Origin of the sequence: Streptomyces sp. NPDC002574, assembly GCF_042889545.1 — a bacterium.
Classification (GTDB): Bacteria; Actinomycetota; Actinomycetes; order Streptomycetales; family Streptomycetaceae; genus Actinacidiphila.
Map to the genome: position 1 here is coordinate 238,429 of NZ_JBIARB010000002.1, position 56,944 is coordinate 295,372.

A 56,944-nucleotide genomic window follows, 5' to 3' on the forward strand; every position below is an offset into this window, starting at 1 on the left:
GGGGGCCGGCGCCCTCCCCCCCCCCCCCCCCGGGCGGGCCCCCCCCCCCGGGGGGGGGGCCCCCCCCGGCCGCTCCGAGCCTCGCGGTCAGCGCCGGACGGCGGCGACCGCTTCCGCTGCGGAAGCCGTCAGCGTCGCGCCGTCGCCGGTCCACGCGGCCCAGGCGACGTGGCCGTCCGGGCGGATCAGCGCCGCGCGGAGCCGGTCCCAGTCCGTCCGCGCGCCGCCGGGGTCGTCCGCGACCACGGTCAGCACGTGCGGCGGGGGCGCGATCCCCGTGCGGGAGGACGCGGCTTCCGCGTCCGCCTTCGAGGCCATGAGCAGGACGTACCGGTCGGGGGCGAGGACCGAGAAGAGTCCCCCACCGTCGGAGAGCCGGATGTCCGGCGCCCGGTGGCCGACCAGTGGATGGGCGTCACCGCCCGGCGAATAGGCGACGGCGAGCCCGGACAGTTCCTTCGCGAGCAGGGAGGAGAAGGCGGGCACGTCGGTCACGGCCCGGTTCAGCACCGCGCGCAGCGACAGCAGATCCGGTCGGAAGTCGGTCATGAGCGACGTCTGCGCGCGGACGAGTTCCATCAGGGCGACACCGGCGCCGTGGCGTTCGTCGTGGTAGCTCTCCAGCAGGCCGTCGGGGGCCCAGCCCCGCAGAGTGGCGGCGAGCTTCCACCCCAGGTTCCAGGCGTCCTGGAGACCGACGTTCAAGCCCAGGCCGCCGACGGGGAAGATGCGGTGGGCGGCGTCCCCGGCGAGAAGGACGCGTCCGTGCTGGTAGCGCTCGGCGAGCCGGTTGGCGGATCCCGTCCTGGAGATCCAGAGCGGATCGCGCAGGCCGAAGTCCGAGCCGGCGATGGCCGCCAGCCGGATGCGAAGCTCCTCCGCCCCGGCACGCTCCGTCCAGTCGTCGTCGCCGTCCTCGTCGGCGTTGACCCCGCCGACCCGGTGGACGCCGTTGCCCATGGGCACGATGAGCGCCTGGCCCGCGGCGCTGTTCCGCTGGAAGTACGGGACAGAGGGCGGGTCGTCGAGGGTGACGTCGGCGATCCACGTGTACGCGGTGGACTCCGTCCCCGGAAAGGCGATTCCGGCGGCCTTGCGGACCTCGCTCGCGGCGCCGTCGCACCCGACCAGGTAGTCGGCCTCCAGTGGGTACGTCCCGGTCGCGGACTCCACGCGGGCCACCACGGAACCTGCGTCCTGCGTCAGGCCGGCGAAGCCGTGCCCACGCCTGATGTCCACGCCCAGGTCCAGGGCGTACCGCTCCAGCAGTTCCTCCACCCTCGGCTGCCCCAGGACGAGGATGTGGGGGAAGGGCGTGTCCAGCGCGCTGAAGTCGACGCGCTGGTCGAGCAGGCCGAAATGCGAGTTCGGGATCTTCCTGCCCTCGTCGAGGAAAAGGTGGTCGATTCCGCGCGACGCCCAGATCTCCATCGTCCGCGGATGGATCGTGAAGCCCTTCGAATGGGGAAAGCGGTCCTCGCGCCTCTCGACGACCGTCACATCGACGCCCGCCAGACGCAGTTCCGCCGCCAGCCACAGGCCCGTCGGCCCGGCACCGACGACAACGGCCTCTCCCATGCGTTCCTCCGCCGATGAGTGGATCCACGGGCGCGGTCGGTCGATCCGCGCCCCCGCAGTGGCCTGTCGGCGGGGACAGTAACAGAGAACCGCTGCCGGGCCGACCGTCCGGACCTGGCCAACGCAGCGACAGTGCAAGGGAGTTGGGTGACCCGCGCGGGACGGCCCCTCACGGATCGGGAGCCGTGCCGGCGGCCAGGGCCGCGCTGCGCAGCGCTTCCGCGAGGCGGACGCCCGCTTCGGTCGGCGGCTGGGGGAGCCGCGCCACCAGCACACGTCGCCGCTCCTGGGGCCCGCCGCGCACCGGCAGGACCCGCACCCCGTCAGGCGCGGCCTGCGCCAGAGCGGACGGTACGGTCGTCAGTCCGCAGCCGTTGGCCACCAGGTGCAGTTTCGCCAGCCAGTCGCGGACCGTGTGGACGACCCGAGGACGTTCGTCCAGGCCCGGCCAGACGCCCAGGAGCCGGTCCGGGCCGGACGACGAACCGGCGATCCACTGCTGGCCCCGCAGGTCCTCCGCGTCGACGAACTCCCGGCGGGCCGGCGGGTGGGTTGCGCGCACCGCGACGCACAGGGCGCGCTCCGTGAGCGTCTGGAGCGACAGCGGGGGCGACTCGTCGTCCGGTACCCGGAACGGCGGGGCCGACGACAGCAGGGCGAGATCGATGCGCGTCCACGTCATCAGCCGCGAAGGGGGCACCGCAACACTGACCCGCGCCCTGCGGGCGGGCTCCGCACGCGAGTCCACCGTCTCCGTCAACCACCCTGCCGGCACCTGCCGTGCCGGGGACGACGAGTACGCGGTGGTCGGGCCCGATCTGCACGTGCACGGCATCACAGGGCTGCGTGTCGCGGACACGTCCGTCATGCCGACCATCACGCGCGGCGACACCTACGCCCCGTCCGTGATGATCGGCGAACGCGCGGCCGAACTGATCGCCCGTACGCGGGGGGAGTGATCCGCGCGCCGACCGGCACCCTGGCCGCGGCGTCCGGGGGAGCCGGTGCGGTCGTGCGCGCTCTGGCGGGGGTCAGCGGGACGCGGGGACGTCCGGCTCCGGCCACAGGCTCGTGATGACCTTGCCCTGTGTGTAGAAGTGCACGGCCTCGCTGCCGTACATGCGGTGGTCGCCGAAGGCCGAGTCCTTCCAGCCGCCGAAGGAGTGGTAGCCCACGGGCACCGGCATCGGCACGTTCACGCCGACCATGCCGGCCTCGACCTCCAGCTGGAACCGGCGGGCCGCGCCGCCGTCGCGGGTGAAGATCGCGGCGGCGTTGCCGAAGCGGGAGCCGTTGACGATCGCGATGGCCTCTTCGTAGGTCTCCGCGCGGACCACGCACAGGACGGGACCGAAGATCTCCTTGCGGTAGGCGTCCGCGTCCGTACTGACCCTGTCGAGGAGCGAGACGCCCATCCAGAACCCGTTCTCCAGGCCCTCGACGGTGAAGCCCCGGCCGTCGAGCACCACGTCGGCGCCCTGGGCGGCCGCGCCCGCGACGTACTCGGCGACCTCGTCGCGGTGCGCCCTGGTGACGAGCGGGCCCATCTCGGACTTCGGGTCGTTGCCCGGCCCGATGGTGAGCCTCGTGGCCCGCTCGGCGATCCGGGGGACCAGCGCGTCGCCCGCCGAGCCGACCGCGACCACCACGGAGACGGCCATGCAGCGCTGGCCCGCGGAGCCGTAGGCGGCGGACACGGCCGCGTCGGCCGCCGCGTCGAGGTCGGCGTCGGGCAGCACCAGCATGTGGTTCTTCGCCCCGCCGAGGGCCTGGACGCGCTTGCCGCTCGCGGACGCCCTGCCGTAGACGTGGCGGGCGACCGGCGTGGAGCCCACGAACGACACCGCCGCCACGTCCGGGTGGTCGAGCAGCGCGTCCACCGCGACCTTGTCGCCGTGCAGGATGTTCAGCACACCGTCGGGCACCCCGGCCTCGGCCGCGAGTTCCGCCAGGAGCATGGAGGCCGAAGGGGCCTTCCCGCTCGGCTTGTGGACGAAGGTGTTCCCGCACGCGATCGCCATGGGGAACATCCACATGCTGATCATGGCGGGGAAGTTGAACGGCGAGATGCCGACGACCACACCGAGCGGCTGCCGGATCGACGCCACGTCGACGCCGTTCGACACCTCCGTGGACGTGTCGCCCTTGAGCGCCGTGCCGATCCCGCAGGCCAGCTCGACGATCTCCAGGCCCCGGGCCACCTCCGCCAGCGCGTCCGCGTGGACCTTGCCCTGTTCCGCGGTGATCAGCGCGGCGATGTCGTCGCGGTGCCCGTCCAGCAGGGCGCGGTAGCGGAAGAGGATCGCGATCCGCCGCGCGAGCGGGGTCGTACGCCAGGTCGCATAGGCCCCCTTCGCCGCGGCGACCGCCGCGTCGGCCTCCTCCGCGCCGGCCATCGCCACCTGAGCGGTGACCTCGCCGGTCGCGGGGTCGGTCACGGCGCCCCAGGTGCCGGAGGCACCCGAAGCGTCGACGAAGGGCTTGCCACCGATCCAGTGGGTGACGGTCTTCATCGGCAGAACTCCTCCAAGAATGACGGCGGCGGGCTGCGAGGGTCTGTTCGCCGCACCTCACACGCCTCGATCGCGGCCGGACGGGGCCGCGATCGACGGCCGGGAGCAGGTGCCACCACGCCTTCGGGGCCGGCACCGCTGAGTTGGAATCTACTGCTCAGATCCCCGCGAAGAGGCGCACGGAAGGCCCGGGGCCCGATGTGCCTGCGACCGGTCCCGCAGTGTGGTGGCACGGGTCACTGTCCTCCCGCACGCCGCCGGGTCGACCGTCCCGGACGGTTGCCGTCCGGCTCGGGTGTGTCCTGAGGGCGGTCAGAGGCCGGCCGCGGCAAGGATGCGGTACATCCGGGCCCGTGTCAGCACGGGGTTGGCCGCCGCGTTGTCGGTGACCCGCGGTTCCGGGTCCGCCAGCAGCCCCTCCAGCAGTTCTGGGCCGACGTTGGGGTGTCCGGCCGTGCCGGCGCGCAGGGACGGCTCCTGGTCGGTCGCGAGGCGCCGCAGTGCCGCAACGGGCAGATCCGGGTCCTCCAGGGCGAGCACGCGCACTCGCGGATCGGGCTCGCCGGCAAAACCGCCCAGGGCCTGGCGTGGAAAGTTGGGGTGGTCCACCAGCGATGGCCGGATGTGGAAGGAGTCGCCGTGCTCGCGGAGCAGCCGCAGCAGGACCTGCGGTGGTGTGCCGGGTCGGCGGGCCGCAGCACGGCGAACGGACACGGCCGGGTCGTCGTCCAGCCTCTGCCAGGCCTGCTCCGGCAGGTCCCGGCCGTCCGCCAGTACTTTTCGGAACACCGCGTGCGGGCAGTCCAGGTACGTGAGCCGCTCGGCCAGCGGTGCGTCCCGCAGCCAGCGCGGCTCGTAGGACGACCAGCGAAGAGCGAGACCGGCGTCGGCGCTGCCGGCGGCGTCCTCGGCCTCCACCAGTGCGAGGAGCCGGCCGCGGGTCTCAGGGGTGGTGTGGCGACTGTAGGCCACCGCGACGCGTACGGCGGGATCCTCGCTGTCCTGCAGACGCCTCACCATGCCGGCCGTCAGGTGCGGGTTGCCGGCCACGGCGTGCAGCACCGTCTTGTCCGCGGCCGCCAGCAGTCGGGCGAACTGGCCAGGGCTCAAAGGGAGATAGCGTGCGACGTTGGCCCGGCTGGCCGGGTCGGCGAGGCAGCGCTCGGCATAGTGCGGAGGCACGCCCGGGTGCTCTGCGGTGGTTGCTGCGGCACGCACCCTGGGGTCCGGATCGGTGAGGAGTGCCAGGTGCACCCTGGTCGGCCGGTCCCGCCAGGTCTTTGCCACCATCGCGCGCAGTTTGGGGTCGGAGTCGGCGGAGAGCTCGTCAGGCGGCCTGCCGTAGGCTTCGACCAGAGCCTCGATGCCCATCGGCACACCGCACTCCACCATGGCCCGGACGAAGTCCGCGTGGGCGTCCCGGATGGCCGGGTCGGGGTGCTCGGCGATCCGGCGCCGCATCGACGGCGAGCCGCGGCGCCCGTGCAGGAGCACTGCCGCATCACTGCCGCCGTGTGTCAGCAGGGCCTCGGCGGCCGCGTCCGGCAGTTGCCCCTCGCGCATGGTCAGCCCGTGCCGACCGGCCGGGTGCACGGCCAGGCGCACCATGACGCCCGTCGGCGCGGCCGGGTTCCGCCCCAGTCCGGACAACTGCGGCTGCTCGAGATGGACCATACGCTCACGCTGTCGGGGCTGCGGTTGCGGCTGTCGGCCCCGCTGACCCCTGACGTTCTGTCAGGGGTCAGCGATGCGCATGGCTCACGGGTGCTCAAGCCTCGCCGCCTGTCCGGTCCTCCGGGTGCGGGGCGATGTCGCGAAGGGCCTGGGCGACGGCCGGGTAGTCCTTCTTCAGGATGGCCCCGTGGTTGCTGGCGACCTTCGCGGCGATCTCGATGTGGGGGTTGTGGGCGGTTACGGTGTCGAGGCCGGCGCGGATGCGTTCCTGTTCGTCGCCGCGGCTGCCGAAGGACGTGCCGGAGGCGACGACGTAGCGGACGGGGACGGTGACGTCGTCGAGCACGGGGCGCAGTTCGCGTTCACGGGACAGCTTGCCGAGTTCGATGTTGCTCTCGGCCTGCTGTGCGGCGGTCATCCGCGGGGCCAGGCCGGTGGGCCGCAGCAGGGGCAGGAACCAGCTCATGCGCCGGAAGAGCTTGCGGATCCGCTGCTCCATCGCGTCGTCGAGCCAGTCGTGGGGGAACGCGCCGTCGACCAGGACCGCGCCCAGGGCGCGCTGCGGGTTGCGTCGCGCCCAGTGCGCCGCGACGACGGCGCCGTAGGACCAGCCCACCACCAGTGCCCGGTCGACGTTCCGGGCGGCGAGGACGGCGTCGACGTCCCGGACGGCGGCCTCGAAGGAGTAGTCCGCCGATCGCCTCGACTTGCCGCGGGCACGCTCGTCGTAGGTGATGTGCCGCCACTGCGGGCCGAGTTCGGCGATGACGCGCCGCCAGTACCCCTGGGTGGCGAACTGGCCGTTGAGGTACAGCACCGGGATGCCGGGGCCGCCGGTGTCGGTGACGGCCAGGGCCGTGTCGTCGACCGGCACCAAGCCGGTCCACCGCGGACTCGTCGTGGAAGAGCTGTTCTTCGTCATGGGTTCCCCCTGCTCGCGTCGGGTGTGCTGTGGGGCGGGTCGTGGTGGGCTCTGCCGGACCGTTGCCGGTGGGGTTCGGTCAGAGGCTGCGGGCGGTGATGTCGCCGCGGGCGGTGGTGGCGCGGATGTCGAGGCCGGCGGCGCCGTCGTTCTTCAGGGCGTTGTCGATGCGGCCGTAGGCGGTGCCGGCGTCGAGGACGGCGGAGACGCCGGCGGCGGCGGTGACCGTGATGTCGCCTGTCTCGGTGCGGAGCACGACCGCGCCGTGGACGGCCTCGGCGATGGTGATGTCGCCGCGTGCGGTGGTGATCTGCGCGGGGCCGCCGAGCCGGCCGATCTCGACGTCGCCGTCGACGGCGGTGAGGTGGACGCTCGCGGCCTCGTCGATCGTGATCCGGCGGTACGCGCCGTCGAAGGCGATGTCGCCGAGGCGTCCGGTGCTGTGGAGCTCGGCGGCGGCGGTCGTGGCCCGGACGCGGGAGCCGGCGGGCAGGTGGACGGTGATCTCCAGGGCCCCGCGGCGGTCGACGAGCCGGTTGTCGGCAGCCGGGGCGGTGACCCGCAGGACGCCGTCGGCGTAGGAGACGGAGGTCTGCTGGGCGGTCGCGGCGTCACGGCTCTTGGCGGGGTCGGCGGGCAGGACCTCGACGGTGGCGTCGGCGCGGTCGGCGGCGACGAACCGGACGCGTCCGGCGGGGATGTCCAGGACGGCGGAGATCGGGGCGGAGGTGTCGAACGTGTGCATCGTGGTCTCCCGTGCTCGTCTCAACGTTTCTGACATCGGAAACGCTACGTTGCTTTCCGTATCTCGACAACACCCTTGTTGCATGGAATCGGTAACCTTGCAGGCCAGCGCTACAAAACCATTGCAACGGCCTTGAAGGGAACGCAACGACCGTGGTTGCGATCAGTGCAATGGACGGGAAGTGAACGCTATAGTGGCCGGATCGGGGACCGATCCGAGGAACAACCCAGGGAGATGGCGATGCCGGGAGGCAGGCTCACTCAGTCCGAACGCCAGCAGATCGCGCTGGGGCTGGCCGACAGCCTGCCCTACGCCGAGATCGCCCGGCGTCTGGAACGCCCGACCTCGACGGTCACGCGCGAGGTGATGCGCAACGGCGGCCCCACCGCCTATCGCGCCGACCTGGCCCACCGCGCCACCGAACACCGCGCCCACCGGCGCAGGCCCGCCGCCGCGCGGGGGGCGGAGTCGGCCCCGCAGCCGCACGGACGTGATGCCGCGGCGGTGGCCGAGTACGAGGAGACGTTCACGACCGTGCTGATGGCATCGGGCCTGAGCAAGATGACGGCCCGGGTGCTGACCTGCCTGTTCACCACCGACGCGGGCAGTCTCTCCGCGTCCGAACTCGCCCAGCGCCTCCAGGTCAGCCCGGCGTCCATCTCCAAGGCGATCACGTTCCTGGAGAGCCAGAGCCTGGTCCGCCGGGAACGCGACGAACGCCGCCGCGACCGCTACGTCGTCGACAACGAGCTCTTCTACCAGGCGACGATCGCCAGCGCCCGGGCCAACGACCAACTCGTCGCCACCGCCCGCCAGGGAGTGGCGGTCCTCGGCCCGCAGACCCCGGCGGCCGCGCGCCTGGAGAACATCGCCCGCTTCCTCGACTTCATCAGCGAGAGCATCACCCGCGCCGCCGAACAGGCCCGCGACGTCCTCCACGCCAAGCCCGAGACCACCGCGGACGACGCGGCCCGGCCGACTCCGGACCACGGATAGCCGGACGGCTGCCCGGACGGCCGAGTTGCTCGCGCCGGCGTCGGCGACTCGGCCGCGACAGGGCCCCTCAGGCGGTCGCCGCCTCGGCGCGTGCGTAGAACGCGGCGAGTTCGTGCGGGTTCTTGGTGTAGACGTCGATCTTGCGCACCGCGCCGTTCTCGACCTGGTGGATCTCCACCATGGTCAGCGGGAACCGTTCACCGGTGGTGTGGGCCGTGAGCGTTCCTGTGAGTGTTCCGACCACGCCGGCCGGGCCCTGGAACACCTCGGCCGCGGTGATGGTGACGTCGGCGTGGCCCATCATCGCGCCCAGGACCGATCCGACGAACGCCTCGCGGCCCTGGTGCACGCCCCCGTAGGGGAGTTGGGTCGGTTCGTCGACGATCACCTCGGGGGCGAGGACCGCCAGCACGCCGGGCACGTCGCCCTTGGCGAGGGCGTCGTACAGCGCTCGTACGACGTCCGCGGGGTTCTGCGGCGCGGTCTCGATCCGGTCGTTCATCGTGTGTGTCCCTTCCGTCGTGCCGAGGTGCCTCGAGGTCCGGTCGGACCCCGCAGGACCGGGGCAGGCACCATGCAACGGCAGGCGGCGCCGGCGGGGGAGTCCTCGCTGTGAGGGGTACCGGCAGGGACCCCCACCGGGGGCGCGGCCTGCCTACCCTGTCGTCATGGACAACCGGGACGCAGTCAGCGCATTCCTCCGCTCCCGACGCGAGATGATCACCCCCGAGCAGGCGGGTCTGCCCGTGTACGGCCGGCGGCGGGTGCCCGGACTGCGCCGGGGCGAGATCGCGGCGCTCGCCGGGGTGAGCGTGGAGTACTACACGCGCCTGGAGCGCGGCAACCTCAAGGGCGTCTCCGACAGTGTGCTGGACGCTCTTGCCCAAGCCCTGCGGCTGGACGACACCGAGCGCATGTACCTGTACGACCTGGCCCGGGCCGCGGGCCCGGCGGCCCGGGTGCGGCCCCCGCGGCGGGAGGCCAGGCCGGCGGTGCGGGCGAGCGTGGCGCGGATCGTGGAGGGGATGCCGGGGCTGCCCGCGTACGTGATGAACAACCGCCTCGACACGCTGGCCGCCAACCCGCTGGGCCGGGCCCTGTACTGCGAGATGTTCGCCGACCCGGCGTGCGAAGGGAACGTCGCCCGTTTCGCGTTCTTCCACGCCGCGGCACGGCGGTTCTACACCGACTGGGAGCGGATGGCCCGCTTCGCCGTCGGCGCGTTGCGCGTCGAGGCCGGAAAGCACCCCTACGACCGGGAGTTGTCGAACCTGATCGGTGAACTGTCCACCCGCAGTGATGCGTTCCGCGTGATGTGGGGCTCCCAGAGCGTCCACGTCTTCCGCGAGAGCACGAAACGCCTGAACCATCCGCTCGTCGGCGATCTGGAACTCGACCAGGAGACCATGAGCCTGCCGGACGAGAGCGGCCTGAGCGTGGTCGCCTACAGCGCGCCTCCCGGATCCGCCGCCGAGGACGGCCTGAAGCTGCTCGCGAGCTGGTCCGCCACCCCCGGGGGCGACCCGTCGCCCGCACAACCGTGACGGCGCCACCGGGCGACGACGGACGGCCGGCCCCCGAGGGGACCGGCCGTCCGTCGTACCGTGGTTCGACGCCGGGGGCGTGCCGGCGGCCCGTTCCCGGTGCCGCCGGCGCCCTTCCCGGCCGCTTCCCCGGAGTTACTTGCGCTTGAGGGTGAAGTTGCCGGTGACCGTCGCTCCCTTCTTCAGCTTCAGCGTGGCGACGGTCGGCTGGTAGCCGTCCTTGGCGACGATGACGGTCAGCGGGTTGTTGCGGGTGTCGAGCCACAGCCCGTAGGTGCCGTCGGAGGCGGTGGTGAGGGTGTAGGTCGACGCCCAGCTGTCGATCTGCACGGTCGCCCCGGCCAGCGGCGCGGTGCCGCCGTTGGCCGTGTTGCCCAGGACGAGACCGGCGATCTTCCCCCAGGTCTTGGGCGGGTCGACGTGCAGGGCGACCGGGATCCGCGGCACGGAGTACGGCGTGTCGGTGCCCACGCTCAGACCGGCGGTCAGGTCACCGGGCTGCGTCACCGAGGCCGCCGAGGCGTCCAGGGAGACCGTGACGGTGGCGCTGGTCCCGGGCTGCAGGGTGAGCTGCTGGACGCTGGTGCTCAGCCAGTCCACGTCACCCGATCCGGTCTGGTCGTAGCCGGGGAGCACCTCGACCTTGGCGGCCGGCGTGCCGGGAGCGCTGCCGCCGCCGACCTTGTAGAAGCCGGGCGCGCCGCCGCCGCGGTAGGTGGCGAGGTTGGCGTTGGGGAGGGCGCCCCAGGTGCCGGAGGCCGGGTCGAAGGCCTGGCTGCGGTTGGTCAGGGCGTTGTTGCCGACGCCGCCGACGAGGATCAGCCGGCCGTTGGCCGCGGCGTAGGCGGTACCCCACTGGGGGGCCGACACGTCCGCCAGCTGGGACCAGCTGTCGGTGCCCGGGTCGTAGGCGTAGGTGTGGGTGATGTCGTTGTTGCTCGCGCCCAGACCGCCGGCGCAGTAGATCCGGCCGTCGATGGCGCCGCAGGCCTCCCACGAGACGGCCTCGGGGTAGGCGGCGATCTGGGACCAGCTGTTGGTGGCGGCGTCGTAGACACTCGCGTCGGTGGTGCCGCACGAGTCGGTGGCGCATCCGCCGATCATGTAGAGCTTGCCGTCCAGGACGGCGGTGCCGGAGCCCGCGTACGGCTTCGGCGCGGACGCGCCGGTGGTCCAGCTGTCCGACTGCGGGTCGTAGATCTCCAGCTTCCCGTCCGGGGCGCCCGTCGGGCCCCAGCCGCCGGCGACGTAGAGCTTGCCGTCGATGAAGCCGTGCGCGGGGTCCTCACGGGTGTCGGAGGCGCTCGCCAGCTTCGTCCAGCTGCCGGCGACCGGGTCGAGGACGTACAGGTCCTTGACGTCGGTGGCTCCGTTGTAGCCGAAGGCGGAGTAGACCTTGCCGTCGAGAGAGGCGACGGCGTTGTCCATCAGGGCGCCCGGCAGGTCCGGGGCGCTCTGCCAGGTGTCGTCCGCCGGGGCCGCCGCGGACGGCTTGGCCGAACCGGCCGCCGCGTGGGCCTTGCTGGACAGCGCGTTGAAGTCACCCTTGACGGTCTGCAGGGCCGCGCCCTTGGCCTGCTGGGTGAAGCCGCCGGACTGCTCACCGAGCTTGACCGTGGCGGCCGTGCCGCCGGTGTTCTTGACGGTCAGCTTCTGCGTCTTGGAACCGCCCCAGGCGACGGAGGCGGAGACGGAGGCCGGGGTGATGGTGACCTTGCCGGCCTTGAGCTTGAAGTCGGCCTGGACGGCGCTGTCGGCCCCGGTCTTCACCGACTTGGTCACCGAGGTGTACTTGGCCTTGGCCGCGGTGAAGGGGTGGCTGCCGAAGGCGGTCGAGACGAAGGAGTAGAAGCCGTCGGGCAGGTTCGGGTCGTCGGGAGTGGCCACCGTGGTGGTCGACTCGGCGGGCTTGTCCTGGCTGGTGACAGCGGCTCCGACGATGCCGTCACCGGTGTTGGCGTCGGTGACGGTGCCCACGACCAGGCCGGCGGGGACGGGGGTGAGGTGCCGGTCGCCGACGAAGACGTTGTCGACGGACCACCACCAGCCGAAGCTGCCGGCGAAGTGGAAGCGCAGCTGCACCGCGGGCTTGCCGGCGAAGTCCGACAGCGAGGCCTCGATGCGGTCACCCGCGACGTCCGAGCCGGGGGCCCAGATCCTCGTCCAGGTCGCGCCGCCGTCCGAGGTCGCCTCGACGACCGCGGACTGGTTGGAGTAGGCCTTGTACTCGGTGTTGAAGGCCACCTCGGGGTCGTTCTTCCCGGTGAAGTCGTAGACCGGGCTGACCAGTGAGGTGTCCTGGGTGGCGCCACCACCGAAGTGGTCGCTGTCGATGATGGCGAACGCGCCGTCACCGCCGGTGCGGTTGGTGCGGTTGCCCGGGTCGTCGAACTCCCAGCCGCCCGTGGTGTCCTCGGCGTTCTCCACCTTCCAGCCGGCCGGCGGGGCGTCGGTGGCGTCGAAGGGCTCGGTGGTGCCGGTCACGTCGACCCGGTACCCGGGCGGGGTCGCCGTCCAGGAGTCGACGGGAACCGCGATGCCCACCGTCTGAGCGGAGCCGCCGACGGTGACCGTCTTGCTGACGGCCTTGTAGCCGGGGGTCGCCGCCGCGACGTGCAGGGTGTAGGAGTGCCCCTGGGGCAGGTCCAGGCTGTACGAGCCGGTGGCCGGATCCGTCCACACCGCGCCGGGGACGCCGTCCGCGGTGATCTTGGCGTACAGCGGCCAGCCGTGGCCGGCGCCGTCGGTGACCTTGCCGGCGACCGTCTGGCTGGGCACCGGGGCGAGGGTGAAGTTCTTGGTGACCGTGGCGTCGTCGTCGACCACGACACCGTCGGCGGAGCCGTCGGAGTAGCCGAACGCCGCGACGGAGACGTCGTAGGTGCCGGTGGGCACCGTCAGCGAGTACGCGCCGGAGGCGTCGGTGCGGGCGGAGCTGTCGCCCGCGGTGACGGTCGCACCGGCCAGGGCCTTGCCGGTGGCGCTGTCGGTCACGCTGCCGGTGATCACGCCGTGCGGGCCGCTGCGGAACGCGGTCAGGCCGGCGGGGGTGCCGAGCCCGGTCGGGCCGTCGTAGCCGGTACCGCCGGTGCACAGGTACGACGGGGAGCAACTGCCGTTGCTGCCGGTCGTGACGTCGTTGATCCCGGTGCCCGCCGCGTAGGGGTACGCGTTGGGGTACGAGCCGGCGACGGGGGTGCCGGCGGCCGCGTACACCGAGGCTATGATGGGCGAGGAGACGCTGGTGCCGCCGTAGACCGCCCAGCCGCCGTTGCCGTACGTCTGGTAGACCGCCACGTCCTGCGCGACGGCGGAGACGTCGGCCAGGGCCCGGTTGTCACAGCCGGTGTCCTGCTGGAAGGCGGGCTTGGGCTCGTAGAGCGAGCAGCCGGAACCGGCGTCGCCCCAGGCGGACTCGGTCCATCCGCGGGTCGTGGACGGGGCGCGGGTCAGCGTGGTGCCGCCGACCGCGGTCACGTACTGCGAGGCGGCCGGGTAGCTCACGCCGTAGCCGTAGTCACCGGTGGACGCGGTGATCGCGACGCCGGGGTGGTTGTAGTGCGCGTCCAGCGTGGTGGTCTCGGACGGGTCCTCGCCGCCACCGCCCCGGTAGTCGGTGCCGTACGAGTTGGAGACGTACTTCGCGCCGAGCGCGACCGCCTGGTCGACGGCCGCGGACAGGCTCTCGAAGCTGTTGTCGTCGGCCTCGACCAGCAGGATGTGCGCGTTGGGCGCGCTCGCGGAGACCATGTCGAGGTCGAGCGAGATCTCGCCGGCCCAGCCGGGGTCGGGCGTCGGGTAGTCGGTGCCGCCGCGCTGGTCGACCTTGCGGAAGCAGCCGTTGTCGGTGGTGCAGGCCGAAAGTCCGAACTGCGCCCGGTAGACGGCGAGGTCCGACTCGGCGGTCGGGTCGTCGAAGGCGTCCACGATGGCGACGGTCTGCCCGGCACCGCCGTCGGCGGGGAGGTTGTAGGCGCTCTGCAGATCGCCGGCGCCGTAACCGGCGGGGGTGTCCGCCGCCTTCATCAGGCCCTTGAACGGCTTCACATCGGTGCGGCGCAGCGCGAAGCAGCTGAAGTGGGAGGGCTTGGGCGTCTCACAGGCGGGTTCGAAGGACGGGCGCGCGCCGGTGGCCGAGGCGGCCGGGCGGGCGTCCGCCGCGCTCGTGGCCCCTGCCGGTGCCTGCACTCCGAGCACCGCCATGGCGGCGGCGCCGAGGACGGCCAGGCCCCTGGCCACCCTCCGGTGGACAGGGTGTGCGGTTCTCGCTGGTCTGTGCAACGTGACTCCCATGCGTGCTTGCAGGGATCGAGCCGCGTACGGCTCCTGGGTGACGGTGGACGCCGGGGCGTTCACCGGGGCCCATTAGCGAGATGGGTTCTGTGCATGTCAATGGGGATGTTGTGAGCACGGTGTGACCGAACGTCACCAAATGGGTGCGGTGGCCACGCATTTCCACTGGGAATGTCGTCAAATGCCCGGACCTCGGCGTCCGCTGAGCGAACGCCGGCCGCGCGTCACACGTGACCGTTCACGGAAAGTATTGAGGGCGTGAATACGACACCAGACGGGAAGCCGCCAGCGCCGCCGAACGGAACCGGCCACGGCGCGGGGCGCCGCTGTTCCTGCTGGTCAACCCGCCGTGTGGGGGCGGCTGTTGCCGCTCGCTCACCCGCCGGCCCGTCACCTGCGGGCGTCGCCTCCTGCTGCGCGGCCGGCGCAGAACCCGGACGGATCGGCACAGGCTGCCCTTGCGAGGCAGATGCCGACGGCCCGAAACCGCCCACGCCCACGCGGAGGAAGGGCCCCGGTGAAGAGAGCGGGGAGCCTTTGCCATCCAGGGCTGACATCGGCTGACAACAGCGCCCGGGCCACGCCCATGGGAGGATGCGGTCGCCCGAGCCCACCGAGGACGGAGACGGGGGGGGGAGCCCGCCGCGGTAGCCCTGCCTCTGGGGACGTCGTCGATCCTGTGGCCGCGCTCCAGGCGGCTTCGGCGCCCATGCCCACCCCGAGCAACCGCCCGAGGACCCCGTAGTCACAGCAGGAGGAGTCTTTCGGTGAACGGGCGGGCAGAGGTGGGACGGCCCGCTACTCGGCGTCAAACCTGAGCAGGCAGATGGGGCATGTCGCCGACCGCTGCGCCCGCGCTTTCGCTTCGAGCGAGAAGATCGCCGAGCCCACGAAGACGGCCATCGCGACCACCAGACCGAGCCACGCGGGTCTGACCGCCGCCGGCCACGTGGTCACGAGGGACAGGCGGGGAATCCAGGGCAAGGGCGGGGGGTAGCCAAGCTGGTGGAATACGTTCACGACCGCCACGACCAACGCTCCCACTTGCGTTGTCGCCAGGATCCCGGAATCCTCGCCGGCCTTCTTGTTCACCACGGGCGGCACCCGTTGCTCGCAGCGACGGCAGTATCTCTCGACGTCCTCGACCGGCTTGCCGGCCATGCCCCACCCCCAGCGCGATGTCCAGTCGTGCCGGATGGTCCCACCGTCCCCATACCCGGTCAACGGTCCTGCTCGGCACCGCCCCGCCGCGACCAGTGCGCGCGCTGCGCTCAGGCAGTGGGCACGTGAACCCGGCTGCTCGGCTGTCACCCGGGCGCTCGACCGCAGCCCGGGCATGCGCCGGCCGAAGAACGCCCACGCCTGTTTCGTCGTGCTCGCCCAGGTGCCGAGGACGCCAAGGGTCAACACGTCGTCAGGCACGGTCAGAACCAATGAAGGCAGTGCGGGGGACGCCCCGCATGGAAGAGGCGGTCGGCGAGGGCGGCCGCACCCGGGCGGTGGTCTCGGATGCGGCCGGCACGCACGAGGGTGCTCGGGGTGGTGCCGCCGAGGTAGATCGAGCCCAGGTCGCTCACGTCCAGCGACAGATCGGGGTCCCGGTCGGTGGGGACGCAGTGGGCCTTGTTGTCCCGGACGGTCAACACATAGCGGCCGTGCTCGCCGAGGAACGGGTCGTCGACGTCGAGGACGAGCTCGCCGTCCGTGAACCAGCCGCGCGCGGTCAGCGCACGCGGGACGTCCAGCAGCCGTACCCAGAGCCAGTCGGTGTGGTTGCTTGCCTGGCCGGCCCGGAAATCCACGAACTGCCAGCGCAGCGGGTGCTCGGGCGGGACATGCCGGAAGACCACCTGAGTGACCAGGTCGTGCCCGAGCACGAACCGGGCCAGGGCCGTGAAGACACTGTCGTCGGTTGCGATGGTCTCGTCGACCGTCAAGGTGCCCGACTCGCCTAGGGAGTAGCTGGCGTACCCGTCCGGGACGCCGTCGGCGTCACGGTGCACGGCCACGTACCGCGGTGCCGGAGAGACCGGGGGCTGCCCCGCACCCAGGGCCCACCAGCGGTGCGGCCGGGACAGCGCGCCAGGCTGCGCACGGCGGTACCGGTCGTAGACCTCCTCCAGGATCCCCACGCACTCGGTGCGCCGCAGCACCTCGACACACCCGGAGTCAGAGCCCGTCGCCGACCCGTCGGCTGTCCCGCCCGCCCGGGGGAGGACGAGGGCTGCCTGGTGGCGCGGCACCGTCAACCGCCCGGTGTAGGTCGCCGGTCCGTAGCCGAACCTGCGGTAGATCGGGGCCTCGGAGGCGAGCAGTACGGAGAGGAAATCGCCCCGGGCACGCAGCTCGCCCAGCTGATGCCGCATCATCGCACGCAGCACGCCCTGCCGTCGGTGCGAGGGCATGACACCGACCGCGGTCACCCCGGCGGCCGGGACGACCATCCCGCCGGGCAGGGTCAACTCGAAGGAGTATGCGCCGGCGGTGCCGACAGGCCGTCCGTCCGCCGCCACGGCGAGCAGGCCGCGGTCCATTTCGAGCGCAGACCACCAGACCCCTCCGCCGTCGTCGGCCGGGGTCTCCGGGAAGCGCCCGAACGCCGCATGGAGTGTCTCGACGAAGACGTCGACGTCCTGGTCGGTCGTGGGACGGATCATCATGCTGCCGCTGCCTCCCCGGAGTACCGGCGCCACGTTCATGGCGCCCGCCACAGTGCAGCGTCGAGTCGTGACCCGGTCAAACGAATTACGGCCGCATCCGGCTGACCTCAGCGACACCGGGTGACGGCGCAATGCCGGTGATCCACCGCTGTGCCACACACTCGGTGATACCCGGGCCCAGAGCGTGCACTCAGGTGTCGGACACCTTCTCCACCGCGTCGAGGGGCAGGTCGATGCGCGTGTCGTCCCCGAAGACCTGTACAAGCAGCTGCACGCGATTTCGCTCGCGGTCGATGGCGAGGACCGGACCCGTCATCTGGACGAAGGGGCCGTCAGTCACCACAACGGTGTCCCCTGCCTGTAGCTCAGAGGCGTTCGAAATCGGTCACTCCCTGGAGGTGGTGGCGGCCATCTCGAGCCGGTGGGCCGCTGTCCGAGATCCTATGGGGCCGGCACCGCGAGCCGTGTCTGCTCATCAGCACCACGCAACGGCGGAACGGGAACGTGGGCGCCCCAAAGACTGGGGGCGCCCCAGGGGTGCACGATCAATGGCGGCCGGAACTCCGCCATTGCGGGAAGTGTCTCATGGCGGCCGTCAGACTCGGAGGCAGCGATGCCGCAGCTCGGAGATGACGGATTCCTCGCGCGCATTGACGGCGCCGTCCACAGCGGCCACCCGCTCGGCCACGTCGAGGATGTCGCTCAAATCCTCCGCCTCGGCCTTTATCCGGCCCCACACCTCCGCGGGGTCGGTCTCGACAAGGTGGGCGAGCTGTTCATCGATCACCTGATGCCGCTCCCGAAGCAAGTCCCATCAGGTGCCGCATCAGCAGCGCCTCATCGTCGGAGATCTTGCGGTTCGCCCTGACCAACAGCACCGCAAGGGGAACGCCGACCGGAGGGATACCGATCTTGATGACGTTCCTCTGCACGAGGTGCTTCCCGACGGTCACGCAAGCGGGCGGGAAGCCCCGTTTCATACCGCCTGGCTGCCAGGCGCCCGGCGTGACAACAGGCCTGCTGTGGTGGAGAGTTGCCGCGAAACGGCAGCCGATGTGACGCCGCGGAGCCGGGCCGCCGCGGGGCGGCCCCTCCGGCGGCGAAGTGCCGGCTGACCTATGGACGGACAGCCTGTCGCACACCCGAAGGAAGCGGAAATGAGCACGGTCCTCATCGTAGGAGCCACGCAGGGCACGGGGCGGGCACTGGCCGCGGAGTACGCGCGGCGAGGTGCTGACGTCGTCATCACCGGACGCACCCAGGAGCGGGCCACGACGGTGGCAGAGGAGCTGGTGCAGGAGACGGGAGGCACGGTCTGGGGGCTCGCACTGGACCTGAGCCGTCCGGCGGAGATCGCCGCCGCACTGGAGAGCGTGCGGACCGTCGACCGGGTGGTGCTCGTCGGGATGGTGCGTGATGTGAACACCACCCGCGCCTACGACGTGGTCACGGCGACGACTCTGGCCACGACGAAGATCGTCGGTTACACGACCGTGGTCGCCTCGCTGCGCGAGCGGATGTCCGCGGACGCGTCGGTACTGCTCTTCGGCGGCATGGCCAAGGACATCCCGTACCCGGGTTCGACGACACTTACCGCGGTCAACGCCGCCGTCCAGGGGCTGGTGCGCACGCTGCGCGTGGAGCTGGCACCGGTACGGGTGAACTCGATGCATCCGTGGGCCATCGTCGACAGCCCCGTCGTCGTGGACAACGAGCAGCTTCAGGACATGGCCCGGAAGATGACGCTCACCGGACGTCTCGCGACCATGGCCGACATCGTCGACGGTTGCCTGTTCCTGCTCGAGAACCCGATAGCCAACGGCATCGACCTCACGTTGAACGGCGGTATCGCCTGAGGGAGGGCTCGGGGCCCGCCGCCTGGACGACGTGGCGGGCCCCGAGCGACTCACGTCTCAGCCGACGGCGGCGACGGTGATCGGGGCGGTGTTGTTGGCCAGGTCCGGGTCGAAGTCGGTGACCGGCGGTTCGTCGTGGTCGTTGACGACGGCGACGGAGCCCGGGGCATTGGCGGGGACCAGGCTGTCGATGCGCACGCTGAAGGTGAAGTCGCTGCGGTCCTTCTCCCAGAGGTAGATCGGGGTGTGGCAGCGGAAGGACCGGCCGCCGCCCAGACAGTTGGCCGGCGCCGCGACGGCGGTGGTGCCCTCGGGGAGGGTCACGTCGACCAGCGCGACCGGTTCCCCGGCGAAGAGCGACGCCACCCACGCGGGTCCGTCGTTGCGTACCGAGACGGTGGTGGTGACGGTGTCACCGGGCAGTCCCGTCACCTGCGCGCCTTCCGCCACCAGGTCGGCGGTGTTGGCGGCCCGGATGGTGGTGGCGCGGTAGTTGTCACCGGGGTTGAGGTCCGGTGCGGGTTCCTCGGCCACGGACCTACGTGCGGCCGTCACCGGGGCGAGGGTGAGCTCGCCGCCGGAGCCGGGGGTGAACTCCTTGCCGTTCTGGGCCTGCTCGTACGCCTCGTCGGTGTAGGGCTGGGCGGAGTAGTCGAATCGGTCGTACAGCGCCGCAGGGCCGGCGTGTACGGCGGCCGCGGCGGACAGGTCGTACGTCATGCCGGATTCGGCGGGCTGGTCCACGACGCAGACCACGCTGGTCCCCGTCGGGTTGGCGGCCTGGTCGTCGTCGGCGTAGGAGCAGTTGGCGTACCGGTGCACGAAGTCGAGTCCGTGCGAGGCGAAGAAGGTGAGGAGCGTGCGGTCGACCGTCTGGTCGCCCAGGTTGCTCAGCCGGAGGGCCTGATCGACGTCCGTGCCCGGGGACACACCCTTGAGATCGGGCAATTGGTTGAGGGACAGGTCCGGGCCGCTGCCGACGGTGACGGAGATGTCCATCGGCTCCGTGGTCAGCTGCCCGAAGTCGCTCTCGGCGTCGGCGGAGACGTGCAGGTACCCGGAGACGCCCTCGGCGGCGCCCGCCTTGGCCCGCAGCGTGAGAGCGGCGACGTCGGTGTAGGGCCACGTGCCGACCGCCCCGAAGTCGCAGGTCGCGGTCAGCGGCGCGAGGCTGTCGGGGGTGCACGCGGCCGGCCACGTCACCGTCGCGACGTCCGCGATGTCGCGAGCGTCGACGGTGACCCGGCCGCCGGTGACGTTGTTGTCCGGGTTGTCGTGGCCCACGCTCAGCTGGAGCATCCGCGGGACCGCCGCCCCGGTGTCGGCGTCCGCCATGGGGAGCACGACCTCCCAGGGCGCGTTGACGTTGAGGTAGTCGGTCTCGTCGCCTCCGTCGGCCACGGCCGGGCCGGCGGCCGCGACGAGCACGGCACCGCTCACGGCTATCAGGGCGAGCATTCGTCTGCGGCGGTGTCCGGTCGACCGGTTCTGCGGTTCCCGCATGGAGAGCATCCTTCTTCCCGTCGTGTACGTGCCCAACCGGCCCGGAACCCACAGGGTTGCCGCGGGACCGGGCAGGTGATCATCGGTGGGAAGAGTACGCCCGGGCTCGGACAGCGCCGTGCCGGGCACGAAGTGCGGCAGTGAGCGTGAGGCGGACGACACCCGCGGCATGGACATGTGCCGGCATCAACGAGAGCAAGGGAGCCGACTCACTGTGACAGAGGTCAGAGTCACCTACGACAAGTCCGTGAACGCCGCATACGTGTACTTCACCGAGCCTCAGGCCAGTGTGCACTCGGCGCGCATGTACGCCTGCGACCCGGTGGATGTCGACGGCATGATCAACCTTGACCTCGACGAGCAGGGCCGCCTCATCGGCATCGAGGTACTCGCGGCCAGTTCGAAACTGCCCGAGTACCTGCGCAGGTCCGCGGAGCGGCTGGACTCCGAAGGTCCGTAGAGCACGGCAGTGCGGCAGTTCGGAACGCGGAGGGCGTGCCCCCGCTGGGACCACGCGGTGGCGCGCGATCGCGTCACCGCGCCCCCTATGGACTGAGCGGCTCGGCCGCGCCCGGGTGAGGGGTCACCGGGGCGCGGCCGAGTGGGGTCAGCAGGTGGCGTTCAGGCCGGCCCAGTCGGCGCGGTCGTTGTAGCCGCCGTCGCCGCCGTCGCCGACCACGAGGTCGAGGACCCGGACGCCGGTGAGGTCGACGTCGGCCTGGCGGACGTCGTCGCGGTTGAGCACGCCGCTGTCGAACAGCACGCGGCCGTCGCCGATGATCTGGAAGGTCGAGGTGCCGCCCTCCGGTCCGACGTTGCGCACCGCGTCGTCGATGCCGACGCTCGCGGTCAGCCGGCTGCACTGGTCGCCGAGGTAGTAGCGGATCGTCGAGGGCGAGGCGACCCCGATGCCGGTCGGGTGGACCTGGCCGAGCATGCTGATCGGCGACCCGCCGCCGACGCTCTGGTCGACCGTCGGGCTCATCCAGCCGCTGCCGGCGCTGATCCACTGGTGGTGCGACAGCGCGACGTCACCGTCCGGCGCCGCCGGAGCGACGACCAGCGGAGTGGACGTCTCCTGACGCAGTCGTCCCTTGCCGATGACCTCGTACGACGTGGTGGCGGTCAGCGCGGCGTTGCCCGGTGCGGCGGTGGCCGGCAGGGCCACGGTGAAGGCGAAGGTCGCCGAGTGGTTGGGGGCGAGCAGAATCGGCGCCTTGCCGATCGGACGGGCTGTCCAGCCGGCGGGCACCGCCAGATCGACCCGCGGTGCGAGGACCGGCTGCGCACCGTCGTTGCGGACGGTGACCTCGACCCGGGCCTGGTCGCCACCGGCGACGAGCGGGGCGGTCCCGGCGGGCACCGCGTCGTCACCGACCTGCGTCACCTGCGGCAGGCCGGCCACGACGTGCGGAACGCCGGGCTTGCCCGTGGCCCGGCTGACCCGGAACAGGGCCGCGCCGTGGGCAGGGACGGCGGCACTGATCGTGCCCGCGCTCTCGGTGACCTTGTCGGTCCAGGCGTTCTTCAGGGTGAACCGATCTCCGGACAGGCCGACCGACGACGCCTTCGTGGTCAGGGTCGCCGGGCTGTCGCCGCGGTTCAGCAGCACCACGGCACGGTCGCCGTTGGCGAGCCGCTTCACCCAGGTCTCCGTCGTACCGGCGGGCCCGACACGGACGGCCTGGACACCGGCGGAGTCCTGGTTGATCGCGACGACATCGCGGTCCTCGAGAATGCCGAGCGAGGTCGTGCTGAGGTGACGGACGTCGCTGCCGATCATCAGCGGCGCGGCCGCCACCGACCAGAGCGTCATCTGGGTACGGAACTCCTCGTCCGTCATCCCGAGCTCAGGGCCGAGGTAGTCCGGGTCGTTGAAGTGTCCCGGTCCGGCGGCCTCGGGGTGCCGCGCGTTCGCGTCGTAGTTCCGCAGCACGTCCTTGTACTTGATCTCGCCGACGAAGCCCACGTCCGTGTACGTCCGCCAGGACTGCGCGATCTTCGGCGCGTAGCTCCAGGAGTACGTCGACTGCTGCTCCTCCGGGTAGTTGCCCCAGTCCGGGGAGGTCACCGGGTTGCAGAGGTTGAAGATCATGGGGCGCTTGCTGGCGTTGTTCCGCAGCGCCTGCGCGAACTCGGTGTAGACGGTCTTCGGGTCGAGGTTCGCCGCGATCCCGCAGAGGTAGTCCGCCTTGACCGCGTCGAACTGCCAGGCCGCGAACTGGTCGGCGTCGCGCTGGTAGTAGCCGTGGCTGCCGAGTCCGCACTTGCCCGGGATGTACGGGCCGGCGTCGGTGTAGATGCCGGCCTTCAGACCCTTGGCGTGGATGTAGTCGACCAGCGGCTTCAGCCCGTTCGGGAACTGGTCGGGGTTGGGAGTCAGGTCGCCGGCCGCGCTGCGCGGGGTCGGCGCGGCCCAGTTGCCGTCGATCCAGACGTACTGGTAACCGGCGTCCCGCAGGCCGCTGCTGACCAGGAAGTCGGCGACCGACTTGATCTCGGCCTCGGTCGGATCGCCACCCAGCGCGTAGTAGGTGTTCCAGCCCATGTACGGCGTCGGGCTCAGCACCTGCTGGGACGCCGGCGTCGCGGCGGTGACCTTGTGGGCCGCCGGACTGGCCTCCGCGGGCACCGAGACGGCCAGCAAGCCGGTCACGAGGGCGAGGAGGGCGGTGAGATGTCGTTTCACGTCGGATCCTTAGCTGTCCGATCGATCAGGCATGCCGACCCGTCCTGGTCGTGAGCCCGAGGTGCCGCCCCTCGTCAAGGGTGCGGCGGTCGGTCTCCGGACCACTCAATGCCCGCACGCCTGCGGTGGTGTTGCGAGGATCTTGCAGCGGCTCACCGGTGCGCGTCAATAATAATTCCTAAATTAAGAGTTACTGGTGGGACTCCGCGAGGTACCCCGGACCGCTCCCTGTCGGGGAATGCGTGATGTGGTATCAGGTGCGTGGTTCGCGCGGAAATGTGTGAGGTCCGACCTGGCCGGACCTCTCGCGAGCTCGAGGGCGCCGAGGGCCGGTGCTGCCAGGCTCGTCGGCAGGATCGCGTCCGTGGGCGCGTGCGGCGACCGGCAGGCGGCAGGCTCCGGGTGGCGACCGGCAGGATCCGACCCTGGCCGCGACGCCGCTCCCGCCCCGCCCGGCTGACCGCCGAGGGGATCAGGCGGGCTCCGGCACGGGCAAAAAAAGACGGCCGCCCCTGGGAGGGACGGCCGTGTTCCAGTGGATAGCCAGTCCTGTCTGCTCTTCGACCATAATTGCGTCCGGCCGAGTTCGCACGGCGTGTCAGCTTGCATTCGGCTCGATGAGTGACACGGCGCCAGAAGTGCTGGTCCCGGACTCGCCGCTCCGCGGGACCGTCGCCGTCGTCGCGGGTCTGACAGCCCGTCTCCAGGCCGACCTACCCCCGGGTGTGGGGGAGTGCCGGCCGGTGATGGCTCTCGCCGCGCCCACCTGAAGTCGTACACGGCGACATCGGTGACCGGGCGGTATCCGAGCCGCTGGTAGGGGCCGTTGCAGGTGGGGTTGGCCAGGTCCGCGAACAGCAGCATGTGCGCCGCGGGGTGCGCGCCCGCGGTTTTCCGCCGAGGGGAGACGGGGAAGCCCTGTGATCCCCTGTGATCCCCTGTGATCCCGGATCAGCCGGTGGCCCTCGTGAACGTCTCCGTCACGGCGCGCACCAGCCGGTCCGCGTACTCCCGCTCGGCACCCTTGAACTGCGGATACTCGGTGACGAAGTGGTTCCACTCCACATTCCCGACCGCCTGGGCCACATCCTCGAGCAGGATTCTCTCGGAGTACGGATACCGCCACTCACCCGACAGCCGGAACACCTCGTGCAGCAGCTCGTAACGCAGCGGATGCCGCTCGGCCAGCAGCACCGCGTCGTACAGATCCTTGCCCTGCGGATGCGCGTCGTTGAGCAGCCACATCAGCTTCCAGGCCAGGGACAGTTCCGGCGTGGCCGCCTGGACGATCGTGCCGCCGGGCAGCTCGGCCGGCTCGGGCGCCTCGGGCAGCCGTTCGTTGAAGACGAAGTCGAGCTGGACATGGCCGCCCGGCAGCCCGGGCGATCCCCACGGCAGCACCATGCGGCAGCCCGGAACGCGGTCGTAGGTCCAGATGTCCTCGACCACCGCGCCCCGCGCCGAGATCCCGATCTCACGGCCGCGCGCGTCGGCCAGCGTCTGAGCCGCCTCCGCGATGCCGCGCAGCATCCGGTCGGTGCGGCCGTCGTCGATCCGCCAGGTGTGAGGGACGACGACGAAGTCCAGGTCACCGGGCTCGCGAGCCGCCTCCGGGAACCACACCGACATCAGCACGCTGCCCCTGAGCATCAGCGTGTCCACGTACTGCGACGTGGCGATCGCGTCCAGCACCAGGTGCAGGGCCCGGCGCCGGGCTGCCCGCCACGCCTCGCCTCGTGCCGGATCCCCGAACCGCGGGTCGGTCGCGCGGTAGGCGTTCTGGTGGTGCTTCAGCGACGGGTCGAAGACGGGACGCTGCACCACGTCGTCCCCCGGCACCCACTGCAGCTGCAGCGTCTTCGGCAGGTCCTCTGCCTCGCGGGTGGCCTCGTCCAGGGGCTCGCGGGGCAGCTCGATGCTCTGCCAGCCGAACCCGTCCCACGCCGATCCACTCATGTCCGTACCCCCACGGGCTCCTCGATCCAACCGTCGTCCACGGACAGGTCACTGTCGTGGAGCACGAACTCCCGCTCCACGCCCAGCACCACGAGCCCGTCCAACTCCGTCAGCAAACGCTCCAGCGCCCGCCCCGCCCCGTCGGCGCCCACCCCGCGGCACCGCTGCGTCACGAACCGCTCGTGCCCCGCGCCGGCCCGCACCCGCGCGGCGTTCCACGACAGATGGGCGCCGTGCGGCACCACCCGGGCCGCGAGCGCGGCCAGGTCCGTGTCCGCGTCGAGCAGCAGCTTCACGTGGTGCTCGAAGTACCGTTCGTCGTCCGCGCCGAGCCGTGCCGGTACCTCTGCGGCCCACGGTGTGGACTCGGTCTTCACCCGTACCGGCTCGAAGCCGTCCCTCCGAAGCCTCGCCACGACGTCCCGCACGCGCGCGGTCTCCTCGACGTACGAGGCGGAACCGGACAGTGTGAGCATGGGCTGCTCGCACATCCGGCCGCGCGCCAGCACGATGTGCGTCAGCTTCAGGCCAGCCGAGGCCGCCCACCGGCGCAGCCGCACCGACTCGTCGGGGCCGGCACAACGGACCGTCACATGCGATTCGTACAGGGAAGCGGACACCCGCGGATCCTGTCAGACGGCCGCCCTGCGCGGCATCCGCGTTTCTTGGGAGCGGGCCAGGCGGTGCTCCGGAACTCGCGAGGCGCACACGATCCGCCGGAGGATCAGCTTCCGCCCGGCCCCACCCCTGAGAACACGAACGAGAGCCTGGCTCTCACTTGGGGCCATGGTCGCGCACGGGCCGCGTGAGCGGCAGCGACTCCCGCAGTTGCTTCTCCGGATCCCAGTAGGCCGGCTTGTCCCTGGCGTCGCCCTTCCAGGGGTACCCCTGGGCAATCCAGTCGTCACGAGCCCTGGACACCCCCGTGTCCGTTGAGTCCTCGTACCCGAACTCGATCCCGCAGCACTCACAGATGCCGAAGGTCGCGACGTCTCCGCTTTCGCCCCAGGGCGGATACCCCACGTCGAACTCGCAAACCGGGCAATGGTTCCCTGACCTGTTACTTCGCACCCTCCGCACCCTAGCGATCGGTCCGCGCCGACCTGGAAGGTCCGCGGAGCCCCCCCGGCTGCGGTTCGCCCCGGGTCGTGCCTGACATCCGAGCCCTGCGTTTTCGCTGGCACGAGCGATGCCTCGGTAGGCCTGAGCGGGTGTCATGGGTTTCAGTGGCTCCCGTGATTCTCCGCCCCAGGTGGCACGACTGTGCCACGCGACGCGTGGGTCATCAGGTCTGGCGGCGGGGAGGTTCGGTGGTGAGCAGGAACACGCGGGCAGCCCGCACGATGTCGCTCTTGATCTGTTCCGTGGTGATCGACCCATTCGGGTTCATGTCGCAAGCGACCATGGCTCCGGCAACGATGCCTTGCAGCAGTTCGGGGTGGTCCTACTCCGTACTTGCGCGCCACCAGATCATGTCGGCGCCCTCGACTGGGTCCAGCTTCCCGTGGACGATGAGAATCGCCCACGAACGGGCCATCTCCAACAGGGCCTGACCACTGTCAGTCGGCAAGCCGGGAACAAGGCCGAGCTCCTCAAGGACCTGTGCGAACAGCTCCGGCGCGTCCGGCTCCTCGCGTTTCCGCAGGCCGGCCAGCAAAGCGAGAGAAGGACACTCCACGCCAGCCAGAAGGGCTTCGAGGCCTGCGTCGATCAAACGGTTCGACCCCACTTGGTGACCGGCCGTCCGCTCGACAGCGAGCCAGCGTAGTGCGGCAAGCCCCTCCCTGTCAGCCCCAGCTTGGCTGATCAGGGGGAACCGGCGCCATGCCTTTCCGGCACACCGCAACCGTTGGCCTCCTCGATGCGCAGTGCGGGTACGACGGTTGCCGAGGTCTGCGGGGTGCGTCAGCCGGTCGCTGACGCCACGCCCATTCCCCGTGGTCGGCCCGATCGCCCCGGTACCGTTCAGTCACGCCGTGCGGAGACCAGGCGCGCGACCAGCGCCAGAACAAGCCCGGCCGCGAGGAGGTACAGGCCGAGACGGTCTTCCGGCACCCCCGGTGACCACACCCGCCAGTCCGATGGGCTGTATCCGTCGGCCGCCAGGAAGTCCGTGTAAGAGCGGGTGGCGAGACTGGGGGGCGTGCCGCCCTGGCTGCGCACCCACAGCAGTGCGCCGATAACGGCACAGGTCGTGGCTGTCGCATACAAGGCCGTGGCTCTGCGGCGGGCCGGTCTGGGCATGGGTTCTCCGTCGTTGTCGTCGTTGGGCTTCGCGGATCTTTGCCCCGGCTGTGGTCTGCCCGGTTGCTGTACTCCGCTGCCGGCGAGCGTAGTCGGCAGCATCCTCGATCACCGGAGGTACGCCTGTCGTGGATGTCGCTGCGGACTGAGGTCACGGCTTCATCCAGTCGGGTTCGGAAGCTCGGGACTCCCTGTGACTCCCCGCGGGCCCCTGCCCCAACTGGCACGTGTGTGGCGTGTTCCGGCGGCTTGGGGTCCGCTTCGTTTGGTTCGGCGACGGGTGCTCAGCTCTCATCCCTGGAAAGGATCCTCCAGGGCAGGAATACATGGAGACAAGAACGGCTCCGTGTACTCCGTCACCGTGCCGCGGACCATCCTGATGACGACGACCTCGTTCTCGTGCCCGAGGTCTTCGTCGTCACGAATGTGCAGTACACCGTAGGAACCTGGCGCCCGCTCACCCACTTCGGCGAAGAGGCTGACGACGTCCTCGTCGCGGTGGTTGGGGAAGCCCCCGAGGTGTAGAAAGGGCTCTCCGTTCATCCATCGCAGATCGAGGAGGTAGGGGCTGTCGATCTCGCGGATGCGGGCCTGGATGCCTTCGACGATCTCGCCCAGACGAGCACTGCTGCCGTCGTCATCGTTTGCGTGGGGACGCTCTTGAACGCTGATCCACCCGTGATACTCGAACATGACCGCAGCGTACGGCCCGCGCAAGCGGCAGTAGCGCGACCAGTCCGATCCGAGCGGCGTCGACCGCGGCCAGCGCGCGAAGCGACGCGAAGCGATCCATCAGCCGGCGGCCGAGGGTGCCCATCACGATGTACGGCACCGACTCGGCGACGGCCACCAGGCCCATGGCAGCGGCGCACGACTCAAGGGGGAGTGGGATGACGCCACTTGGATTCCGCGGGTTGCAGGAGCGTGTGAAGGATCTGACGGGCCAGCAGCGGCACGCTGAGGCATACAACCTGATCACTGAGGAGGGGCCGCAGTTCCCCGATGACGAATCGGACGTCTACTACCTGCGGTCCTGTGCAGCCGCACGGATGGGCAGGGCTGACCTCGCCGTGACCCTCATCCGGGAGGCCTTGGCACGGGGGCACTGGTACGGGGAAGTCTTCCTGCGTCGATCACCGTCGTGGGGGCCGTTGCAGGGCACGGCCGGCTTCGAGGATGTGGCACGTGAGAGTCTCGCCCGGCAGCGCGCTGCCTCTGCGGCGGCGCGGTGCTCGGTCGTGGGGGAGCAGCTTGGGCCGGAACCGTACCGCGCTGTTGTCGCTTTCCACGGCAACGGCGGGAACACCCGGGAGTCCCTGAGCGGTTGGCGGGAGGTCGTGCACGAAGGCCGGTTGCTCGTGGCAGTCCAGTCGTCCCAGTGGATCGCCCGGGGCCGCGCTGTCTGGGACGACGAAGACAAGGCCTTGCGCGATGTCCGCGAGCAGTATGCGACGCTGACGGCCGAGTACGCGTTGGACGTGGGTCACCTGATCATCGCTGGATTCTCGATGGGTGCCGAAACCGCCTTGCGTATGGCGCTGGGCGGGACCGTTCCGGCACGTGGATTCGTCCTGCTCGGGATGGCCGGCCCGCGTACTGCCGACCCCGCGTCCTGGTTGCCGTTCATCGAGAAGAGGCGTCAAAGCGGCCTGCCACTTCGTGGCTACCTCATGGTTGGCGCGAACGACGACGATGGCGTGCGGCGCGAGAAGATGACCCGGCTCGCCGACTTTCTGACATCACACGGGATTCCGTGCGGACTCGAAGTCCTGCCGGGTCACGGCCACGAGTACCCCGGGAACTGTCTTTCCACCGTGAGGCGTGCGTTCGCCTTCATCAACTCGGACGATCCATGACGCCTGACAGCCAGGCACTGTCTCGATCGCCGACGCCTCCGGCTGTTTCATTGGGGTGCCAACTGGACACCCAGCGACTCCGCTTGGAAATCACCGTGCAGGCGACTGCCGCAATGCCTTTGACCAGCTACGTATTGAGGGCCATGACGTGGCGCTCAACAGTGACTCCATTCGACCGTGGCTCACCCCCGATTGGGCACACATCGGGCACGGACTTGGCCGGCCTTCGGCGGACCGATCGCATTGCCGCTCAGCGCTGCCTCTTCCGCCGCCCCGGGTACCGCGATATCGGCCCCGCCGAAGGAGTGGCTTGCCGAGCCCGGGCTTGTCCGGGACTCCGGCCTGGGTCAGGTCAAACATCTCGTGCGCCACGAGGATGGCTTCGATCTTGTCGATGTCCGATCGGCCGGCCGGCCGAAGCGCGTGCCCTGGTCATCACGGTAGCCCGTGCGGAACAGTCGGGAAGGTCGGCTGTCGGTGTTGTCGACTCGGCCAGACCGAGTTGACCGGCTTCCTGCCCCTCCGCCCGGCTGTTCGCCTGGGGTTGTCTTGTGGAGCGGATGACGGGAATCGGACCGCGCTCTGGGTTTGGGGGGAGCCGTTCGTTGATGCTCCCCGGGTGTCGCAGAGCTCCCAGACGTCGGCCCGCTGGTAGCAGCGGAACACCCGATCCCGGCTCGACAATGGACCATGCCGTTCGGTACGTCTCGCCACGGGGACCCTGGCGCGGACGCGGGGCCAGATCCCGTCGACGTACCGACGCGGTCCCGCGTGGGAGGACTGCGGACCACTGCCGAACCAGTTTCCGGCCCCGGCGGGTCGTCTTCGATCAGACGGCCGGGTCGTCCATGATCTCCCGGACCTCTTGCGCACAGCGGCACGCGGCAGCGATCTTGGCAGCCCACTCGAGCGCGTCCTCACGTGAGGGCACGTCGATGATCGAGAACCCGCCGAGCACCGCCTTGGTCTCCGGGTACGGGCCCTTGGTGACGGTTCCGTCGGTGGCCACGATGTTCGCCTGCTGCGTTTGCAGTCCACCGCCGAAGACCCACACACCGGCCTCCTGAGCCTTGCGCACCACCTCGTGCGAGGCCTCGGCCACTGCGGGCAACTCCTCCTCGGGGAAGGCCATCGCGCCGTCATCGAACGAGATCAGGTACCGCGTCATGGATGGCTCCCTTGGTCGTTGGCCTCCTTCGGCGCAGCTCACCCTATGACGTTCGGCGCCCTGAAGACTCGATACGGCCCGTCCTCGCGCGGCATCAGGCGGCAATCGCCCGGTCTTGCCGGCCACGTCCTGTCGTGCGGGGGTGAGTGGTCGTGGTGGTCGAGGTGTTTGGATCGGGCCCTGCGGGAGCGTTCGGCAAGGGCGAAGGCGGCGAGAGCCTTGGTCGGGAGTTCGTCGACTCTGATGCATGGAGGTCGGAGCCCGGGCTGTACCGGGTGGCCCCTTGCTCGGGATGGGCGGCCTGTGCCTGGGACACATCGCTCGACGCTTCCCGCACATCGGCGATGAGGCTCTCAGGCTGCCGCAGTCGCCGGCGGCGGGTGCTGAGGCAGACCCGTCGGACGTGGAGTCCGGGCTCTCCACGGTTATGACGACGTCCGGAGCTTCCTGCACCTGTGGTGAGGCGACTCGCAGGTGCGAATCAAGCGGCGTTCGCCCTGCTCACGAAGACAAGGAGGCGTGCCGACCTCGGACTGTCCGGGCCCGCGCCGAGGGAACAACCACGCGGACGTCGGCATCCCACCCTTGCGGTTCCTCACAACTGTCAGCACGTTGCCATACGATCCGACGCATGATCGGGATCTCTTGGGCTCTGATAGCCCAACATGTCGATGCGTGGACGGGAACCGACCTGGATCAGGGCGCGGCCGTCCTCGAAGACAGGGTGCGCGCCGCAGTCGACGCGATCGGCTTGACGCCGGAAGCTGCACGGCACTGGCCTACGGACTTCCTTGTCCCCGTAGTCGAGTCCCTGCGCAGCGACGGCGCAACGGCTCTCGGCCGGGGCGAGTCATGGAGCAAAGCGGCCGGGCCGTTGCTCGCATGCGCCTGTCCGGTGACCTGACGAGCCCTGAACGGTGTGGAGCAGGGCCGATCACCGCCGCGCTTTGCAACCACCTGCCCGCAGCCTCGACTTCGGCCGGCACGTCAAATCCAGCTCCCAAGAGCTCGTGACCATCCGTGGTTCCTGTGACGATGTCGCCCTCCAAGCTCAGCACTCCATCCGCGCACTGCTGGAAGTCATCGCGGATGTAGCGGTCAGTCCTCCAGCGGCGTGATCAGTGAGAGGCGCGTCGGATCCGTTATTCGAGCCACGTCCCGTCGCGCATGATGACTCTCCCGCGTAGTTCCGGCTCGCCGCGCCAAGCGCGCACAGTCCTCGGGACCACGCGTACATACAGGAAGGAACCCTCTTCCTCGCGCGGATCCCACCCGAACTTGTCGGCGAACGCCTCGGCAGCGCCTTCGGGCACCTCCTGGTCCGGGAAGCACTCCGCCTCGCCCTGGAGAAGCACCACGTCGAAGGTGTCCGGGAGCGCCAGGCGCACGCGCGGCTCCTTGCGGACGTTTCGCGCAGTCACGGAAGCGGCGCTGGTGCACATCCACACTGCTCGCCCATCCCACGAGAACCACAGCGGCAGCTGGTGCGGCCCGTGATCGGGGTGGGCCGTCGACACCCACACATCTCGCTCGGTGGCGAGCCGCTCCAGAGTGTCGCGCACACGGTCCGCCGTCTGACGGCGAACGATTCCTGTGGTCTCCATGGGGATCGACCCTAGCCAAGCAGCCGCGAAGCGCGCCTGAGGCGCAGGACCTACTGCCGGAGACCGATGAGCCCTTCAGCTCCGGCGCTGCTTGCCGGTTGGAGTCCTCCCTCCCACGCTACGATCGTCCAGCAGTCCTCTTGCATGGCAGGTCAGACGGCGAACCTGACTGAGATGACGATCATTGCCCTTGGCGTCGAAGACGAGGGGGCGGCGTGGAGGTCTTTCGATTCGAGCGTGACGAGTGGGTTGTCACCGGGCACGGTAGCCAGCCTCCACGCGACCCGCATCGCCACTGGTGAAGGATCGATTCACGTCACCTGCCTGGGCGTGGAGCCACGAGGCATCATCGGCACGCATCCCGCCCCGGTGCCCCAGATGTTCCTCGTCACCGCGGGCGAAGGCTGGATCGCGGGCCCGGACGGGGAGCGCGTCCCCATTGCTGCTGGTGCAGGAGTCCGATGGGAGCAAGGTGAAGTCCACACCTCGGGAACGGACGTTGGCTTTACGGCCATCGCAATCGAGGGTGCCGCCGTAGAGCTCTTCAAGCCTGCGGGTCCAGGAGACTGACCGGGAGGAGCGCGCCGATCTTCGACGCTCCGAACCGTCCTGCCGATCGACGGCCAGGCGACCAGTATTTCGGGATGTGGTGCGCCGGCCTCCCCATTGGAGTTGGCAGACCGAGCCGACGCCCCGCGACCGGGACTGGGCCTTCCGCCACCTCAAAGGGTGAGCGCGCCGAGCAGGAAGGCGACGATCCGAACGCAACCGGGTGCGGGTCCGGCCGCCCCGTGCGCGGTCAGGGCGCGGCCGGGAGGGACAGGCGCATGCGGAGGCCGGGGGCCAGAGGCTCGGCGGTGACGGTGCCGCCGTGGGTGTCGGCGACTTGCTTGACGATCGCGAGCCCGAGGCCGGAGCCGGGGAGGGAACGGGCGGCCGGTGAGCGGTAGAAGCGGTCGAAGACGAAGGGCAGGTCGTCCGCCGGGATGCCCGGGCCCTCGTCGGTGACCGTGAGGGTGCCCTCGGAGGACACCCGGACCACCACACGGCCTCCGTCCGGGCTCCATTTGACCGCGTTGTCCACGAGGTTGCCCACGGCCCGCTCCAGCGCGTCCGGGTCGGCGTGGACGAGGCATTCGGTGAGTTCGGTGTGCAGTGATACCCGCGGGCTGCGCCGGGCGGTCCGGGACACCACCCGTTCGGCCAGGAGGTCCAGGCGGGTGTCCTCGGTGTGGGTGCGCTGCCGGCCGAACCGGGCGAGGTCCACCAGGTTGTTGACGAGGTCCCGGAGTTCCTCGGCCTGGGTGCGGGCCTCCTCGACCAGGGCGGGGGCCTGGGGGTCCGCCACGCCGGCGCCGTCACCGAGCAGTTCCAGATTGGTGGTGATGCTGGTCAGCGGGGTGCGCAGCTCGTGCGAGGCGTCGGCGACCAGCCGGTGCTGGGCCTGTACGGACTCTTCCACCGCTGCCATCATCGCGGCGAAGGAGCGCGCCAGCCGAGCGATCTCGTCGGGTCCCCGGACGTCGATGGAGGCGGTGAGGTCCTTGGTCGCCGTCACGTGCTCGACCGTCTCGGTGAGCCGCCGCACCGGGCGGAGCACCCGGCCTGCCACGAGCCGCGCGCCGAGGGCCGCCAGCACGATGCCGCCGGCCGTGATCGCGGCGAGCAGGGCGGCGAGGGGGCGCAGAGTGGAGCGCACCACGGACTGCGGTATCGCCGCCCGGACGACCGCACCCTTCATGCCGGTCAAAGGCGCCGTGTACACCCGGTACGACACCCCTTTGTACTCGGCGTCCTGGAAGTACGCCGGGGCTCTGCCGCGGGACACCTGGACGTCCCGTTCGGTGACCGGGATGAAGCCGCCGCCGGGACCGGCCTCGACCGGCGGGACCATGAACTGCAACTGCGTGGAGCCGACGGTGACCGGCGAGGTGGGTACCGTCAGCCGCGCTCCCTCCCGTTCCATCTGCTCCAGCTTGAACGTGAACTCCTTCAGCAACTTGGAGGCGTCCTGGTCGGCGGCGGTGACCAGGACGTCGTCGTGCTGCCGGTGCAGACCGGCGCTCAGCGACGGGTAGATGATCAGCGATGCCAGCAGGAGCGCCGCGAAGACCACGGTGCCGCCGGCGAGGGCCACCCGGTTCCCCAGGGTCACGGCTCCTCCCGCAGCACGTAGCCGAGCCCGCGCACGGTCTGGACCAGCCGGGGCTCGCCACCGGACTCCAGCTTGGCGCGCAGGTAACTGATGTAGACCCACAGCGCGTTGGAGGACGGTCCGAAGTCGTATCCCCACACCGACTCGAAGATCAGGGACCGGCCGAGCACGCGCCGCGGGTTGCGCAGGAACAGCTCCAGCAGCGCGTACTCGGTGCGGGTCAGATCGAGCGTGCGTCCGCCGCGTCGCGCCTGGCAGGCCGCGACGTCCAGCTCCAGGTCGGCGAAACGGATGATCTCCTCGTGCGCGGCGCCGGCGCGCCGCAGCAACGCGCGTACGCGGGCCCGGAGCTCGTCCAGGGCGAACGGTTTGACCAGGTAGTCGTCGGCGCCCGCGTCCAGGCCGGCCACCCGGTCCTCGACGAGGTCCCTGGCCGTGAGCATGAGGATCGGCACGCGGTCGCCCTTGGCCCTGACCCGGCGGCACACCTCGAGGCCGTTGGGCTCCGGCATCAGCACGTCGAGGATGACGGCATCGGGCCGCCCGCCGCCGAGGGCCTCCAGAGCCGCTGTTCCGTCGGCCGCCTCGGTCACCTCGTGGCCGTCCCGGGTCAGCGCCCGGGAGAGCGCGAGGCGTACCGCGTCGTCATCGTCCACCACCAGCACACGCATGGTTGCCATCGTCCTGTCCACGAGGTCAACGGCGGATAAGGGCGGTCGGCCCGGGAAGGGTCCCGGGGCCGACCGCCCCGCGGGTTCAGCCCTTCGAGGACCGCCCGTCGTCGGCCAGACCCTGCTTGGCCGCTGACAGGGCCTTCTCGAACCGGGCCGGACCGACACCCAGTTCCCTCGCGACGGCCGCGAATTCCGCACTGTGCGGATTGACGCCGTTCGGCCGGTCGGCCAGCGTGAAGAGCTCCTTCACCGCGTGTTCCGCAGGAGCGGTGCCGACGCCCAGGTGGGCGGCGACGGCCTTCGCGAGTGAGGTCATGGCCGCGGCGTCGTCCGGTCCTGTGTGCTTGATGACGGGTTTGCCGTCACCCGGCTTGCCCTTGTCGTCGTGCTCGCCCTTCTTCACCGCGACCTGCTTGCCCAAGGCCTGCTTGGCCGCCGCCAGCGCCTTGTCGAACCGGGCCGGACTGACCCCCAGTTGGCCTGCGATGGCGACGAATTCCGCGCTGTCCGGGTCGACGCCGTGCGGCCGGTCGGCCAAGGTGAACAGTTCGTTCACGGCCTCCCGCGCGGACGACAGACTCACCCCCAGCTGCGCGGCCACCACCTTCGCCAGGGACTGGGTGACCTTGGCCCGGTCCTCCGCCGGCTTGCCCTTGGCCGCCGCGATCGCCCTGGCCTTCGCCACGTCCGGCGACGGGCCGGCGGACGCGGCCGCCGTCCCCGCCATACAGACCACCGTGGTCGCGGCGACCGCCGCGGCAGTCCAACGCGCCTTCCTGTCCATGTCTGTTCTCCTTCGCACCGGTGGACGGCCGGCGAATGCCGCCGCCCACGAGTGAGAAGACCACCCGGAACTCAAGGGAACTCTCATGGAACCTTAGGCCGGCCTTAGAGATCCTCGGCCACCGCGTCATCCCGCGGGCAGGGTGATCGTGAAGCGCGCGCCCGACGGGTGCCGGGGCTCGTACCGGACGTCGCCGCCGGCGGAGCGGGCCAGTCGCCGCGCGAGCGGCAGGCCGAGACCGGCCCCTTCGTGCCCGTCGTCCGGATCGGCGCGCCGACCCGGCTGGAACAGGGACGCGACGAAGGAGCCCGGCACGCCAGGTCCGTCGTCGAGCACGTCCACCCGCACACCGGCGCCGTCCCTGAGGGTGTGCAGGACGACCTGCGTGCTGGCGTGCCGCAGCGCGTTGTCCACCAGGGGGCCGACCATGCGTTCCAGGAGGGCCTCCGGGACGCCGGCCACCACGGTGTCCTGTCCGGAGACGGTCAGGAGGGTGGCGGAGGTGGCCGCTCGCTCGTCGACCAGTCGGCGCAGTACGGGCGGGACGGCGGTTGTCCCTGGAGCCGTGTGCGCGGAGCCGCGGGCGTCGTTCAGCAGGGTGTCGCAGATGGTGCGCATGGAGCGGGCGGCGTCGGCGATGGCCGTGTGGGCGGTACGCGTGTCGGGAGCGGAGCGCGGACGCGCCGTCAGCCAGTCCAGTTCCGCGGTGATCCGGGCGAGGGGGTTGCGCAGTTCGTGGGACAACTCCCCGGTGAGCTGCCGCTCGTGGCGCAGCACGGCGCGTATGCGGTCGAGCAGTGCGTCCAGGGACACCCCGAGACGCGCGAGTTCGGTGGGGCTGTCCAGGTTGCCGAAGCGCGTCCGCGAGGCGATCGCACTCCATTGCGCGGCCTGGTCGGTCATCTCCCGCACCGGGCGCAGGGCGCGCCCGACAGCGAGCCGGGTGAGGGCGTACGTGCAGACCAGGACGGCGCCGTCCAGGGCCAGGGAGGCGGTCAGCAGGGTGTCGGCCGATGCCTGGTACGGCGACAGATGGAGTGCGGCGACCACGACGGCGGTGGGTGGTCCGGTGCGGGTTGCGGGGTCTGCGGTGGGTACGGAGCACAGCCGGATCGGGTCGTTGCCGGCGAGCGTGACGCAGTGGCGGCCGGGTTGTGCGGCGACGCGTGCGGCGGTGCGAGTGAGCCGGCCGTCCGCCGGGGCGGAGGCGGGGTGTTCGACCAGCCGGGTGCCGGCGTAGATCCACACGTTGGTGTCGAACAGCGCGTCGTCCGGCATCTCCACCACCCGTACCGGCACGCGGCGGGTGTCGACGGTGGCGACGACGGCATCCGCGCGGGTGCGGAGCTCAGTGTCCGCCTGCTGCTCCAGGTGGATCCTGGCGATGGCGTTGAACACCGCGGTGAGGACGACCATCAGCAGTGCCGCCGTCGCGAGCGCGACCAGCGACAGCCGGCCGCGCAGGGTGCGCGGCAGCAGGCGGCGGGGTACGGCCGTCATGACAGGCGGTGTCCGAGGCCGCGGGCGGTGCCGATGGTCGACGTGCTTCCCGCCTCGCGCAGTTTGCGCCGCAGTCGGGTCAGGTACTGGTCGAGGGTGTTGTCGCTGACGTGGGCTCCCGCGGGCCAGCCGGCCAGGACCAGGTCCTTCCTGCGCACGATGCCGCCGGACGCGGCCATCAGCGCCGCCAGCAGACGGAACTCCGTGGGCGTCAGGGCCGTCTCGGCCTCCCGCACGGTGAAGCGGTAGGTCGTGGGGTCCAGCACCACATCGCCGGTCGATGCCGACGCGGGCGGGCCGGACCTCCGCAGCGCGGCGCGGAGCCGGGCGGTGAGTTCCGCCAGGTGGAAGGGCTTGGTCAGGTAGTCGTCGCCCCCGGCGGAGAATCCGCTGAGGCGATCGGTGAGTTGGTGCTGGGCGGTCAGGAAGAGGACGGGCGCGAGGTATCCGCCGGCGCGCATGGCCTGGCACACGTCACGTCCGTCCGCGTCGGGCAGGCCGACGTCCAGGATCACCGCGTCGACGGTGCCGGCGACCAGTCGCAGTGCGGTGGCGCCGTCCCGCGCGGGGAGCGGATCGAAGTCCTCGTCGCGCAGCGAGCGCAGCAGTACGTCACGCAGTGCCGCGTCGTCCTCGACGACCAGGATCCTCCGCAGGCCCGTACGCCTCACCGACCCTCGTCCGCCCGGCCGTGCTCCTGGGCCTGGGGCTGAGGCTGGGGCGCGGGCGGGCCGGCCGCTGCCGGGCGGGGGAGCCACCGTGCCGCGAGGCACAGGCACAACGCGAGCCAGGACGCCGCGAAGAGCCAGCCCCCGATGACATCACTGAACCAGTGGACTCCGAGGTAGACGCGGCTCAGGCCGACTGCCGCCGCCCAGCACGCGGCCGTTGCGGCGAAGTACGCGCGGCCGCGTGAACGCCGTGTCAGTACGGCGGTGATCAGGAGCCCGGCGATCACGGCCGAGGTGGCGGTGTGCCCGGAAGGGAAGGCATAGCCGGAGGCGTGGGTGGCCCAGTCCCGGACGTCCGGTCGCGGCCGCGCCGCGACATCCCGCACCGCGTACCGCACACCTTGGCCTGCGGCCAGGCACAGCAGCGCCGCAGCGGCGGCCACCGCGCGCTGCCGCGCCGTACGCCCGGCGATGACCCCGGCCAGTGCGGCCAGGGCATAGGCGATCGGACCCGTGCCCGTGGCCGTCACCAGACCCGCCAACGACACGGCGGCACCCGGGCGGTGCCCGGTCGACCACGTGAGCAGCGTGTCGTCGATCGCGAACGGGGCACCGTCGCGGCTCACGACCAGGGTGGTGAGGATCGCGAAGCCGACGAGAGCCGCCAGTCCCACCATGCCCGCCGGGCCGCGGATTCGACGCCGGGCAGGCGTTGTTGTGGGGGCGGTGGTCGTGCCGCTCACGACGGGCCGGTCCACCGCCGGCGAACGCGCGGCCGCACTCGGATCATCGGGCCGTCCCTTCCGTCACTCGCGACATCGGACATCCGCACCTCCATGGATCGTCTACAGCACTGTAGACGAAGGGCTCGGGCGAACGTGCCGCCCGCCGATCCGCAGGCGCGTCAGGCCGGCGGACCGCACGGCGGTCACGGGCCGGGTATCAGCCGCTGTCAGCCGACCCGCAACGAGCGCCGCTCGGCCTCGATGACGTCGCGCCGGGACACCGTGAGGTAGACGACGAGACCGAGGATCACCGCCAGGAACAGGACGCTGGTGACGACCGTGCCGAAGCCCAGGCCGCCGTCGGCCGTGGGCTGCGCGAGGAGGTCGCCGATCGACGCGCCGAGGGGCCGGGTGAGCACGTAGGCGATCCAGAAGCTCCACACCGCGTCGAGGCCCAGAGTGAAGTGCGCCACCGTCACGGCGGCGATCACCAGGGCGAACAGGCCCGCGGAGATCCAGTAGCCAAGGCTCATACGTTCGGCGACCAGGTCACCGGCGGCGGTACCGAGGGCGAAGGTGAAGAGCACCGCCAGCCAGTAGAAGGCCTCGCGGCGGACGGTGTCGACATGGTGGATGGAAAGGGTCCGCTCGGAGCGGTACCAGGCGGCGAACACCGCGACGAGTCCCACGCCGAACACCGCTGTGCTGGTCTCCAGCGGCACGTTCATGTTGTCGGTGAGGTTGTCGCTGATCAGTGTGCCGACGACGCTGATCAGCGCCACGGCCGTCCAGTACACGCCCGGCCGGTAGGCACGGGTGCGGAACTGCACCACGAGCACCGCGGCCAGCAGCACGCTCATCAGGAGCGACACGCCGGTCAGGCCGAGGCCCAACTTCTCGTTCAGCAGGTCCGCGGCCGTCTCGCCGACGGTGGTGCACAGCACCTTGATCACCCAGAAGAACGCGGTGACCTCGGGAACCTTGTTCCAGCGCATGCGCCGCCCCGGGGCGGAACCGGCAGGACCGGCAGGGCCCGGGGTCTCGGACATCTCAGTAGTCATGGGCCCGACGCTGCCACCGGGAACCTGAACGCATCCTGAGCATCGGCCGGTCGCGCACCCGCGGGCGCATTTCTCGACGGAGCATGCCGGGCATGCCTGCCCCTACTCAGCCGGCTCCGCGGGTACCCGCGGCGACCTGGCTCCGTCGTCATTTGGGACGCGCCGTCGCCGCCGCCTACGCGGCCGCAGTGATCGTGCCCGAGCCGGGCCGCTGGCTGCGCCGGGCTCACGGCCTTCCCCTGGGCGGCCAGGCACTGCGTCTCGAGACCCCTGGGGCGTTGTTGTGCCTGATCCTGTTCGCGGCCGGGCTGCAGGTACCCCTGCGCACGCTGGGCAGCCGCCTGCGCCGGCCCGTCGCCCTGCTCACCGGCGTCGCGCTGCATCTGGCCGCCCCGCTGCTGGTGATCCCCGTGGTGGCGTTCGTCCTGCACCGCTCACCCGACACCGACGGTGGCAGCGGCATGATCGCCGCGATGATCCTGATCACGGCGATGCCCGTCGCGGCCGGCGCCACCGTGTGGACCGCCCGCGGTCACGGCGACCAGGCGGTCATGGTGGGCATCGTTCTCGCCTCCACCCTCGTCAGTCCCGTCACCGTCCCGATGACCATCAAGGCCCTGTCGCCCCTGCTCCGCGGCGACTACGTGGGCGCACTGTCCCGGGCCGCGCACGCCGCAGGAGACGGCTTCGCCCTCACCACCGTGCTGCTGCCCTGCCTCGCGGGCATCCTGTCCGCGGTCCTGCTGCCCGTTCCCGCACTGCGACGGCTGTCCGACACCGTCCTGCCCGCCTTGCTGGCGGGCTCGGTGGTTCTCACCTACGTCAACGCCAGCGGCGCCCTCGGCTCCTTCCTCACCCACCCACGGCCGGTCCTGTTGGCGGCGGCCCTGACCGTCGCCTCGGCCGTCTGCGGTCTCTCCTTCACGCTCGGCCGGGTCAGCGCGCGCCTGCTCCGCCTCGACCGGCCCGCCCAGTCCTCGTTCACGCTGGCCTGCGGCATGAGCAACAGCAGCGCCGGCGCCGTCCTGATCTCCACCGCGCTGCCCGACCGGCCGCATCTGCTGCTGCCGGTTCTCGCCTACGGTCTGCTGCAGAAGCTCGCGGCCGACCGGGTCATGCGGGCGCGTCCCCCACGGGCGCCGTGAAGCGGCTCCGGCCGGGCCCGGTTCGCCTTCGCCCGGTCGCCCGCGGAGCTCATTCGTCCGCGGGACCTCATGGACGCAGCTCTCAGCTACAAGATGTAGTAGTCGAGGGTAGGGTTCCCGTACCGCCCTCCTGGGGCGCGCGGGGAACGGACGAGGAGCGACACGCCATGGACGAGGGTTTCGACGCCGTCCGTGCCGGCCTGACACCCGTACGGCTTCGGGCGGTCCGGAACCGGGTCAGGTGCACGACGGGGCCTCGTCGTGGTCGTACCGCGGTACCACCCGGCCGCCCCCCAATGACCACCGCGGTACCACGGATCACCGCTGCCGCGTACCTAACGTTGCAGGTGAGGCACCGGACAGCCCGGCACCCCGACGCAAGGGCGGCACGATGATCGAGGCACACCAGCTGACGAAGCGGTACGGGGAGCGGACGGCGGTGGACCATCTGGACTTCACCGTCCGGCCGGGTTCCGTCACCGGCTTCCTCGGACCCAACGGCGCCGGCAAGTCGACCACGATGCGCATGATCATCGGCCTGGACGCCCCGACGGCAGGCACCGTCTCCGTCAACGGACGCCGGTACGCCCGGCACGCGGCCCCGCTCCAGGAGGTCGGGGCACTGCTGGAGGCCCGGTCGATCCACCCGGGGCGGTCCGCCTTCGACCACCTGATGGCCCAGGCCTACACGCACGGCATCCCGCGCCGCCGCGTCGAGGAGGTCATCGAGCTGACGGGCCTGCAGTCGGTCGCCCGCAAGCGGGCCGGGGCGTTCTCACTCGGCATGGGCCAGCGCCTGGGCATCGCGGCGGCCCTGCTCGGGGACCCCGGCACGATCATGCTCGACGAACCGGTCAACGGCCTGGACCCCGAGGGCGTGCTGTGGATCCGCACCCTCCTGACCGGACTGGCCGCCGAAGGCCGCACCGTCTTCGTCTCCTCGCACCTCATGAGCGAGATGGCGCTCGTCGCCGACCACCTGATCGTCGTCGGCCGGGGGCGGCTGCTCGCCGACACCACCGTGCGGGACCTGGTGCGGCAGGCCGGTGGCGACACCGTGCTGGTGGCCACCGCCGACCCGGCCCGCCTGCGGGAGGTGCTGACCGGGCCGGGCGTCGAGGTCTCCGGACGCGCCGGCTCCGAGGAACTCCAGGTGACCGGGGTGTCCGCCCGGGACGTCGGCCTGCGGGCCGCCGAACACGGGATCGCGCTGTTCGCCCTCACCACCGCGTCCGTATCCCTCGAGGACGCCTTCATGGACCTGACCAGGGACGCCGTCGAGTACCACGGCGTCGGCGGCACCGGCACGGCTCCGGCCGCCGCCACGGCCGCCGCCACCGAGCTTCCCGGGAGGGCGGCATGAGTACCATCACCCCCGACCACGCGCCTGCGACGGCGGAGGTCGCCGCGGACGTCGCGCGCCCCGCGTGCAAGGTCACCGGGCGGCGGGTCCTGCGCTCGGAGTGGGCCAAGCTGTGGTCCCTGCGCTCCACCTGGATCACCCTCGGCCTCGGCCTGCTGTTCCTGGTGGCCTTCGGCCTGATCGCCGCGGCGCAGTACCGCTCCCGGATCACCTCCGGTGGCCACATGGACCCGGACTTCGCCTCCGCGAGCGCCGTGAGCCTGTCGCTGTTCGGCACGAACTTCGCCCAACTCGCCCTCGGCGTGCTCGGTGTGCTCGTCACCGCGGGCGAGTACTCGACGGGCATGATCCGTTCCACGCTGGCGGCGGTCCCGCGCCGCCTGCCGGTGCTGTGGTCGAAGGCGGCGGTGTTCGGCGTGGTCGCGCTCGCCGTGGGGACCGCCGGGGCGTTCGTGTCCTTCTTCTTCGCCAAGGACATCGTCGCAAGCACCCGGGCGGCCATGACGTTCTCGGACCCGGGCGTCGTCCGCGGCCTGCTGGGCGCCGGCCTCTACCTCGCCCTGGTGGCCGTGATCGGCACCGCTCTGGGGGCGCTGCTGCGCTCCGTCGCCGGCGGCATATCGGTGCTGGTGGCCGCGCTGATGCTCGTACCCGGCCTGGTGTCGCTGCTGCCGACCTCCTGGCAGGACGACATCGGCCCCTACCTGCCCAGCAACGCCGGCCAGGCCATGTTCGCCCTCCACCACGACGCGAGCACCCTCGCGCCGGGCGCGGGACTGGCCGTCTTCCTCTGCTGGACGCTGCTGGCGCTGGTGGCGGCCGCGTACCGCCTGGTGCGGAGCGACGCCTGAGCATGCGTACGCGACCCACGGCCCGCGGCGCCCGGATCCCTCCGGGTGCCGCGGCCGTGCCTCCCGACCACCATGGCAAGGTGACCCCCATGACCCTCATCGGCGGCGGCGTCGTGGACGAGCCGCATCCGCTGCCGCCGGCCGGCCCGGACCCGCTGTGGAGCCATCCCCTGGTCGGCCGGCTGACCCGCCTCGGACGGCGGCTGCGCCGCGCGGACCGGGCCAGGCCGTGGGCACTGGACGCGATCGTCGCGGGCCTGGTCTTCGTGCTGTTCGGGGTGGCGGACCTGGTGCACGCGGGCGACGCCCCGCCCGAACTCGCCGCCGCGTTCACGCCCGCGCCCGTTCCGGTGGTGCTCGGGCTGCAGGCGGGACTCGTACTGCCACTGCTGTGGCGGCGCCGCACCCCGTCCGTCGCGTTCGGCGTCATCGCCGCGGTCTTCCTGCTCGAGTGGTCGCTGGGGGTGTGGCTGCGGGCCGGCGTCGCCCTGCTGGTCGCCCTGTACAGCCTCACGCTGCACGGGCGGCTGCGGCACCTGCCCTGGGCCTGCGCGGTGACGGCGGGGGCGCTCGTGCTGGTCGCGGTACGGGTCGCCGCCGTCGTCTCCGTCGGGGACGTGCTGTTCTTCCTGTGCAGTTCCGCGACGGCGGCCGTCGCCCTCGGCCTGGCCGTCCGCGTACGGCGGGCCCAGCTCGACGTCCTGCGGGACCGCGCGGCCCGCCTGGAGATCGAGCGCGACCAGCGCACCCGGCTCGCCGCAGCGACCGAACGGGCCCGCGTGGCGCGCGAGATGCACGACATCGTCGGCCACAACCTGTCCGTCATGATCACCCTTGCCGACGGGGGCGCGTACGCCGCCGACCACACCCCCGAACGCGGCAAGGAGGCGCTGCAGCTCATCGGCGAGACCGGACGGCAGGCACTGGGCGAACTCCGGCGCATGATCGGCGCCCTGCGTGACCACTCCCTGGCACCCGAACTCAGCCCGCAGCCCGGCATCGCCGACGTCGACGGCCTGTGCGCCCGTGTTCGCGCCGCCGGCCCCGAAGTCCGCTACCGCACCACCGGCGCCGTGGACTCCCTCGACCGGGGCGTCCAGCTGACCGTCTACCGGATCGCCCAGGAAGCGCTGACCAACGCGATCAAGCACGCCGGGCCGAGCACCCGGATCGACCTCGCGGTCGCCGTCGAGGCGACCGCCGTGCACATCCGCGTCCAGGACAGCGGACCGCCCGACGCCGCGGGCCGGCCCCGGCCGGTGCCCGGGGAGGGACACGGCCTGGCCGGCATGACCGAGCGCGCCGCGCTCTACGGCGGCACGGTGAGCGCGGGTCCAAGGCCGGGGCCGGGATGGACCGTGCACGCCGTCCTGGACCTCGCCCCCGCGCCGGGCCTGGACGGAGTCGCCCCGTGACCACCGTGCTCGTCGTCGACGACCAGCCCTTGCAGCGTTACGGCTTCCGCATGCTGCTGGAGAGTTCACCGGACACCGTCGTCGCGGGAGAAGCGGGCCACGGCGCCGAGGCGGTGCGCCTGACCGCCGAACTCCGCCCCGACGTGGTCCTGATGGACGTACGGATGCCCGGCATGGACGGCATCGAGGCGACCCGCCGCATCGTCGCCACCGGCGGCCGCTCCCGGATCCTCGTCCTGACCACCTTCGACCTCGACGAGTACGCGCACACCGCGCTGCGCGCCGGCGCCAGCGGCTTCCTGCTCAAGGACGCGCGCCCCGAGGAACTGCTGTCGGGCATCCGGGCCATCGCACGCGGCGACGCGGTCATCGCCCCGGCACTGACCCGGCGTCTGCTGGACGCGTACGCCCGGCACCTGCCCGCGGGCCCGGACGGCCGCGACGTACGCGCCCATCCCCGGCTCGGCGCCCTCACCGAACGGGAGCACGAGATCCTGGTCGCCGTGGGCCGCGGCTGGACCAACGGCGAGATCGCCGAACGGCTCGTGCTGTCCGAGTCGACGGTCAAGACCCATGTCGGCCGGGTGATGGGGAAGATCGGCGCCCGCGACCGCATCCAGGCCGTCATCCTCGCCTACGACCTCGGACTGACCCACCCCAAGCACGCGGAGTGACCGGCCACGAAGGGGAGTCGCGGGAACAGTGGTGCGGGCCGCCCAGGATGGGGACCGGCGCTGGTGCCGAGGCCGGTGAGGGGACCGGGGGAGCGGGCCGGTGCCGAGTTGCCGGTCCCGACCGCCCTGCCTAGGCTCGCACTACCGGCCACCCCATACGAGGGGGTTCGATTTGCCCAGCGAGAGCCACGTCGTGAAGCGCGTAGAGGTCCGTACGGGTGTTCCCTACGCCGAATTCATCACCGCCCTCGAGAAGGCCGCTCCGCCTCTCGACGTGGGGGCGTTCGAACTCGTCGAGGAAGCCGGCGGCACCTGGGACGACGTCCGTGAGGCCATGGCGGTGAACGCACCGCACGACCTGATCCGCTACGGGCGGATCAACGGCACCCAGGTCCTGAAGCTCGCGGGCGGTTCCACCAGGTCCATGGAGTACTGGATCGGGAACCACGTCATCGCCGAGAGCATGTTCCGCCACGACCCCCGGGCCCTGCTCTACGCGCCGCTGCGGATGCTGGTGTGGAGCGATGAGAACGGCCATGCGGTCTTCGCCATGCATCGCTCCCGTGACGAGTTCGGCAGTCTCGGCAACGCGGAAGTGACGAAGGTCGGCGAAGAGCTCGACCGGCACGTGATCGAGCTTCTTCGCCTGTGCGGCGTGGACGCCGAGCGGGACTTCGCCTAGGCGATCAGGCGTTCCGTTCGAGCACCCAGCGGATTCGGTGCCGCGTAGGAAGAAGAGCCGCCGGCACCGGACCCGGATATTCCTGGTTCGGGCGAACCGCGCAGGCCCTGGTGAGACCGGGTCCTGTGCCGACGGAGGGCACGGTCTACGATCAACGCTGCCGAGGGAGAACCGCCTACCGCCGGGGGACTTGGGGCCGTGGACGACCGGGATCTGATACTCGCTGACCGCTACCGCCTCGTGCGCCCGCTGGGGCGCGGCGGGATGGGGGAGGTGTGGGAGGGCCACGACACGAGTCTGCGGCGGCCGGTCGCGGTCAAGGTGATCTCGGTCCTCGCCGGAGGCGGCAGCCGGGCCGACGAGGCGCGCGCCCGGTTTCTGCGGGAGGCACGGATCACCGCCGCGCTTCAGCATCCCCACATCGTCACCGTCCACGACCTCGGTGAGGCGGCGACCGCCCAGGGCACGACACCGTTCCTCGTGATGGAACTGCTCCGGGGCGAGGGCCTGGACGCCGTCGTGCGGCGCGGACCCGCGAACGAGGAGGACGTGGCGCACTGGGGGGCGCAGGTGTGCGACGCGCTGGATGAGGCGCATGCCGCCGGCATCCTGCACCGCGACATCAAGCCCGCGAATCTGTTCGTCGCGGCCTCGGGCCGCAGCCTGAAGGTGCTCGACTTCGGGATCGCCCGCGCCGCCGACGCCTCGGCCACCGGTGACCGGCTGACCCACACCGGCTTCATGGTGGGCACGGCCGCGTACATGGCACCGGAGCAGGCACGCGGGCGCCCCGAGCAGCGCAGCGACCTGTACTCCCTCGGCTGCGTGCTGTTCGAACTGCTCACCGGACGGCTGCCGTTCGACGCCCCGGACTCCCTCGGGTACGTCACGGCGCACCTCCACGATCCGCCCCCCGCGCCGAGCAGTCTCGCGCCCGGCGTCGCCGCACCGTGGGACCGCCTCGTCGGACGTCTGCTGGCCAAGGACCCGCGCGAGCGGTACGACTCGGCCGCCGTGCTCGCCGAGGAACTGCGGCGCGTCGGTGCGGTGCGGCAGGCCGTACCGGCGGCTCGTCGCTACACCCCTACCGTCGCCGACGGGGAGGAGCCCGGGGCGAGTTCGCCGCCTGCGGCCGTCCCCGTCTCCGGCGATCCCCCGGCGGCATCCACGGTTCAGGCGCCTGCCGAGCCGCTGGGCGCATCGGACATGACCCGGCGCAGCCTGCTCCGCAGGGCCGCGGGCACCGCCGCGGGCGTGGCCGCCGCGGGTGCGGCGGCAGTGTACTTGTTCGGCGAACCCGGAAGGGGCCCGGTCGCCTGGTCGCAGAAGATCGCCGACGTCGACGTCTACAACTCCGACGGTCCGGACGTCGCCGTGGCCGACGGGCGGTGTCATGTGGGCGCCGGTCACTACTACAAACAGACCGCCGCGCTCCACACCTTCGACCTCGCCACCGGAAAGCCTCTGTGGAACCTATCCCTCCACGCGGCCTGGGCCCGGGAGGCACGCTTCACGGTCGTCGGCGGCTCGGTACTCGCCCTGACCACTGCCCCCGCTGATCAAGGCGGACAAATAGAGGCCTTCGACGCAGCCACCGGCGAGCGAAGGTGGGGGAAGTCCGTCTCCTACGGCGCCATGGGGCTGAACGTGCACCGGCCCACCGGCCTGCTGATCACCTCAGAGGACGGGTACGTCACCGGAATCGATGCGCGCACCGGCGACGTGCGATGGGCGACCGACCTGTCCCCCGGCGGCGTCACCTGCATCCTGGCCGGCGACATGATCGTCTGCAGCAACGGAACCGTACTGCTCGGCAAGACGGGCGAGAAGCTGTGGACACGCTCCGGCTTCCAACCGCTCGGCGATTCGGCGCAGGCCCTGGGCGAGGGCCTGCTCTGCTACGAGACCGGCAAGACCGTCCCCGTCGACCTCGTCTGCCGCACGGCGGACACAGGCGAGGTGATGTGGCGGAGTCCGTTCCAGAAGACCGAACCGGACGCCTACGTCCGCAGTGATGTGCAGCCCCTCGACGCTCTGGTGTCGGGCACCACGGTGTTCCTTCCGCTGGCCGCGGGGTCCCGGCGGAAACCGACCGCACTCAACGGACTCACCGGCGAGCAGGTATGGACCTACGGCAGTACGTACGAAGAGGTCGGCCTCAACGCATGGGCGACAGCGAGCGTGACGGGCGGGTTCGTCCTGTCCACGGGATCGGGACTGGTCTGCCTGGCCGCCGACGACGGCAAGGAACGGTGGAACGCCGATGCCCGGTACGTACAGGCCACCGGCGCATACGCCCTGCTCTCCAAGAAGGAGCAGGCACGGGTGTTCCAGCACTGGACCAGCGTGCGGATCGTCGGTATGGAGGACGGCCGCACGCTCTGGACAGGCGAGTTCAACGGCACGCACACAAGCGAGGCCGCCGCGAGCGGCGACTCGGTCGTGCTCCTGGACGCCGACGGCACGGTGTGGGCGGTGCGCGTTTGATCCCTCGGGCCCGGCGGGGGAGCGGCCGCCGTGGGTCGACGCCGGCCACCGGCAACCACGCACTCGACAGGGCGAACGGTGTCCGATGCGGCACTAGTATCGCGGCCATGCCGAGTCCCGAGGAGAGCGGCCGCGTCGAGGGGGCAACCTCCGTCCCCTGGCACGCCGTTGTGGTGAACCATGAACGGGCGGTCGGTCGGCCGCCGTACGCGCAAGCCCGTCCCGAAGGAGAGCCGCTCGCGTGGCGGGACGACCTGCGCATCCACGGCGCGGTCGGGGAGGTCAGGTGTGTCGACGCCTCGGGCCGCACCCGCTGGACGCACCGCTGTGCCGGCCGTCCCAATGCCGCCCACGTCTCCGGCGGCCGGGTCTTGGTCACCACGGACTCCCTCGAGTACACCGCCTGGGGTCTCCTCGGCCCGGCCCTGCTGCTCGACCTGGCGGACGGCACCCTCATCGCCGAACTGCGCGGGGAGCGCGGCACGGCCCTCCGCGGCGGCCGCTTCTTGCTCGGCCTGGAGGGCTACTCGTTCTTCGACACCTGGGAGCACGACCGCGACGGCGACACCGTGGACTCCTGGCGCAGCTACGGCCACTACGTCGTCGGCACCGGCATCCGCGTCGTCGAGGCAGACCGCGCCCTGCCGACCCGCAGTCGGGTGGTCCGGCTGCTGCCCGGCGGCGTCATCGAACGGGGCCCGCAACTCACCGACCCGCAGGCCCCGCGGCCGCTGGTCCTGGACGACGGCACCATCCTGGTCCTCGACGCCGGCGTGCTGCGCGCCGTCGACCGCCAACTGCACGGCACCGTCCTCGCCGAACTGCTGCCCGTCGCCGCTGGCCGGCTCGCGGGCTGCATCGGAGCGCTGCGCCGCGACGGGGACCACATCACCGCGGTCATCGCCGAGCCCCACCAGGGCAGCAATCCCACGCAACACACGGTCCACACCTGGACCATCGCCCTCTGCCCAGGCGCCTGACGGCCACTCGTGGATCGCCGGCGCGCATCCCGGGGGAGGGGGGTCAGCCCACTCCCAGTCGGGATATCTCGCGTCCGGGGGAGCGGTCCATCACCATGAGGAGTCCGGCCTTGCGCGTCCTGTCGTAGGCGGCCTCGTCGATGACGTCCAGTTGGAACCAGACGGCCTTGGCGCCGATGGCCACGGCTTGGTCGGCGATGCCTCCGGCGAGGTCGGAGTTGACGAACACGTCCACCACATCCACCGGGAAGGGGATGTCCGCGAGGGAGGCGTAGCCCTGCTCGCCGTGCACCGACTCGGCCCTCGGGTGCACGGGCACGACCCTCTTGCCGATGCGCCGCAGCTTCTCGGCCACGCGGTACGCGGCCCGTTCGGGGTTGTCGGACAGCCCGACCACGGCCCAGGTGTCTCCCGTGGCGCTGAGGATCTGCCGCATCGTGGCGTCATCGCTGTAGATCGTCATGCCTGGCACCGCCGTGAGGTGGGGAGTTCCGCACCGGATACCGCCAACTGCCCGGTCATGGGGAGCGTCGGGTGTGTGCACTTCGCTGACCGCATGAGGAGACAGTAGCCAGTCGCGAATACTGTATGCAATACCCTGTTGTTCGGGGCCCGGCAGTATGGACCCCTGCTCTCAGGCGCGTGCTCGCGGCGGCTTCGTGCTCGCCCGCAGGATCACCCGGCCGGCCACCCGGGTGACCGACTGCTCGCGGGCGTCCGGGGCCAGGGCCATCTCGATCGCGCGCCGGCCCATCTCGTGCAGGGGCAGCCCGACGGTGGACAGACCGGGGTCGTGGTCGCGCAGCGTCGGGATGTCGTCGAAGCCGGCGACCAGGACGTCACGCGGGGTCCGCAGACCGGCGGCCCGGAAGGCGGCCATCGCGCCCAGCGCCATCACGTCGTTGACCGCGAAGACGCAGGCCCCCCAGCGGCGCTCCGGGCGGATCGAGGCGATCATCTGCTGCGCCGCCTCGTATCCTCCGTCCCTGGTGAACTCGCCCGGCACCACCGCCAACGGTTTGTGGCCCGCACGGCGCAGCTCCCGGACGAAGCCGTTGGTGCGCTCGACGGCCGTCGCCAGTTTCTGCGGGCCGGCCAGGACGACGAAGTCGGTGGTGCCCTGCTCGATGAGGGCCTTGGCCAGCGCCGCCGCCCCGGCGCGGTTCTCGGGGGCGATGGTGTGCGTGCCGGGCAGTGGCTGGCCGATGACGGCGACCTTCCCGCCGAGGCCCCGGTAGCGTTCGAGAAGGCCCGTCAGCCGCTGCTGGTCGCGTCGGCCGTCGTCGGTGTGCAGCCGCGATCCGACCAGGACGATGGCGTCGGTGCGGTGGCTGAGGAAAGCCTCGACCACCCGGATCTCCTGCTCGGTGCTGCGCAATGTGGTCGCGAGCAGCACTTGGCGGTCGCGCTGCGCCGCCTCGACCTGCACTCCCGAGGCGATGGACGAGAAGTACGGGTCGGCGATGTCGTGGACGACCAGCCCGACCAGGCCCGTCTGGGCGCCTGCCAGGGCCCGCGCCTGGGCGTTGGAGACGTAGCCGAGCTCCTCTGCCGCCTGGCGGACCGCCTCGACGGCCGCTGGGGAGGGCCGGCGGCTGGAGCCGTTGAGCACGCGGGAGGCCGTCGCCTGGGAGACGCCCGCGCGGATGGCTACGTCGGTGAGGGTCACCCCTGCCACGCGTTCACCTTTTCATGTCGGTGGTTCCACTTGTCGGTCGAGGTGGCGCCTCGCCTGTCCGTATTCTGCCGTCGTCCATGGTCACAGGGTGAGTTCCGGGATCCGCTTCCGGCGCCCCTCGTCGGACGAACACAGCGCCAGCTCGGCGAGCTGCACGCCCCGCGCCGCGGAGAGCAGGTCGTGCCGGTGCGGGCGGCCGGCCGCCACGTCGCGCAGGAACTCCTCCCACTGCACCTTGAACCCGTTGTCCTGCTCGGCGTTGGCGGGTACGTCGAGCCACTGCTCGCGGAAGGGTTCGGTGACCGGGAGGTCCGGGTTCCACACCGGCCTCGGGGTGTGCGAGCGGTGCTGGGCCACGCACCCGCGCAGGCCCGCCACGGCCGAGCCGTGGGTGCCGTCGACCTGGAACTCGACGAGCTCGTCGCGGTGCACACGCACCGCCCACGACGAGTTGATCTGCGCGATGACGCCGCCGTCGATCTCGAAGATTCCGTACACCGCGTCGTCGGCGGTGGCCCGGTACTCCCGGCCCTGCTCGTCCCAGCGGACGGGGATGTGCGTGGCGGTCCTGGCGGTGACCGCCCGGACGGGTCCCAGCAGGTTCTCCAGGACATAGCTCCAGTGGCAGTACATGTCGACGGTCACGCCGCCGCCGTCCTGACTGCGGTAGTTCCACGAGGGTCGCTGGGGAGTCTGCACGTCGCCCTCGAAGACCCAGTAGCCGAATTCGCCGCGCAGCGACAGGATGCGCCCGAAGAATCCCTCGTCGATCAGCCGGCGCAGCTTGAGCAGGCCGGGCAGATAGAGCTTGTCGTGCACGACGCCGGCCACCAGGCCGGAGTCCCGGGCCAGCGCGGCCAGTTCGACCGCCTCGGCGAGCGTCGGGGCGACGGGTTTCTCCACGAAGACGTGCTTGCCCGCCGCGATCGCGGCGCGCAGGGCCGTGGGGCGCACCGAGGTCACCTGCGCGTCGAAGTAGACGTCGACGGACGGGTCCTTGAGTACCTCCGTCAGGTCGGTGCTCCACCGCCGCACCTGGTGGCGCTGAGCGATCTCGCGCAGGCGCCGCTCGTCGCGGCCGACGAGGACCGGCTCCACCTGCAGGCGGCTGCCGTCGGGCAGCAGGACGCCGCCCTGCTCCCGGATCTCCAGAATCGAGCGGGTGAGGTGCTGCCGGTAACCCATGCGGCCCGTCACGCCGTTCATGGCGATGTGCAGAGTGTCCGAGGCGGATGTCGATGCCACTGTGCCTCCGCGAGCGTTGGAATGCGTATTCCCACCGTAGGTTTCCGGAGTTTCAGCAGTCAAGGGAGCCCCGCTACGGACCGGCCGGGATCGCCCGCTTGGACGGCTCCCGGCGGTGCCTCGACGGGGAGTCGGGCACGTGTCGAGCGGGCCGATCCGTGCCGAGTCCCGCTCGACGCGGCAAGAAGGCGGCTTTCATGACGTCTTGCGTCATTCGTTCCCCATCGGTTCGGCGGATCCCGATCCGGCCCTTGACACTGGCCGAAGGGGGCTCCTACTTTCGCCGGAAAGCGCATTCCCGACCCGCGAACACAACGCAACTGCGGACCCACGAACGCAACATACGTACAGGGGTGCTCCGATGAGTCATGCGCAGACCGCGGCGGTGGACTACACCGCCGAGGTGTTCATCGACGGCCGGTTCGAATCTCCCGCGTCCGACTGGCTGCCCGTCCTCGACAAGGGGTCCGGAGCGACGTTCGCCCGCTACGGCAACGCGTCCCCGGCACAGGTCGAGCGTGCGGTCGCCGCCGCGAGGCGCGCCCAGCCCGCATGGGCGGACACCGACGCCAACACCCGGTGCACCGTCCTCCGGGCCTTCGCCGCCGAACTGAACTACCGCCACGACGAGCTGATCGAGCTCATCATCCGGGAGACGGGCGGCACGGCCGAGAAGGCCGAGGAAGAGCTGGAGCAGTCCGTCAACCAGCTGCTCAACTCCGCCACCCAGCTCACCGAGAACGCCGGCTCGATCCTGCCCCCGTACAAGGGCGGCAAGATCTCCCTGTCGCGCGCGGTGCCGCTGGGCGTCATCGGCCTGATCGTCCCGTGGAACTATCCGATGAGCCTGGCGATGCGGGCCCTGGCACCAGGGCTGGCCTACGGGAACGCGGTCGTCCTCAAGCCCGCCGAGCTCACTCCGATCGCCGGCGGCCAGGTGCTCGCCGAGGCGGCCCGCGCCGCAGGGATACCCGAGGGCGTCTTCGCCGTCCTGCCCGGGGACGGGCCGGGCACCGGCAGTGCGCTCTACCGGCATCCCGGGCTGGACCTGATCCACTTCACCGGATCGTTCGAGGTCGGCCGCGAGATCACGGACTTCGCCGTCCGGGCCGGCAAGCCGGTCGTGACCGAACTCGGCGGGGACAACGCCTTCGTCGTGCTCGACGACGCGGACATCGACCAAGCGGCCGCCTGCGCGGTCTGGACGTCGCTGTGGTACCAGGGGCAGACCTGCATCAGCGCGGGGCGGCACCTCGTGCACCGCGAGGTGGCCGACGCTTTCACCGAAGCAGTCGTGGAGCGGGTGCGCAAACTCCGCGTGGGTGACCCGCTGCGCGACGAGGTCGACCTCGGTCCGGTGATCAGCGCCGTCCAACGGGCCCGTTTCCACGACGGCCTCGTCGAGCCCTCCATCGCGGCAGGGGCGAAGGTCGCGGTGGGCGGCACCTATGACGGGCAGTTCTACCAGCCGACCGTGCTCACGGACGTCACACCCCAGATGCCCGTCTTCCGCGAGGAGACCTTCGGACCCGTCATGCCCATCACCGTGGTGGACTCCGAGGCCGAGGCCCTCGACCTCGTCAACCGCCACCGGACCCTGATGAACTCGGTCTTCACCGGCGACCCGCTGCGCGGCCTCGCCTTCGCCGAACGGGTCGCCGGCAACGAGGTGCACGTCAACGACGGCTACGCCCGCCACGGCGGCGAGGGACAGCTCGCCGCGTTCACCCGCCGGCAGTGGGTCGGCCTGCAGACAGCTCCGGTGTCCTACCCGGCCTGGGCCCAGGGGAGTTAGCGCCCGGCCGGGGCACCCGGCCACCAGGACACCGGACCCGGCAACCACACCGTCAAAGGAGAACGAAGTGCTCGGGGGCTATCTCAAGAAAGCGGCAATCCTCGGCCTGGCCGCCACCACGGCCGTGACCACCCTGGCCGCGTGCGGCTCGTCGGAGGACTCGTCCGGCGGGAAGAGCAAGGGGCCCGTCACGTTGACCTACGTCAACTGGGACGGCGGCATGCAGGACGTGGTGAACGAGTGGAACCGGCTCAACCCGGACGTGCAGGTGAAGCTCAGCAAACCGTCCGGCACCGGCTACACCCTGTACAACAAGCTGATCACGAACAACCGGGCCGGCACCAACCCGGACATCACCGAGGTCGAGTACCAGGCGCTGCCCGCCCTCATCGCCAACAAGGTGGTCGTGCCGATCGACGACTACGTCGGCGACCTCTCGAGCGACTTCGACAAGTCCTCCCTCGCCCAGGTGCAGTTCGACGGCAAGACCTACGGCGTTCCGCAGAACATCTGCCCGATGGTCTTCTTCTACCGCAAGGACATCTTCGACCGGCTCGGCCTCAAGGCGCCGACCACGTGGGAGGAGTACGCGGCCGCCGCCGGGACGATCCACAAGCGCAACCCCAAGCAGTTCATCGGCAACTTCACCGCGGTCGACGCGGGGTGGTTCGCGGGCCTGGCCCAGCAGGCGGGGGCCGACTGGTGGACGGCCTCGGGCGCCAAGTGGACGGTCGCCATCGACGACGCGCCCACCAAGAAGGTCGCCGACTACTGGGGCGACCTGGTCCAGAAGGGGCTGGTCAGCCCGGAGCCAAACTGGTCCCCGCAGTGGAACACCGACATGAACAACGGCACCCTGGTCGGCTGGGTCAGCGCGCAATGGGCGCCCAATCAGCTGCCCGGGATCGCCAAGGACACCGCCGGCAAGTGGGTCGCGGCGCCGCTGCCCGCCTGGACCGCCGGTGACCGGACGGTCGGCATCTGGGGCGGCGAGACCGAAGCGGTGACCGCCAACTCCAAGCACCCGGCGGAGGCCGCGAAGTTCGTCAAATGGATGAACTCCTCGGCCGGCGGCGCGAAGATCCTCATCGACAAGGTCGCCGCCTTCCCCGCCTCGAAGGCGAACCAGCAGCTGGACGCCCTCAAGACGCCGCCGGCGTTCATGTCCAACCAGCGGGACTACAACACCCTGATGGCCCAGCAGGCCGCCAACGCGCGGACGTTCCAGATCTGGGGCCCGAACGCCAACGTCACCTTCGACAGCTACTCCAACGCCTTCGCCGCCGCGCTGCAGAACAAAACGCCGCTGTCCGCGGCACTCACCGAGATCCAGCGGGCGACGGTCGACGACATGAAGCAACGCGGCTTCGACGTCACCGGCTGACCCACCCAACCACCCGCGCACCCAACCACCCGCGCATCGACACGAGGGGAAGAAGGGCTCATGAGTGCCATCGAGGAGCAGGCGGCCCCGCGCCCCGGGCCCGGCACACCGCCCCGTGGCGCGGGTCCCCGCCGGTTCCCCGGTGGCGTCGCCCCGGCGTCGCGGTCCCGGTCCGGGAGGCGACGGCGCACGTTCCTGCCGCAGTTCCTGCTCGCGCCCGCGGTGCTGCTGTTCCTGCTGTTCACCGTCGCCCCCGGCGCCTACGCCCTCTACCTCAGCTTCCTCAAGCCGCAGATCGGCGGAGGCCTGCTCGGCAACGAGGACCCGAAGGAGGTCTTCGCCGGCCTGGAGAACTACCGGGCCACCCTGGCCGACTCCGAGTTCTGGCACAGCATCCTGCGGATGCTGCTGGTCGCGGGCATCGGCGTGCCCGCCACGATCTTCTTCGCCACGCTGTTCGCCCTCTGCCTCGACGCGAAGCGGGCGCGGCTGGTCGGCATCGCGCGACTGGCCATCTTCCTGCCGTACGCCGTACCGGGTGTCATCGCCTCGCTGTTGTGGGGCTTCATGTACCTGCCGGCGACCAGCCCGATCGGCGGGGACCGCATCGACTACTTCGGCTCCGGGGAGGTGTTCTTCTCGGTCGCCAACGTGGCGGTGTGGGGTGTGCTCGGCTTCAACATGGTGGTGCTGTACACCACGTTGCGCTCCCTGCCGCGCGAACTGTTCGAGGCCGCCGAGATCGACGGGGCCGGCGAGCTGCAGATCGCGCTGCGCATCAAGCTGCCGCTGCTCGCCCCGACCATGACCCTGGTGACGGTGTTCTCGTTGATCGGGGCGCTGCAGTTGTTCAACGAACCGACCACCCTCAAACCCGTCGCGAACGCGATCAGCTCGACCTGGGTGCCGCTGATGCGCGTCTACACCGACGCCTTCGTCAACAACGACATCCACCAGGGAGCGGCCACGTCGTTCCTGCTCATCGTCATGACCGTCACGGCCACCGCGGTCGCCAACCTGATCCTGCGCAGGATCTCCCGAAGGAGTGAGCGATGAGCGCCGTCACCACCGGGGCCGCCTCGGCGGCCGCGCGCCGGCGGACGCCCTCCGGTCGCGTCAATCTGGTGCCCACGATCATCCTCGGCCTCGGCGCGCTGTACTGCGTGCTGCCCGTGGTCTGGATCGTGATCGCGTCCACCAAGACCAACGACGAGCTGTTCTCCACGGCGCCGTTCACCCCCTCGTTCCACGGCGGCTTCGTCTCCAACATCGAGGCGCTGTTCACGTACAACGACGGCATCTTCGCGCGCTGGGCGCTCAACTCCGTGATCTACGCCTTCGGCGGCGCCGCGCTGTCGACGGTCATCTGCGGCTGCGCCGGGTACGCGCTGGGAAAGTATCGCTTCCGCGGCAGCGTCTGGACGTTCCGGATCATCGTGGCCGCGGTGCTGCTCCCGCAGATCATGCTGGCCATCCCGCAGTTCCTGATGCTGGCGAAGGTCGGGCTGACCAACAACTACGCGGCGGTGATCCTCCCGCAACTGGTCAGCCCGTTCGCCATCTACCTGTGCAAGATCTACTCGGAGGCCTCGGTCAGCGACGACATCCTGGAGGCGGCCCGCGTGGACGGGGGGTCGGAGTGGCGCATCTTCCTGTCCATCGGCACCCGTCTCATGGCCCCGGCCCTGGTGACCGTGTTCCTCCTGCAGTTCATCGCCATCTGGAACAACTTCCTGCTGCCGTTCGTCATGCTCAACACCGACCGCCTCTACCCGCTCACCGAGGGGCTGTACGGACTGCTGATCATCACCGGTGGCCAGGCCGCGCAGTACTCCATCGTCATCATCGGCGTGCTGCTGTCGATCGTTCCGCTG

Annotated in this window: 52 protein-coding genes and 1 pseudogene (1 of these 53 cut by a window edge); 20 read left to right on the plus strand and 33 right to left on the minus strand. The window is 71.0% G+C overall.

The window, feature by feature from the left end; translation table 11 throughout:
- Positions 1-87: 87 nt before the first annotated feature.
- Entirely contained in the window at positions 88-1,578 is a 1,491-nt protein-coding gene (locus ACFYXS_RS04960; protein WP_389243947.1) for an FAD-dependent monooxygenase, read from the minus strand.
- A gap of 169 nt (positions 1,579-1,747) precedes the next feature.
- Positions 1,748-2,245 (minus strand): annotated as a pseudogene (locus tag ACFYXS_RS04965) (LysR substrate-binding domain-containing protein); the annotation flags it as partial.
- Between ACFYXS_RS04965 and ACFYXS_RS04970 the strand changes: the two are divergent.
- Entirely contained in the window at positions 2,244-2,537 is a 294-nt protein-coding gene (locus ACFYXS_RS04970) for a GMC oxidoreductase (protein ID WP_389243949.1), read from the plus strand. The pseudogene ACFYXS_RS04965 and the gene ACFYXS_RS04970 sit on opposite strands and share 2 nt — an antisense overlap.
- Positions 2,538-2,609: 72 nt before the next feature.
- Here ACFYXS_RS04970 and ACFYXS_RS04975 read toward each other — a convergent pair whose 3' ends face one another.
- The 4 genes from ACFYXS_RS04975 to ACFYXS_RS04990 all read right to left on the minus strand — a co-directional run bounded on the left by ACFYXS_RS04975 (position 2,610) and on the right by ACFYXS_RS04990 (position 7,432).
- Entirely contained in the window at positions 2,610-4,091 is a 1,482-nt protein-coding gene (locus tag ACFYXS_RS04975; protein WP_389243951.1) for a CoA-acylating methylmalonate-semialdehyde dehydrogenase, read from the minus strand.
- Between the two features lie 312 nt (positions 4,092-4,403).
- Complete coding sequence (locus tag ACFYXS_RS04980; protein ID WP_389243953.1) at positions 4,404-5,765, minus strand: hypothetical protein; 1,362 nt, start codon at positions 5,763-5,765, stop codon at positions 4,404-4,406.
- A 94-nt stretch (positions 5,766-5,859) separates the two neighbouring features.
- Complete coding sequence (locus ACFYXS_RS04985) at positions 5,860-6,687, minus strand: alpha/beta fold hydrolase (protein WP_389243955.1); 828 nt, start codon at positions 6,685-6,687, stop codon at positions 5,860-5,862.
- Positions 6,688-6,766: 79 nt separating this feature from the next.
- Positions 6,767-7,432, minus strand: coding sequence for a DUF4097 family beta strand repeat-containing protein (locus tag ACFYXS_RS04990; RefSeq protein ID WP_389243957.1), 666 nt, complete (start codon positions 7,430-7,432; stop codon positions 6,767-6,769).
- A 240-nt stretch (positions 7,433-7,672) separates the two neighbouring features.
- On the opposite strand from ACFYXS_RS04990, the gene ACFYXS_RS04995 reads away from it, so the two are divergent.
- Positions 7,673-8,428, plus strand: coding sequence for a helix-turn-helix domain-containing protein (locus ACFYXS_RS04995; protein ID WP_389243960.1), 756 nt, complete (start codon positions 7,673-7,675; stop codon positions 8,426-8,428).
- A gap of 67 nt (positions 8,429-8,495) precedes the next feature.
- On the opposite strand, the gene ACFYXS_RS05000 is transcribed toward ACFYXS_RS04995, so the two are convergent.
- Positions 8,496-8,930 (minus strand): nuclear transport factor 2 family protein, encoded by a 435-nt coding sequence (locus ACFYXS_RS05000; RefSeq protein WP_389243962.1) that lies wholly within the window; start codon positions 8,928-8,930, stop codon positions 8,496-8,498.
- A gap of 166 nt (positions 8,931-9,096) precedes the next feature.
- Between ACFYXS_RS05000 and ACFYXS_RS05005 the strand changes: the two genes are divergently transcribed.
- Entirely contained in the window at positions 9,097-9,972 is an 876-nt protein-coding gene (locus ACFYXS_RS05005; protein WP_389243964.1) for a helix-turn-helix transcriptional regulator, read from the plus strand.
- A 135-nt stretch (positions 9,973-10,107) separates the two neighbouring features.
- Here ACFYXS_RS05005 and ACFYXS_RS05010 read toward each other — a convergent pair whose 3' ends face one another.
- The 6 genes from ACFYXS_RS05010 to ACFYXS_RS05035 all read right to left on the minus strand — a co-directional run bounded on the left by ACFYXS_RS05010 (position 10,108) and on the right by ACFYXS_RS05035 (position 17,857).
- Entirely contained in the window at positions 10,108-14,211 is a 4,104-nt protein-coding gene (locus ACFYXS_RS05010) for a carboxypeptidase regulatory-like domain-containing protein (RefSeq protein WP_389243966.1), read from the minus strand.
- An 852-nt stretch (positions 14,212-15,063) separates the two neighbouring features.
- Complete coding sequence (locus ACFYXS_RS05015; protein WP_389243968.1) at positions 15,064-15,687, minus strand: hypothetical protein; 624 nt, start codon at positions 15,685-15,687, stop codon at positions 15,064-15,066.
- A gap of 2 nt (positions 15,688-15,689) precedes the next feature.
- Positions 15,690-16,925 (minus strand): GNAT family N-acetyltransferase, encoded by a 1,236-nt coding sequence (locus ACFYXS_RS05020; protein WP_389243970.1) that lies wholly within the window; start codon positions 16,923-16,925, stop codon positions 15,690-15,692.
- Between the two features lie 190 nt (positions 16,926-17,115).
- Positions 17,116-17,268 (minus strand): hypothetical protein, encoded by a 153-nt coding sequence (locus tag ACFYXS_RS05025; protein WP_389243972.1) that lies wholly within the window; start codon positions 17,266-17,268, stop codon positions 17,116-17,118.
- Positions 17,269-17,520: 252 nt separating this feature from the next.
- Positions 17,521-17,712, minus strand: a complete 192-nt coding sequence (locus ACFYXS_RS05030) for a hypothetical protein (RefSeq protein WP_389243974.1) — start codon at positions 17,710-17,712, stop codon at positions 17,521-17,523.
- Positions 17,702-17,857 carry a hypothetical protein gene (locus ACFYXS_RS05035; RefSeq protein WP_389243976.1) on the minus strand — a complete coding sequence of 52 codons (156 nt, stop codon included), beginning with the start codon at positions 17,855-17,857 and terminating at the stop codon, positions 17,702-17,704. The genes ACFYXS_RS05030 and ACFYXS_RS05035 overlap by 11 nt, the downstream gene beginning before the upstream one ends.
- A 225-nt stretch (positions 17,858-18,082) precedes the next feature.
- Here ACFYXS_RS05035 and ACFYXS_RS05040 point away from each other — a divergent pair, with 225 nt between their 5' ends.
- Entirely contained in the window at positions 18,083-18,781 is a 699-nt protein-coding gene (locus ACFYXS_RS05040) for an SDR family NAD(P)-dependent oxidoreductase (protein WP_389243978.1), read from the plus strand.
- 57 nt (positions 18,782-18,838) lie between these two features.
- On the opposite strand, the gene ACFYXS_RS05045 is transcribed toward ACFYXS_RS05040, so the two are convergent.
- Positions 18,839-20,284, minus strand: coding sequence for a hypothetical protein (locus ACFYXS_RS05045; RefSeq protein WP_389243980.1), 1,446 nt, complete (start codon positions 20,282-20,284; stop codon positions 18,839-18,841).
- A 214-nt stretch (positions 20,285-20,498) separates the two neighbouring features.
- Here ACFYXS_RS05045 and ACFYXS_RS05050 point away from each other — a divergent pair, with 214 nt between their 5' ends.
- Positions 20,499-20,744 carry a DUF2283 domain-containing protein gene (locus tag ACFYXS_RS05050; RefSeq protein WP_389243982.1) on the plus strand — a complete coding sequence of 82 codons (246 nt, stop codon included), beginning with the start codon at positions 20,499-20,501 and terminating at the stop codon, positions 20,742-20,744.
- Between the two features lie 147 nt (positions 20,745-20,891).
- Here ACFYXS_RS05050 and ACFYXS_RS05055 read toward each other — a convergent pair whose 3' ends face one another.
- From ACFYXS_RS05055 to ACFYXS_RS05085, 7 genes are all read right to left on the minus strand, one after another.
- Entirely contained in the window at positions 20,892-22,973 is a 2,082-nt protein-coding gene (locus ACFYXS_RS05055; protein WP_389243984.1) for an NPCBM/NEW2 domain-containing protein, read from the minus strand.
- A gap of 951 nt (positions 22,974-23,924) precedes the next feature.
- On the minus strand, positions 23,925-24,929 hold the full coding sequence (locus ACFYXS_RS05060; protein ID WP_389243986.1) for a nucleotidyl transferase AbiEii/AbiGii toxin family protein: 1,005 nt from the start codon (positions 24,927-24,929) through the stop codon (positions 23,925-23,927).
- Entirely contained in the window at positions 24,926-25,549 is a 624-nt protein-coding gene (locus ACFYXS_RS05065; RefSeq protein WP_389243989.1) for a hypothetical protein, read from the minus strand. Before ACFYXS_RS05065 ends, ACFYXS_RS05060 begins: the two co-directional genes overlap by 4 nt.
- Before the next feature lie 154 nt (positions 25,550-25,703).
- Positions 25,704-25,850, minus strand: coding sequence for a hypothetical protein (locus ACFYXS_RS05070; RefSeq protein ID WP_389243991.1), 147 nt, complete (start codon positions 25,848-25,850; stop codon positions 25,704-25,706).
- A gap of 523 nt (positions 25,851-26,373) precedes the next feature.
- Positions 26,374-26,643 (minus strand): hypothetical protein, encoded by a 270-nt coding sequence (locus ACFYXS_RS05075; RefSeq protein ID WP_389243993.1) that lies wholly within the window; start codon positions 26,641-26,643, stop codon positions 26,374-26,376.
- 251 nt (positions 26,644-26,894) lie between these two features.
- The gene (locus ACFYXS_RS05080) at positions 26,895-27,140 is read right to left on the minus strand and encodes a hypothetical protein (protein WP_389243995.1); all 246 of its coding nucleotides are present in this window, start codon (positions 27,138-27,140) and stop codon (positions 26,895-26,897) included.
- A 324-nt stretch (positions 27,141-27,464) separates the two neighbouring features.
- A complete protein-coding gene (locus tag ACFYXS_RS05085) occupies positions 27,465-27,866 on the minus strand; it encodes an Imm7 family immunity protein (protein WP_389243997.1) in 402 nt (133 codons plus the stop codon).
- A gap of 233 nt (positions 27,867-28,099) precedes the next feature.
- On the opposite strand from ACFYXS_RS05085, the gene ACFYXS_RS05090 reads away from it, so the two are divergent.
- Positions 28,100-29,029: an alpha/beta hydrolase gene (locus ACFYXS_RS05090; RefSeq protein ID WP_389243999.1), complete on the plus strand. Its 930-nt coding sequence runs from the start codon at positions 28,100-28,102 to the stop codon at positions 29,027-29,029.
- 829 nt (positions 29,030-29,858) lie between these two features.
- Here ACFYXS_RS05090 and ACFYXS_RS05095 read toward each other — a convergent pair.
- Positions 29,859-30,197 carry a YciI family protein gene (locus tag ACFYXS_RS05095; protein ID WP_389244001.1) on the minus strand — a complete coding sequence of 113 codons (339 nt, stop codon included), beginning with the start codon at positions 30,195-30,197 and terminating at the stop codon, positions 29,859-29,861.
- Between the two features lie 631 nt (positions 30,198-30,828).
- Here ACFYXS_RS05095 and ACFYXS_RS05100 point away from each other — a divergent pair.
- A complete protein-coding gene (locus tag ACFYXS_RS05100) occupies positions 30,829-31,101 on the plus strand; it encodes a hypothetical protein (RefSeq protein ID WP_389244003.1) in 273 nt (90 codons plus the stop codon).
- A gap of 238 nt (positions 31,102-31,339) precedes the next feature.
- On the opposite strand, the gene ACFYXS_RS05105 is transcribed toward ACFYXS_RS05100, so the two are convergent.
- Positions 31,340-31,801, minus strand: coding sequence for a pyridoxamine 5'-phosphate oxidase family protein (locus tag ACFYXS_RS05105; RefSeq protein ID WP_389244005.1), 462 nt, complete (start codon positions 31,799-31,801; stop codon positions 31,340-31,342).
- A gap of 174 nt (positions 31,802-31,975) precedes the next feature.
- Between ACFYXS_RS05105 and ACFYXS_RS05110 the strand changes: the two genes are divergently transcribed.
- A complete protein-coding gene (locus tag ACFYXS_RS05110; protein WP_389244007.1) occupies positions 31,976-32,371 on the plus strand; it encodes a hypothetical protein in 396 nt (131 codons plus the stop codon).
- A gap of 229 nt (positions 32,372-32,600) precedes the next feature.
- On the opposite strand, the gene ACFYXS_RS05115 is transcribed toward ACFYXS_RS05110, so the two are convergent.
- The 7 genes from ACFYXS_RS05115 to ACFYXS_RS05145 all read right to left on the minus strand — a co-directional run bounded on the left by ACFYXS_RS05115 (position 32,601) and on the right by ACFYXS_RS05145 (position 39,371).
- The gene (locus tag ACFYXS_RS05115; RefSeq protein ID WP_389244009.1) at positions 32,601-33,956 is read right to left on the minus strand and encodes an ATP-binding protein; all 1,356 of its coding nucleotides are present in this window, start codon (positions 33,954-33,956) and stop codon (positions 32,601-32,603) included.
- On the minus strand, positions 33,953-34,627 hold the full coding sequence (locus tag ACFYXS_RS05120) for a response regulator transcription factor (RefSeq protein WP_389244688.1): 675 nt from the start codon (positions 34,625-34,627) through the stop codon (positions 33,953-33,955). Before ACFYXS_RS05120 ends, ACFYXS_RS05115 begins: the two co-directional genes overlap by 4 nt.
- An 85-nt stretch (positions 34,628-34,712) precedes the next feature.
- Positions 34,713-35,414, minus strand: a complete 702-nt coding sequence (locus tag ACFYXS_RS05125) for a hypothetical protein (RefSeq protein ID WP_389244011.1) — start codon at positions 35,412-35,414, stop codon at positions 34,713-34,715.
- A gap of 126 nt (positions 35,415-35,540) precedes the next feature.
- Positions 35,541-36,914, minus strand: coding sequence for a sensor histidine kinase (locus ACFYXS_RS05130; RefSeq protein WP_389244013.1), 1,374 nt, complete (start codon positions 36,912-36,914; stop codon positions 35,541-35,543).
- On the minus strand, positions 36,911-37,585 hold the full coding sequence (locus tag ACFYXS_RS05135; RefSeq protein ID WP_389244015.1) for a response regulator transcription factor: 675 nt from the start codon (positions 37,583-37,585) through the stop codon (positions 36,911-36,913). Before ACFYXS_RS05135 ends, ACFYXS_RS05130 begins: the two co-directional genes overlap by 4 nt.
- Positions 37,582-38,328, minus strand: a complete 747-nt coding sequence (locus ACFYXS_RS05140; protein WP_389244017.1) for a phosphatase PAP2 family protein — start codon at positions 38,326-38,328, stop codon at positions 37,582-37,584. The genes ACFYXS_RS05135 and ACFYXS_RS05140 overlap by 4 nt, the downstream gene beginning before the upstream one ends.
- 209 nt (positions 38,329-38,537) lie before the next feature.
- Positions 38,538-39,371 carry a hypothetical protein gene (locus tag ACFYXS_RS05145; protein ID WP_389244019.1) on the minus strand — a complete coding sequence of 278 codons (834 nt, stop codon included), beginning with the start codon at positions 39,369-39,371 and terminating at the stop codon, positions 38,538-38,540.
- Positions 39,372-39,463: 92 nt separating this feature from the next.
- Between ACFYXS_RS05145 and ACFYXS_RS05150 the strand changes: the two genes are divergently transcribed.
- From ACFYXS_RS05150 to ACFYXS_RS05185, 8 genes are all read left to right on the plus strand, one after another.
- Positions 39,464-40,516 (plus strand): bile acid:sodium symporter family protein, encoded by a 1,053-nt coding sequence (locus tag ACFYXS_RS05150; protein WP_389244021.1) that lies wholly within the window; start codon positions 39,464-39,466, stop codon positions 40,514-40,516.
- A 391-nt stretch (positions 40,517-40,907) separates the two neighbouring features.
- Positions 40,908-41,879: an ABC transporter ATP-binding protein gene (locus ACFYXS_RS05155; RefSeq protein ID WP_389244023.1), complete on the plus strand. Its 972-nt coding sequence runs from the start codon at positions 40,908-40,910 to the stop codon at positions 41,877-41,879.
- On the plus strand, positions 41,876-42,730 hold the full coding sequence (locus ACFYXS_RS05160) for an ABC transporter permease (protein ID WP_389244025.1): 855 nt from the start codon (positions 41,876-41,878) through the stop codon (positions 42,728-42,730). The genes ACFYXS_RS05155 and ACFYXS_RS05160 overlap by 4 nt, the downstream gene beginning before the upstream one ends.
- 89 nt (positions 42,731-42,819) lie before the next feature.
- On the plus strand, positions 42,820-44,145 hold the full coding sequence (locus tag ACFYXS_RS05165; protein ID WP_389244690.1) for a sensor histidine kinase: 1,326 nt from the start codon (positions 42,820-42,822) through the stop codon (positions 44,143-44,145).
- A complete protein-coding gene (locus ACFYXS_RS05170) occupies positions 44,142-44,819 on the plus strand; it encodes a response regulator (protein ID WP_389244027.1) in 678 nt (225 codons plus the stop codon). The genes ACFYXS_RS05165 and ACFYXS_RS05170 overlap by 4 nt, the downstream gene beginning before the upstream one ends.
- A gap of 193 nt (positions 44,820-45,012) precedes the next feature.
- Positions 45,013-45,501, plus strand: a complete 489-nt coding sequence (locus ACFYXS_RS05175) for a DUF302 domain-containing protein (RefSeq protein WP_389244029.1) — start codon at positions 45,013-45,015, stop codon at positions 45,499-45,501.
- A gap of 198 nt (positions 45,502-45,699) precedes the next feature.
- On the plus strand, positions 45,700-47,988 hold the full coding sequence (locus ACFYXS_RS05180; protein ID WP_389244031.1) for a protein kinase: 2,289 nt from the start codon (positions 45,700-45,702) through the stop codon (positions 47,986-47,988).
- Between the two features lie 107 nt (positions 47,989-48,095).
- Complete coding sequence (locus ACFYXS_RS05185; RefSeq protein WP_389244033.1) at positions 48,096-48,968, plus strand: hypothetical protein; 873 nt, start codon at positions 48,096-48,098, stop codon at positions 48,966-48,968.
- Between the two features lie 43 nt (positions 48,969-49,011).
- Here the strand turns inward: ACFYXS_RS05185 and ACFYXS_RS05190 are convergent, their stop codons facing one another.
- The 3 genes from ACFYXS_RS05190 to ACFYXS_RS05200 form a co-directional block, all read right to left on the minus strand.
- Entirely contained in the window at positions 49,012-49,425 is a 414-nt protein-coding gene (locus ACFYXS_RS05190; RefSeq protein WP_389244692.1) for a CoA-binding protein, read from the minus strand.
- Between the two features lie 177 nt (positions 49,426-49,602).
- A complete protein-coding gene (locus ACFYXS_RS05195) occupies positions 49,603-50,646 on the minus strand; it encodes a LacI family DNA-binding transcriptional regulator (RefSeq protein ID WP_389244035.1) in 1,044 nt (347 codons plus the stop codon).
- Between the two features lie 81 nt (positions 50,647-50,727).
- Complete coding sequence (locus tag ACFYXS_RS05200; RefSeq protein WP_389244694.1) at positions 50,728-51,852, minus strand: Gfo/Idh/MocA family protein; 1,125 nt, start codon at positions 51,850-51,852, stop codon at positions 50,728-50,730.
- A 400-nt stretch (positions 51,853-52,252) separates the two neighbouring features.
- Between ACFYXS_RS05200 and ACFYXS_RS05205 the strand changes: the two genes are divergently transcribed.
- The 4 genes from ACFYXS_RS05205 to ACFYXS_RS05220 form a co-directional block, all read left to right on the plus strand.
- Positions 52,253-53,686: an aldehyde dehydrogenase family protein gene (locus ACFYXS_RS05205; protein WP_389244037.1), complete on the plus strand. Its 1,434-nt coding sequence runs from the start codon at positions 52,253-52,255 to the stop codon at positions 53,684-53,686.
- Positions 53,687-53,753: 67 nt separating this feature from the next.
- Positions 53,754-55,070 carry an ABC transporter substrate-binding protein gene (locus tag ACFYXS_RS05210; protein WP_389244039.1) on the plus strand — a complete coding sequence of 439 codons (1,317 nt, stop codon included), beginning with the start codon at positions 53,754-53,756 and terminating at the stop codon, positions 55,068-55,070.
- A gap of 60 nt (positions 55,071-55,130) precedes the next feature.
- The gene (locus ACFYXS_RS05215; protein WP_389244042.1) at positions 55,131-56,126 is read left to right on the plus strand and encodes a carbohydrate ABC transporter permease; all 996 of its coding nucleotides are present in this window, start codon (positions 55,131-55,133) and stop codon (positions 56,124-56,126) included.
- Positions 56,123-56,944, plus strand: partial view of a carbohydrate ABC transporter permease gene (locus tag ACFYXS_RS05220; RefSeq protein ID WP_389244044.1) — the 5' portion only. Its footprint extends 69 nt past the window's final position; 822 of the gene's 891 nt are visible here — the first part of the coding sequence; it begins with the start codon at positions 56,123-56,125; its stop codon lies off the right edge, out of view. Before ACFYXS_RS05215 ends, ACFYXS_RS05220 begins: the two co-directional genes overlap by 4 nt.

Coding starts and splice junctions, on each gene's coding strand:
- ACFYXS_RS05205 (WP_389244037.1), top strand. CDS start 52,253: ATGAGTCATGCGCAGACCGCGGCGGTGGACTACACCGCCGAGGTGTTC.
- ACFYXS_RS04970 (WP_389243949.1), top strand. CDS start 2,244: ATGCGCGTCCACGTCATCAGCCGCGAAGGGGGCACCGCAACACTGACC.
- ACFYXS_RS05040 (WP_389243978.1), top strand. CDS start 18,083: ATGAGCACGGTCCTCATCGTAGGAGCCACGCAGGGCACGGGGCGGGCA.
- ACFYXS_RS04990 (WP_389243957.1), bottom strand. CDS start 7,432: ATGCACACGTTCGACACCTCCGCCCCGATCTCCGCCGTCCTGGACATC.
- ACFYXS_RS04980 (WP_389243953.1), bottom strand. CDS start 5,765: ATGGTCCATCTCGAGCAGCCGCAGTTGTCCGGACTGGGGCGGAACCCG.
- ACFYXS_RS05145 (WP_389244019.1), bottom strand. CDS start 39,371: ATGACTACTGAGATGTCCGAGACCCCGGGCCCTGCCGGTCCTGCCGGT.
- ACFYXS_RS05020 (WP_389243970.1), bottom strand. CDS start 16,925: ATGATGATCCGTCCCACGACCGACCAGGACGTCGACGTCTTCGTCGAG.
- ACFYXS_RS05215 (WP_389244042.1), top strand. CDS start 55,131: ATGAGTGCCATCGAGGAGCAGGCGGCCCCGCGCCCCGGGCCCGGCACA.
- ACFYXS_RS04995 (WP_389243960.1), top strand. CDS start 7,673: ATGCCGGGAGGCAGGCTCACTCAGTCCGAACGCCAGCAGATCGCGCTG.
- ACFYXS_RS05165 (WP_389244690.1), top strand. CDS start 42,820: ATGACCCTCATCGGCGGCGGCGTCGTGGACGAGCCGCATCCGCTGCCG.
- ACFYXS_RS05100 (WP_389244003.1), top strand. CDS start 30,829: ATGATCGGGATCTCTTGGGCTCTGATAGCCCAACATGTCGATGCGTGG.
- ACFYXS_RS04960 (WP_389243947.1), bottom strand. CDS start 1,578: ATGGGAGAGGCCGTTGTCGTCGGTGCCGGGCCGACGGGCCTGTGGCTG.
- ACFYXS_RS05160 (WP_389244025.1), top strand. CDS start 41,876: ATGAGTACCATCACCCCCGACCACGCGCCTGCGACGGCGGAGGTCGCC.
- ACFYXS_RS05155 (WP_389244023.1), top strand. CDS start 40,908: ATGATCGAGGCACACCAGCTGACGAAGCGGTACGGGGAGCGGACGGCG.
- ACFYXS_RS04985 (WP_389243955.1), bottom strand. CDS start 6,687: ATGACGAAGAACAGCTCTTCCACGACGAGTCCGCGGTGGACCGGCTTG.
- ACFYXS_RS05005 (WP_389243964.1), top strand. CDS start 9,097: ATGGACAACCGGGACGCAGTCAGCGCATTCCTCCGCTCCCGACGCGAG.
- ACFYXS_RS05105 (WP_389244005.1), bottom strand. CDS start 31,801: ATGGAGACCACAGGAATCGTTCGCCGTCAGACGGCGGACCGTGTGCGC.
- ACFYXS_RS05110 (WP_389244007.1), top strand. CDS start 31,976: ATGACGATCATTGCCCTTGGCGTCGAAGACGAGGGGGCGGCGTGGAGG.
- ACFYXS_RS05120 (WP_389244688.1), bottom strand. CDS start 34,627: ATGCGTGTGCTGGTGGTGGACGATGACGACGCGGTACGCCTCGCGCTC.
- ACFYXS_RS04975 (WP_389243951.1), bottom strand. CDS start 4,091: ATGAAGACCGTCACCCACTGGATCGGTGGCAAGCCCTTCGTCGACGCT.
- ACFYXS_RS05085 (WP_389243997.1), bottom strand. CDS start 27,866: ATGTTCGAGTATCACGGGTGGATCAGCGTTCAAGAGCGTCCCCACGCA.
- ACFYXS_RS05045 (WP_389243980.1), bottom strand. CDS start 20,284: ATGCGGGAACCGCAGAACCGGTCGACCGGACACCGCCGCAGACGAATG.
- ACFYXS_RS05150 (WP_389244021.1), top strand. CDS start 39,464: ATGCCTGCCCCTACTCAGCCGGCTCCGCGGGTACCCGCGGCGACCTGG.
- ACFYXS_RS05185 (WP_389244033.1), top strand. CDS start 48,096: ATGCCGAGTCCCGAGGAGAGCGGCCGCGTCGAGGGGGCAACCTCCGTC.
- ACFYXS_RS05130 (WP_389244013.1), bottom strand. CDS start 36,914: ATGACGGCCGTACCCCGCCGCCTGCTGCCGCGCACCCTGCGCGGCCGG.
- ACFYXS_RS05125 (WP_389244011.1), bottom strand. CDS start 35,414: ATGGACAGGAAGGCGCGTTGGACTGCCGCGGCGGTCGCCGCGACCACG.
- ACFYXS_RS05060 (WP_389243986.1), bottom strand. CDS start 24,929: ATGAGTGGATCGGCGTGGGACGGGTTCGGCTGGCAGAGCATCGAGCTG.
- ACFYXS_RS05095 (WP_389244001.1), bottom strand. CDS start 30,197: ATGACGCGGTACCTGATCTCGTTCGATGACGGCGCGATGGCCTTCCCC.
- ACFYXS_RS05000 (WP_389243962.1), bottom strand. CDS start 8,930: ATGAACGACCGGATCGAGACCGCGCCGCAGAACCCCGCGGACGTCGTA.
- ACFYXS_RS05200 (WP_389244694.1), bottom strand. CDS start 51,852: ATGAACGGCGTGACGGGCCGCATGGGTTACCGGCAGCACCTCACCCGC.